This window comes from Arthrobacter sp. 8AJ (assembly GCF_902506025.1).
Classification (GTDB): Bacteria; Actinomycetota; Actinomycetes; order Actinomycetales; family Micrococcaceae; genus Arthrobacter.
Genome location: NZ_LR733289.1, coordinates 1,824,689 through 1,880,137, shown reverse-complemented (window position 1 = coordinate 1,880,137; position 55,449 = coordinate 1,824,689). Strand labels below are relative to the sequence as shown.

Here is a 55,449-nt window from a genome sequence, read left to right as displayed (position 1 = left end):
CCAACCAGGAGCTGGCCGGCCGGCTGGCCACCGAACTTGCGGGCAGCTGGGACGGGGACTTCGTCATTGTCGGCGGTCCCGAAGGCCTCCTGACCTCCGATGACCGGGTCCGCGGTTTCCAGGAGGGACTGGAACGGGCCGGGCGCCGGCCGGCGGAAGTGCTCCGCAGCGCGTTCAACCGGTCCGGTGGATATGACGCCGGGCTTGAACTGGCTGCCCGGATCAAGGCAGCCCGGACCAACGCGGGCCCGTCCGGAGAAGTGGGCCCGTCCGGTGAGGGGGGCGGCGCACCCAAGCTGTGCATTTTCGCCGTCAACGATGTGATGGCCATCGGGGCGGCGGCAGCATTGCGGTCCGAGGGGCTCCGCATCCCCCGCGACGCCGCCATTGCCGGTTTCGACGATATTGAGACCCTCCGCGACTTCCGGCCGGCCCTTTCCACGGTCCGCCTGCCGCTGGAGGACATTGGGCGCGTGGCCACCCGGGCCACCCAGCGGAGGCTTGCCGGCGACGAGGGCGACGGCGGCGACGGCGCCGACGACGCTTCACCCGGTGACATCACAGGCGAGGTCACGCTGCGGCGCAGCACCGAAGCTGCCGCCTGATGGCGGCGCGTGCGCTTACGGCAGTTCCCGCCCGTCCCGGGGCTGCCGGCGCCCGGCCGGCCATCCTGGTCCTGCCGGGAGGAGGATACGCCCGCCAGGCTGATCACGAAGCGGAGCCCGTTGCAGAGTGGCTGGCCAGCCTGGGCATCCACGCCTTCGTCCTCCGCTACAGGGTGGCCCCTGACCGGCACCCTGCTCCCCTGGAGGACGCAAAGGAAGCAATGCTCCACATCAGGAAGGGACAGCACCGGTTCGCCGTCGACCCGGAGCGCATCGGCGTCCTGGGCTTCTCCGCCGGCGGCCACCTGGCGGCCACCCTCAGCACGGAAGCTGCCACCGGAAACCCGGACCTGGACGTGCCCGCAGCCGTCCCCGACCTCTCGGTGCTCTGCTATCCGGTTGCATCACTGACCCACGAGGCGCACCAGGGATCGGTGGCAAACCTCCTTGGCGGCGCGCCGCCGTCGGACCTCCTCAGGGCCCTCTCGCCGGAGCTGAACGTCACTCCCCGGACGCCGCCGGCCTTCCTCTGGCATACAGCCGATGACGACGCCGTTCCGGTGAGCAACAGCCTGAACTATGCCAGGGCGCTCTTTGCCGCCGGCGTTCCGGCGGAACTGCATGTCTTCCCGCAGGGACGGCATGGGCTGGGGCTTGCCGCGGACCACCCCGGACCACGGCAGTGGACCGCACTGTGCGCAGCCTGGCTGCAGCGTGCCGGATGGACGGACTCCGTCCACCAAGCCGCCACGGCCGGCCCCGCCTAGCCCCGCGCCCGCCGAGGCCGGACCGGCCTAGCCCAGCCCAGAGCGCGGATGGTCCAGCCCGCCGAGTGGGCCTGGCCGGGCTGCAGGTGCACCAGGTCCGTGCCTGAATGCAGGGCATCAGGCGGACACGTCATGGGTTCAACAGCCAGGCCCAGCCGGTCCGGGCGGGCGGGCTTGTCGCCGGTGTGCACCTGGACCCAGGGCCATTCGGCGCCCCATTCGAGTTCCACACCTGTACCTGACGGGTCCAGTACCCGCACCCGGGCCAGGCCCGCACCGTCCCGGGCGATGTCCGTGAAGGCATGGTCGATCTTCACCGGCCCCAGACGCCGGGGCGAACGGAAGTCGAAGGCATCGTCCACCTGCCGCATGCCCACCGGCAGCAGCCGGTCAGGGGTCACCTCCAGGTAGGCAGCGGCCGGCAGATCCAGCGTCCAGTCATCCAGCGGGGACGGACCGGCCACCAGGTAGGGGTGGGGGCACACCCCGTACGGGGCGGCAGCGGCACCGGTGTTGACCGCCCGCACCATGCCATGGAGCCCGTCGTCGGAGAGCGTATAGGTCACCGACAACTCCAGGTCCCCCGGGTAATCCGGGCCGGCCGGAATGCGGCAAACCAGGACGGCGCGGTCCGCGGCCGCTTCCAGCACATTCCATGTCCTGTGGATGGCAAGGCCATGCAGGGCAGCGCCGCGTTCCGGTTCGTTGACGGCAGCGGCATAGGACTTGCCCCCATACGAGTAGGTGCCGTCCGCCAGGCGGTTGGGCCAGGGCGCGCAGATGACGCCGCGGTAGTCGGGTACGGGTCCGTCGGGGCCAAAGCCCACCACCAAGTCCCTGTCCCCGTGGCGGAGTTCCCTAAGCGCCCCGCCGCGGAGGGTGACGACGGCGGAGTAGAGTCCGTGGGCGAGGTGGACTTCAGTTCCGGGCATGGTTACCTCTGCGTCGTAGTGTGTTAGCGCTCACCAGCCTACCGCACCGCCGGCGCTGTCCACTGGCTACAGTTGCCCCATGGATACGGCCGCCGACCAGGACCTCATCGCCTCCGTCAGGGGTGCACTCCACGGGCTGGCCGACCCTGTCCGGGCTGCGGGAGCGCAGGCCTACATGAAGTCCGAGCTCCCCTCGCTCGGCGTACGGGTTCCCGAGGTGCGGCGCATCGCGAAGCGGGCTGCCCGGGAGCATCCGCCGGTTTCCGCCGGGCAGCTGCGCGCCACCGTGCTGGACCTGTGGCGCACCTCCACGTTCCGGGAGGAGAAGTACGCGGCCATCGACCTGACAGCACACCGGCTGGTGGCCTCCGACCTGGACATGCTTCCTGTGTACGCAGAAATGATCCGGACAGGTGCATGGTGGGATTTTGCCGATGGCGTGTCCGGCCGGATCTGCACCCTGCTGCAGTCGCACCCCCGGGAGATGTCCGGTCTCCTGCTGCAGTGGAGCAAGGACCCCGACCTTTGGATCCGCAGGGCCGCCATCACGTCGCAGTTGCGCGCCGGGAAGGCCACCGACACGCGACTGCTCGCCGCCATCATCGAGCCGAACCTGGCGGACCGGGAGTTCTTCATCCGCAAGGCCATCGGCTGGGCGCTGCGCGAGTACGCCAAGACCGCACCGGAGTGGGTGGAGGCGTTCGTTTCCCGCAACAAGGACGCCATGAGTCCGTTGTCGCGGCGGGAGGCCCTGCGCAGAATCAGCGCCGGGGCCGCACAGCAATAGCCGCCGCTAGATCACGGGACGTTCGACGACGGGCTGGTGCGATTTGCGGAACAGCCTGCGGGTGCCGGGGTCCCAGAAGATCAGGTACAGGGCAAAGAGCAGGGCGGTCAGCGCCGCGGCAACGCGGGCCAGGGCGAGGGCGAAGCCGAGGTCCTGGGTCTGGAGGTACGGGAAAACGTCCAACTGGTCCGAAATCGCGTAGATCATGAAGAAGGACACCACGAAGTACAGGGCCTTGACCTGCCAGTCGTTCCTGATGCCGGTCACGGCAAAGAGCGGTATGAGCCAGACGACGTACCAGGCCTGGATGATGGGGGCCAGCAGGACCACGGCCGCCAGGGCGAGCGTGAGGCGGCGCATCAGGCGGTCGTAGTCACCCTTGAAGATCTGCCAGGCGACGATGCCCACGGCCAGCAGCTTGCCGGCGTCGAATACCCAGCCCGCGGGGACCGAACCGTCAAAGCCGAAAGCGGTGGCCAGGGATCCGACCACCATGCCAATCAAGCCCACCGGGGCGTACCAGATCGAAATGCTGCCCGGCGCGGACAGGCCGTTGATCCAGCCGAAGCCGAACCCGTTGACCATGCTCAAGGCGGTCAACAGCGCCAGGCTCAGGCCGGCCGTCAGGGCCCAAAACGCCACTTTCCGGAGCCAGCCCGCGTTCCGGCCTGCCCACAGGAGGCCGATGAAGGGCAGGAAGACAATGGTGATGGGCTTCACCGCGATGGAAAGGGTCACCAGGGCGATGCCACGGACCTGGCGCCGGGTCGCGGAGTAGTACAAGCCTGCCAGGGCGAGCCCGATCATCAGGGAGTCGTTGTGGACACTGGCAATGAAATTGGTCAGGAAGAGCGGGTTGGCCACGGTCAGCCAGAGAGCGCGGTGCGGGTTCACGCCGTGCAGTTCGGCGAGCCGGGGCACGTAGACGACGCAGAGCACCACACCGGCCAGCGCCACCAGCCGGAAGAGCATGACGCACGCCTCCGGCTGGACGTTGGTCACCCAGACGACGAACTGCTCGATCCACAGGAACAGCTGGCCATAGGGAACCGGCGCCTCGGTCCACATTTTGTCGGCGCCGAGCTGGAAGTAGTTGGACAGCGCGGAAATGCCGTTTTCGTACGGATTGAAGCCCTCCACCATCAGGCGCCCCTGCCCGATGTACGCATACACGTCGCGGCTGAACAGCGGCACGCTGAACATCATGGGAAGTCCCCATGCCACCACCGCGGACAGGGTTGCCCGCCGTGCCTGTTCACCCCACACCCGGACTTTCTGGCCCAGCCGCAGCCAGGCACGCACCAGCAGCATGCCGCCGATGGCCACCAGGACGATGGACAGCGCCACGCCGGGAGCCTCCGTCCGCATCCAGATAAACACGGGCATCCGCCGCAGTTCCGAGACCGGGGCCAGCCAGCCGACGCCAATGGAGCCAATCATCATGAACATGGAGCCCAGGAAACCGGCAAGCAGGGGTGAGCGCGGATTGTCCACCTCGGCACTGCCCGTTCCGGCAATACCGGCCGCCGCCATCTCCCCCGTTGCGGGCACAGGCGCCGTCATCTCAGGATCGTCCAATCTTGTTGCGTTTTCCGCTGTTGATCCGGCGGGCCGCACGGGCCGGCCGGGACACGATTAAGGGGCGGAAGGGCGACCCGCCGCGTACCGAAATCCTAGCATCGGCAGGGTGCCCGGAAGTGTAACGGTAGGCTGGTCCGGTGCCTATATCTAACGAACGAATCGTCTGGATCGACTGCGAAATGACCGGCCTGGACATCAAGAACGACGCCCTGATCGAGGTGGCAGCACTGGTCACCGACTCGGAGCTCAACATCCTTGGTGAGGGCGTCGACGTCGTCATCAAACCCGACGATGCCGCAGTGGCCCAGATGTCCGACTTCGTCCGGGACATGCACACCAAGTCCGGGCTGCTGGCGGAGCTGCCACACGGCAAGACGATGGCAGAAGCAGAGGCCGCGGTCATGGAGTACATCTCCACGTGGGTCCCGGATCCGCGCAAAGCACCTCTGGGCGGCAACTCCGTGGGAACCGACCGGGTGTTCCTGTCCCGCGACATGCCTGCCGTGGTGGAGCACCTGCATTACCGGGTCATTGACGTCAGCACCATCAAAGAGCTCTCGCGCCGGTGGTACGCCCGGGCGTACTTCCAGTCGCCGGCGAAGAAGGGTGGCCACCGCGCGCTGGGAGACATCAAGGACTCCATCGACGAGCTCCGCTACTACCGCGAGGCAGTGTTCGTCCCCGGCCCCGGGCCGGACAGCGCCACCGCACAGAAGATTGCCAGGGGAATCACCAACGGGGACGCCGGGAACCAGTCCGCGGAGTAATCTGCGCCACGTTTTGAGGAAATTTCGCTCAAATCGCTGAAAGTGGACAAAGCACCCTGTTCGAGCAGGTAAGCTATTTGAGTTGCGTTTCCAGGGAGCCGCTCCGGTGGAATTCCCTTGAGGCACATGGTGGGCGTAGCTCAGTTGGCAGAGCGCCTGGTTGTGGTCCAGGAGGTCGCGGGTTCAACCCCCGTCGCTCACCCTCACGGGGCGGCACATGCAGCCGTCAACAAAGGAGGCCGCACCGGATATCCGGTGCGGCCTCCTTTGTCGTGCCCCACCGGGCACACGCATTGCAGCCGGGGACACCGCGAAGCCGAAGGACTACTGATATGACCGTTCTGCCGATCACCATCTGGGGCGAGCCTGTCCTGCACCGCCGCGCCGCCAAGGTGGAGGTCTTCGACGACGAACTGCGCACCCTGATTGCCGACATGTTCGAAACCAACGACGCCGCCAACGGGGTGGGCCTGGCCGCCCCGCAGATCGGCGTCGGCAAGCGGATCTTCGTTTACAAGTACGCCAATGACGACGGCGCTCCCCCAACCGGCGTCCTGGTGAATCCCGTCCTGACCCTGTCGAAGGTCTCAGGTGCTGCTCCCGATCCTGATGAAGAGGAAGAGGGCTGCCTGTCCTTCCCGGGCGAACAGTATCCGCTCAAGCGGGCCGAATGGGCCCGGGTGGAGGGCTTTGACGGGTTCGGGGAACCGGTCCGCTTCGAGGCCACAGGCTGGTTTGCCAGGGTCATCCAGCACGAGTATGACCACCTGGACGGCAAGCTGTACGTCAACCGGCTGTTGGACCGGTATTCCCGCAAGGCCATGAAGCAGGCCAAGAAGAACGGCTGGGGCGTGCCGGGGCTGACCTGGATGCCCGGCGTTGACCCGGATCCCTTCGGACACTGACCGGTCCAGCCACGGGGCCGCCGGCCACCGAGCCGGCCCTGCGGATGCCGGTCAGCCTGCCGTAATGGTCTGCTGCTGGGGGCAGGAGGCCAGGACCCGCTTCATGGCGTCCTTTTCCGCTGCCGTTACCCACAGCCCGTACGCGGCCTTCACGGAAATCTGCCGGGCCACGTAATGGCAGCGGATTGCCGTGTTTTTGGGCAGCCAGGTAGCGGCGTCCCCCGCGCTTTTTTGCTGATTGGCGGCGCCGTCCGCCGCGATGAGGTTCAGGGGATCGTTTGCCAGGCTCTGGCGTTCCTTCGGCGCCAAACGCTGGGCGCCCTTTTGCCAGGCATCACCCAGGGCGACGACGTGGTCGATCTGGACCGCGCGGCTGCTGTCCGAACCGCGCCGGAAATCAATATCCTGCCCCGTGTAGGGTTCCCGGAAGTGCCCGGCCGTCACCTTGCAGGAGGAACCCTCTGAGAACACAACATCGGCGAGGTCCCGGCGAAGAATGTCATTGCGGGTGTCGCAGCCGTTGCGGTCCACATCGAGCCAGGCCTGGCCAAAGGCCTCCCGGCTGTAATCGGTGCTGGGCGCCCGCCCTTTGACAGCCAGGCCGTCAAGGGCTGCGAGGGCGCTGCCGGCCGGCACAGGGTTGGGTTCCTGGACCGGCTTCATCCAGGCGGGGTCGAAGACCGGCGCCTCCGTGGGCCCCTCCGTGGCGGGCCCGGCTGCCGCGAACTGTCCGGCGGTGAAGAACCAGAACAGTGCGGCAAGGACGGAGACCGCGGCCGTCACCAGAAGCGCCCAGGCCTGCCGGGAACGGCGGCGTGCGCGGCGGTAGGCGGACCAGCTGACGGTCACGGGGTTGACGCCGGGAGGGGAAAGTCGGGCACCCCAAGAGCCTAGGACAATGGGGCCGGCCGTCCGCTGATATCCACACTGTTGAGGACGAGTGATGGGTCACAGCGCCCGGTGGTGGCCGCCGGGTTATTGTTCTCTGGTGACCCTACGCAGGTCTTCTTCCGCGATGGACAGCAGGTCCTCGAGCTGGCGCACCCGCTCGTCGGTGACGTCGCCGGTCCTCTGGGCGGCACGGGCGCGTTCCAGGAGCCGCACGGCTTCCTTATGGTTGGCTTTGGCCACGTCCAGTGCGTGCTCGAGGGTGGTTTCGTGCTGAAGTGTCGATTCGTTGTCCATGCCACCAGTGTGGTCCCGTTTCCCGGCTGATTCCAGAGAATCAGCCGGGAATTCGCAGGACGCGGGCGAAGGTGGCTAGACGGCGATCGCGGCCAGGGCGGCAGCGCTTTCCTTGGCAGGGAAGGACGGCGGGTTCACGCCTGCCATCTCTTCCATGACGCGGACCACCTGGCAGCTGTAACCGAACTCGTTGTCGTACCAGACGTAGAGGACCAGGTTCTTGTCCGTGGACACGGTCGCCAGGCCGTCCACGATCCCGGCGCGGCGGGATCCGACGAAGTCGGTGGAGACAACCTCGGGCGAGTCGATGTAGTCGATCTGCTTGCGCAGGTCCGAGTGGAGCGACATTTCACGCAGGTAGTTGTTGACCTCGTCCTTGGTGGTGCCGTTTTCAAGGGTGAGGTTCAGGATGGCCAGCGAAACGTCCGGGGTGGGGACCCGGATGGAGCTGCCGGTGAGCTTGCCCAGGAGTTCGGGCAGGGCCTTCGCCACTGCCTTGGCCGCACCGGTTTCGGTGATGACCATGTTCAGCGCAGCGGAACGGCCGCGGCGGTCGCCCTTGTGGAAGTTGTCGATCAGGTTCTGGTCGTTGGTGAAGGAGTGGACGGTTTCCACGTGGCCGTGGACCACGCCGAACTTGTCGTTGATGGCCTTCAGGACCGGGGTGATGGCGTTGGTGGTGCAGGACGCCGCGGAAACGATCTTGTCCGAGTCGGTGATGTCCCGGTGGTTGATGCCGTGGACGATGTTCTTCAGTTCACCCTTGCCCGGCGCGGTCAGCAGGACCCGCGCGACGCCCTTGCTCTGCAGGTGCTGGGACAGGCCTTCGGCGTCGCGCCAGCGGCCGGTGTTGTCCACCACCAGGGCGTTGTTGATGCCGTAGGCGGTGTAGTCGATGGTGGCGGGGTCGTTCGAGTAGATGACCTGGATCTGGACACCGTTGGCAGTGATGGTGTTGGCCGCCTCGTCGATCCGGATGGTGCCTTCGAAGGACCCGTGGACGGAGTCGCGGCGCAGCAGGCTGGCCCGCTTGGAGAGGTCGTTGTCGGATCCGCGGCGCACCACAATGGCGCGCAGGCGCAGGCCGTGGCCACCGCCGGCCTTTTCGATGAGGAGGCGGGCCAGGAGGCGGCCGATGCGGCCAAAGCCATAGAGCACGACGTCGGTGCTGGTGCGGTCATCGCCGCCCCGCTTGCCCACGATTTCGGCGAGCTCTTCGCGGAGGAATTCCTCCAGCGTGGCGCCGTTGCCTTCTTCCTTGAACTTCTGGTTCAGGCGGGCGATGTCGATCGCGGCGGCACCCAGTTCGAGTCCGGCCAGCGTGTTCAGCAGGGGCGCCGTGTCCTCCAGGAGCAGTTCGTCCTTGCTCATCCGGCGCGCGAAGCGGTGCGCCTTGAGGATGTTCATGGTGGACTTGTTGATCAGGCTCCGGCCGTGGATGCTGGTCACCACGTTGTTTTCGCGGTACAGCCTGCCGATCACCGGGATCATGGCCTCGGCGAGGGCCTCCCGGCCCATCCACGTATCAAGACAAGAATCAGACGTCTGGCTCACAGAAATACCTTCCTCGGTTCAGCCGTGTACGTCGTCGTACACAGATGTAGGCCACCTGATGATGTCCAGGGGCACCGGCGCCCGCAGGGGATGGTCCCCAGGCGCCTGGATCGCGTGCAAAGAAAAACCGCCGGTTGCGGACGCAACTTTCGGCGGTAGAACTCCTGCGTCCGGAATCCATTCTAATTTGGCACGGTCCACGGAACACGCTCGGGATGCGTGAAATCACTCACACGCCCGGGGCGGACCGCACAACGCAGACTGCCGGCCTTCAGTTGTGGATGGCAGAGTACAGGTTCAGGCTGGCGGAGAACACGAGCCAGGAAAAGTACGGCAGCACCAGGTACCCGGCGGTGGCGTCCACCGGTCCGAAGCGCAGGATCAGGAACGCCAGGGTTGCGGTCAGCGCGCAGATGACAGCAAAGGCTGCCCACAGGGCCACCACTCCAAGCATGGGATACATCGCGAAGAACGTCACCGGCCACGCAGTGTTGAGCAGCAGTTGCCCCACATAGCCGGCAAGGGTGCCCCCGGACAGGCGCCCTTTGCGCCAGACCAGCCAGGCCGCTGCCGCCACGCCGGCATAGAGCACCATCCAGGTGGTGCGGAACATCCACGACGGCGGCATCCACGGAGCTTTCAGCGAGCCCGCGTACCAGCCGTTGGAGTTAAGGATGATGGGAACTGAGGCGAGTACCCAGGCCAGCGCGGAAAGGGCCAGGAAACCGGCGAGGGCAACACCCTGTGAACGGACGCCGGGAATGCCCGCTGCGGGTGCGGGACGGGTTTCAGGAATTACGGGCACGGTTCAGGATCCCCGACGCATAGCCCGTGGTCAAACGCGGTTTAAGGATGGGACAGCCGATACGCCGGGTTCTGTTCTCCCCTGCCGTTACCGGAAAGGGAGCGACGGCCATCCATCTACGAGTACCGTTGCCGGCACCCTCCAGCGGCCTACCCGGACACTCGGGCGGGCAGCCCTCGAACGTGTCCTGTCTGGCCTTGCTCCGGGTGGGGTTTACCTAGCCTTCCCGGTCACCCGGGAAGCTGGTGGTCTCTTACACCACCGTTTCACCCTTACCTGCCCTCCCCGGCCGGAGCCGGAAATGCAGGCGGTCTGTTTTCTGTGGCACTGGCCTGCGGGTTACCCCGAGTGGGCGTTACCCACCACCCTGCCCTGCGGAGCCCGGACGTTCCTCGAGCCACTTGCGTGGCGCGCGGCCGTCTGGCTGTCCCATCCGGGTCCCAGTCTACCGGCGCCGCCGGCCGCCTTTTGCCGCCGGTAGGATCGGACGGTGCTGATTCTGCTTCCCCCTTCCGAAGGCAAGACACCCGCGCTCCGCGGCCCCGCCGTCGACTGGACCGCCCTGGGCTTCCCGGAGCTCAACCCGTACCGCGCCAAGGTCCTTGAGGCGCTGGGAACAGTCAGCGCCCACCAGGATGCCCTCGCCCTGCTGGGCGTCGGAGCGTCCCTGCGGGACGACGTCGAACGCAATACGCGACTGCATGCCGAACCGGCGGCGCCGGCGCACAGCATTTATTCGGGCGTCCTGTATGACGCCCTGGGCTACCGGACGCTGACGCCGGTTCAGCGCCGGAAGGCCGATGAGTCCGTCCTGGTGATCTCGGCGCTGTGGGGGGCCCTGCGCTTTGGCGACAGCGTTCCTGCCTACCGGTTGTCCATGGGCACGTCCTTGCCCGACGTCGGCCGGCTGGCTCCCTTCTGGAAGGCGCAGCTTGCCGACACCCTGGGCGCAGCAGCCCAGGGACACCTTGTGGTGGACTGCCGGTCCAGCACGTACGCAGCGGCGTGGGCGCCCGCGGCGGAACAGACCGTCTCCGTGAATGTCTTCACCGAGAGTGCAGGTGTCCGCAAGGTAGTGAGCCACTTCGCCAAGCACACGCGCGGCGAACTGGCGCGGCACCTGCTGGTGCGCCGCGGCAAAGCCCCGGCCACGCCGTCGGACCTCCTGAAGGCCGCGCGCGAACAGTGGGAAGCCGAACTGGTGCCCGGGACCGCACGCAAGCCGCACGCCCTGAACATCATCCTGCCGGGCTGACCGCCCGGCAGGGTGCCTGTGGGCTGCTTAGGACCACTCGTCCGAACGGACCAGGATGGCGCCGGAGTCCGGGCAGAAAACGATGTCGTCGGCAGCAGCTGCCTTGATCTCGGCGAGGTCGCCGGGGCTGAGCTTCATGCCCGAGGCTTCCGACGTTCCGTGGAAGAGCCGGGCCGCACCCACTCCCCGCTTGGCCAGCGTCTTCTCGTAGACCGCCACCAGGCCCGCGTCCAGGCCTTGGGCAAATTCGCCGCGCTGGGCACGCAGGCCCGCCGCTTCCGTTTCCACTTCGGCCAGGGCCGCATCGAGCTCGGCCCTGATGGTTCCAAAGGACCCCTGGATGTCATCGACGATCTGCTGCTGGGCTGCCTGCCGCTCCCGCAGCGAGTCGAGCCGCTCCATGACTTCCAGTTCCACGTCTTCAAGGTCCGAGCGCCGCTTGTTCAGCGACGCGATGTCCTTTTGAAGCGCCACCAGGTCCTTGGACAGGCCGGTGCCGCTGTTGAGCCTGGCTTCGTCGCGTTCGATGCGCGAGGCAACCTGTTCGACGTCGGCCTCTGCCCGCTTCAGCGCGGCCTCGGCGTCGTGCACGGCCACCTTGGCTGCGCCCAGTTCACCGTTGGCGACGGACAGGGCGGCCTCGAGGTCCTTGATGCGGGGATCGTTTTCCAGCGTGCGGCGGCGGTTGGCGAGGCCCTTCAGCCGGGCATCAAGCCCCTGCAGTTCGAGCAACTTCAACTGTTCCGCCGGTGCTGCCTTGGCCACGTTTACCTCCGCTAGATCCCTTCCGGCCGGGGCCGGGCACCGAACCGGCGCTTCCTAGACTCTAGCCGGGAGTGAGGATGAAGTCCCACGGATCGCTGTTGGTGGTGCTGACCAGGATCTCAACGTCATGGCCCTGGTCGGACAGGACGTTGCCCAGGGCCGCGGCGGCGGCAGGCAGCCACAGCCATTCGCTGGCAAAGTGCGACACGTCCACCAGGTACGGCCGTCCATTGAGGGCGGCCTCGCGCGCCTCCGACGCCGGGTGGTGGCGAAGGTCGGCGGTGACGTAGACGTCGGCATTGCTGGCCCGCACTTCGTTGAACAACGAATCGCCGGCACCGCCGCACACCGCGATGCGCCGAACCAGCCCGTCCTTATCGCCGGAAACACGCACTCCCCCGGCCACGGAGGGAAGGATCCCGAATACGCGGGCGGCGAAGTCGCCCAGGCTCATGGCATCCGCGAGGTCGCCCACGCGCCCGATGCCTTCCTCCGGCAGCCCGTTGGCCGCCACGGTCAACGGGGCGACGTCCTGGAGTCCCAGGGCGTCAGCCAGGACATCGGAGACACCTCCGACGGCGGAGTCGCCGTTGGTGTGCACGGTCAGCAGTGCCGTCCCCGACTCAATAAGCCGGTGCACCGCCCGCCCCTTTGCCGACGTGGCTGCCACGGACGTGACGCCCTTCAACAGCAGGGGGTGGTGGGTGATGAGCAGCTCCGCTCCCCACTCAACCGCTTCCTCAATGACTTCCAGGGTGGGATCGACCGCGAACATCACCTTTGTGACGGGGGCGGACGGGTGGCCCGCGACGAGCCCTACCTCATCCCAGGTCTCCGCCAGGGATTCCGGCCACAGCTCCTCAACCGCAAGCAGCAGCTCAGCCAAAGTCGGGGCGTCCGCGGAACCGGCCGCGGGCGGCGTGTCGGAGGAGGCCTCGCCGTCGTGATCTGCCTGGCCGGTAACGTCGGTGTCCACAGGTTCCATAGTCTTAGTTTTACCCCATGGGCTTCCCGCCGCCGCAGTTTACGGCGCTGTGCCGAGGTACCCGGGGAATCTTCCGGCGCTGTCAACCATTGAAGAGGTCATGAAAACTTTTGTTCTTGGCGGAGGGTGCTTCTGGTGCCTTGACGCCGTCTACCAGAAGACCAGGGGCGTCACCTCCGTTGTATCCGGCTACACCGGCGGGCACGACCCCCACCCGGACTACTACTCGGTCTGCAGCGGGACCACCGGGCACGCCGAAGTTGTGGCGGTGACGTTCGATGAGGACATCATCCCGGCGGAGGTGGTCCTGGACATGTTCTTCGCCCTGCATGACCCCACCACGCTGAACCGCCAGGGATACGACGTCGGCACCCAGTACCGCTCCTCGATGTTCTACGAAACCGACGAGGAAAAGATCCTGTTCGAGGAAGCCATCGACCGCAACCAGGCCCTGTGGTCCCACCCCCTCGTTACCGAGGTCAGCCGGCTGCCGCGGTTCCACGTGGCGGAGGAATTCCACCAGGATTACTACGCAAAGCACCCGGAACAGGGGTACTGCCAAGTGATCATCAACCCCAAGCTGGCCAAGGCCAGGAAATATTACTCTGCATGGCTTAACGCTTAGCCCGGCGTTACGCGGCCTCGTTAGGCTGACCTCAGTATCCACCCCTTAGAGATAGGCGTATGTACATGGCACGGATCTATGACGATGTAACGCAGCTGGTCGGCGGGACCCCGCTGGTTCGGTTGAACCGGCTCAGCGAAGGGCTGGACGCCACCGTTGCCGTGAAGCTGGAGTTCTACAACCCGGCCAACAGCGTCAAGGACCGCATCGGTGTCGCCATCATCGACGCCGCGGAAAAGTCGGGCGCCCTGAAGCCCGGCGGCACCATCGTTGAAGGCACCTCCGGCAACACGGGCATTGCCCTGGCCATGGTGGGTGCCGCACGCGGGTACAAGGTCATCCTCACCATGCCCGAGACCATGTCCACAGAGCGCCGGGTCATGCTGCGTGCCTTCGGCGCCGAGATTGTGCTGACTCCGGGATCAGAGGGTATGCGCGGCGCCGTGGAGAAGGCCCAGGAAATCGTGGCCAACACCGAGAACTCCATCTGGGCACAGCAGTTCGCCAACGAAGCCAACCCGGAGATCCACCGCAAGACCACGGCAGAAGAGGTCTGGGCCGACACCGACGGCGCCGTTGACATCTTCGTGGCAGGCATCGGCACCGGCGGAACCATCACCGGCGTCGGACAGGTCCTGAAGGAGCGCAAGCCCGGCGTGCAGATCGTGGCCGTGGAACCCAAGGACTCCCCCATCCTGAACGGCGGCGCCCCCGGCCCGCACAAGATCCAGGGCCTGGGCGCCAACTTCATCCCGGAACTGCTGGACACCAATGTCTACGATGAGGTCATCGACGCCACCCTCGAAGATTCGGTCCGCGTCGCCCGCGACCTGGGCATCAAGGAGGGCATCCTTGGCGGCATCTCCTCCGGAGCCATCGTCTGGGCTGCCCTGGAACTGGCCAAGCGGCCGGAAAACGCCGGCAAGCTGATCGTGGCCGTGGTGTGCGACTTCGGTGAGCGTTACATCTCCACCGTGCTCTATGACGACATCCGCGGCTGATCAGTCCGCTCTCCGCCCGATTCCTGTAGAAAGAACTTTGTGGGCTTTTTCGCAAGACTAAAGGAAGACCTCGACGCCGCCCGGTCCCACGACCCGGCGGCTCGAGGTTCTTTTGAGAACTTTTTCGCCTATTCCGGGCTGCATGCCATCTGGATCCACCGGCTGACCCACCGCATGTGGCAGAAGCCGGAGCTGCGTTTCCCGGCCCGGCTCCTGTCGCAGCTGGGCAGGTCCTGGACCGGGATCGAGATCCATCCAGGCGCCACCATTGGCCGCCGCTTCTTCATCGACCACGGCATGGGGGTGGTGATCGGCGAGACTGCCGAGATCGGCGAGGACGTGATGATCTATCACGGTGTGACGCTGGGCGGCCGTTCGCTGGCCAGGATCAAGCGGCACCCCACGATTGGCGACCGCGTGACCATCGGTGCGGGCGCCAAGATCCTGGGGCCCATCACCATTGGCCGGGACAGTGCCGTGGGAGCCAACGCCGTGGTGGTCAAGGACGCGCCGCCGGAGTCCATCATCACCGGAGTTCCCGCCAAGTGGCGGCACCGGGATGCCCAGCGGGAGACCAAGCCCGCGGTGGATCCGGCCGAATACGACATCGAGTACCGGATCTAGCGGACGCAGTTCGGGCCCGGCCCGCTGCGTTGCTAACCGGGGAAACGCCTGTAGATGGCCCACAGAACGGCATCGAAGGCATGGTCCGGGAGCAGCCGGCGCAGCAGCAGGATGGCCCGCGCGCCCTTACCCACCGGATACCGGGTCTTGGGCCGCGGCGAGGTGGCGGCATGGACAATCGCCTCCGCAATAACCTCCGGGCGCGAGGACATTGCCGAGCCGTCGGTGGAGGCCAGCGCGGCTGCCACGACCTTGGCCTGCACCGCATAAGGTCCCGTGCCTGAATTGGCCAACAGGCCCTCGGAGGAGATGGCCCCCCATTCAGACTGGGTACCGCCCGGTTCGATAATGGCCACGTCGATTCCGTGCGGCTTGAGCTCCACCCGGAGCGAATCGCTGAGGCCCTCCACCGCGAACTTCGTGGCGTGGTACCAGGCGCCCAGCGGCTCGTACATCTTTCCGCCGATCGATGAGATATTGATGATCCGGCCCCTGCCGGCGGCGCGCATGGCCGGCAGGACGAGCTGCGTCATCCGGGCCAGCCCGAAAAGGTTGACCTCAAACTGCCGCCGGCCTTCGGCCAGCTCCACTTCCTCCAGCGACCCGTAGGACCCGTACCCGGCGTTGTTGACCAGCACGTCGATCCTGCCGTGGGCTGCGAGAACCTCCCCCACGGCCGCACCCATGGACTCCTCGTCTGTCACATCCAGCGGCAGGATCCGGACGCCGTCAGCCCTGAGCGGTTCCATTTTCTCCACCCGGCGGGCGCCGGCGTAGACGGTGAAACCGTGGGCCGCGAGCTTTTTTGCGGCTTCAAAGCCGATTCCCGTGGACGCGCCGGTGACAAAAACGACAGGCTGGCTCATGGGCGGGACTCCTTGGGACGGTGCGGCGGGACGGGCAGGCAGCGCGGATCGACGGTCGTTCCGGCAGGAAACATCAGCGGCCGGCGCCCCCAGAGTATCGGGTAGCGCCGGCCGCCGGGCCGGAAACGGTGCGGACTAGTGCGTGTCCACCGCTTCGACCTCGGACTTGTCTTCGCCCCAGAGGGTGTGGAAGGTCCCCTCGGCGTCGACGCGGCCGTAGGTGTGGGCGCCGAACAGGTCGCGCTGGCCCTGGATCAGGGCGGCAGCCACGCGCTTGCGCCGCAGGCCGTCGTAGTACGCCAGGGACGACGAGAACACCGGCACCGGAATGCCGAGCTGGACGGCGGTGGCAACAACGCGGCGCCAGGCCGGCAGGGCGTCTGCGATGGCCTTGGTGAACGCCGGCGCGAAGAGCAGGTTGGCCGGCTTCTCGTCGGCGGCGTACGCCTTGGTGATGTCCTTGAGGAGCTCGGCGCGGATGATGCAACCAGCGCGCCACAGGGACGCGATTTCGTCCAGCTTCAGGTCCCAGCCGTATTCCTTGGCCGCGGAGGTGAGCATGTCCAGGCCCTGGGCGTAGGAGACCAGCTTGGAGGCGTAGAGCGCCTGGCGGACGTCCTCGACGAACGTCTCCGGGATCTCCACTGTGGCCTCGTTGCCGGCCAGCAGTTCCTGGCCCAGCTTGCGCTGCGCGGCCTGGGAGGACAGTGCACGGGCAAAGACCGACTCAGCGATCCCCGACACCGGCGAGCCCAGTTCCAGGGCGGAGATGACAGTCCAGCGGCCGGTGCCCTTTTGGCCTGCGGCGTCGACGACGACGTCCACGAACGGCTTGCCGGTCTTGGCGTCAACGTGGCCCAGCACTTCGGCCGAGATCTCGATCAGGAAGGAGGACAGCTCGCCCTGGTTCCACTCGGAGAAGATCTTTGCCTGCTCGGCCGGCTCGATGCCCGCGCCGGAGCGCAGCAGGTCGAAAGCCTCGCCGATGACCTGCATGTCGGCGTATTCGATGCCGTTGTGGACCATTTTGACGAAGTGACCGGCGCCGTCGGTGCCGATCCAGGCGCAGCAGGGCTCGCCGTCGACCTTTGCGGAGATCTTTTCCAGCAGCGGGCCAAGTGCCTTGTAGGACTCTTTGGAACCGCCGGGCATGATGGACGGCCCGTTCAGCGCACCTTCCTCGCCGCCGGACACGCCGACGCCCACGAAGTGCAGGTCCTTCTTGGCCAAGGCCGCTTCCCGGCGGCGGGTGTCCTCGTAGTGGGAGTTGCCGGCGTCGATAATGATGTCGCCCGGCTCCAGCAGCGGCTCCAGCTGTTCGATGACCGAGTCGACGGGCTTGCCGGCCTTGACCATGATGAGGACGCGGCGGGGCTTCTCCAGGGAGTCCACCAGTTCCTGCAGGGTCTCGGTGCGGACGAAGTCACCCTCCGAGCCGTGCTTTTCCAGCAGCGCGTCCGTCTTCTCCACGGACCTGTTGTGCAGCGCAACGGTGAAGCCGTTGCGGGCCAGGTTCCGGGCGAGGTTGGCGCCCATGACGGCGAGTCCGGTGACACCGATGTGTGCAGACATCAATAACTCCAATTCATTGGTGGCCTCGGCTGCCGGCTTCCGCAGGCGGGAAGTCACCGGGCCAGATCAGGGGGTCGGAATAAAGCATATATATTCTGGCGGTGACGCGAAAGTAACGTCCGCGTCATGGAACCCTTTGTGTCGGTGCCAGTCTAGGGCTGCTGCCTTGCAGTGTCCTGGGCCGTGGGCTTGCCTGAGCTCCGGACGCCTGCCAACAACTAGGCTTAGCTTCATGACCAGCAGCCTCCACCACCGTGCCATCGACAACCTGGGCACGCGGATCATCTCGGGGGATCTTCCTGCCGGCCATGTCATGCTCGCGGAGCAGCTTGAGGTTGAACTGAAGGTTTCCCGGTCCGTGATCCGGGAAGCGGTGCGGGTCCTGCAGTCCCTGGGCCTGGTGGAAACCACCAAGCGGGTGGGTATCCGGGTGCTGCCGGCCAGCCGGTGGAATCCCTTTGATCCGCAGGTCATCCGGTGGCGCCTGGCCAGCGATGCACGCGGCGCCCAGCTGCGCTCCCTTGCCGAACTGCGGGCAGCAGTGGAGCCTGCGGCTGCCGAACTGGCCGCGCAGAACGCTCCGGCAGCGCTGCGGATGGAACTCGTGGACGTGGCCCGGGCCATGCGGGAGGCCGGCAACAACGGCGAGGTGGCCCGGTTCCTGGAACTGGACATCCGCTTCCATTCGCTCCTGCTCTCCGGTTCCGGAAACGAGATGTTCGCCAACCTTATGGGCCAGGTGGCGGAAACCCTGACAGGCCGCACCGTCCACGGACTGATGCCCGACCACCCGCACCAGGCCGCCCTGCAGTGGCATGAGGATGTGGCGGAAGCGATCGCCCGTGGCGACGCTGTGTCCGCGCGTGAGGCCTCGGACCGGATCATGCGGCGCACGATGTCCCAAATGGCCGATACCTGGACGGAACAGCCGCGGGTCTTTATTCCTGTTCGGCAGTAAGCATCAGCGGGAACCGGGAAGAGACGTGTAATACCCGCGACATGTGACTTTTTGTTTCCGGGAGTTCACGGTATATTCATCCCAGGCCCTCCACCGCGGCATCCCCCAATAGTCGCGGTGGAGGGTTTTCCAATGCCCGGACAAAGGCGCGGAGCCTGACCTCCTACGCTGCGCCGGCCACCGGTTCCCTCAGCCGCCAGCCGCCGCCCAGCCCGTCCCGCTGAAGATACATGGTGGTCAGGGCCGACCTGGAGTTGTTTCCCAGCCTGACCTGCACCTGCAGGACTTCGACGTCCACACCGCTGCTGCCTTTGGGCATCCGGCGGCTGGTCTCCCACCAGTTGACGCGCTCGAACCACCTCACCGGCTCGGCACCAACAGCCCATTCCCTGCCCCGGCTCAGCACCGCCGTCGGCATTCCATCGCTGTCTGTGTGCACTATGACGTGTTCCATTCCTGCAAGCTATGGCAAGGCACTGACAATGGCGCCGGGAGGGCGGCACAACAAAAAAACCCCGCTGCCTCCGCCATCAGGCGGGGGCAACGGGGTTTTGCTGGTGGGTCCTACCGGGATCGAACCGATGACATCCACGGTGTAAACGTGGCGCTCTACCAGCTGAGCTAAAGACCCAAATCGCGTGGTTTCCGGCCGTTCCGCCGTAACCAACGAACATAGACTCTACCCGACTGTGGGCCGGAAACGCGAATCCATGGAAGAAGTGTCCCGCCTACAGCGAAGGAAGTTCTGCGGCGAGGTAATCCAGTGCCTGGCTGACACCGGTTTCCAGCTTGATGGTTGCCTTGTCATCGCCACGGGTGGCGCCCCGGTTGATGATGACGACGGGCTTGGATTCCTTGGCGGCGTGCCTGACGAACCGCAGGCCGCTCATGACAGTCAGCGACGACCCGGCAACCACCAGCGCCGCAGCCTGGTCCACCATTGCGTACGAGCGCTCCACGCGGTCCTTGGGCACGTTCTCGCCGAAGTAGACGAAATCCGGCTTCAGAGTACCGCCGCAGGCGGGACACACCGCCACCACAAAGCTGCTGATGAGGGCCTGGTCCTCCACGGTGGCGTCAGCGTCGGGGGCCATTTCCACGAGTCCGCCGGCCGCTGCCCGCTCCAGGAAGCCGGGGTTGAGTTCCTCAAACACACCGGCCAGCAGGCGACGGGAGTATGTGCGCCGGCAGTCCAGGCAAACCACCTGGTCATACCTTCCGTGGAGATCCACCACGTTGGCGCTGCCGGCGTCCTGGTGCAGGCGGTCGACGTTCTGGGTTATCAGCCCGGTGAGGTATCCGCGCCGCTCCAGCGCCGCGGCGGAATAGTGGCCCTGGTTCGGGTCTGCATGCCGCATGTGGGACCAGCCGATGTGGTTCCTGGCCCAGTACCGCTGCCGGTTGGCCGCGTCCCGGACGAATTCCTGGTACGTCATGGGCGAACGGGGCGGCGAATCCGGACCGCGGTAATCCGGAATGCCGGAGTCGGTACTGAGGCCGGCACCCGTCAGCAGGGCGAAGGGGGCGCCCGCGAGAAGGTCCCGGATCCGTGCCAGAACGTCGAGGTCATTGCCGGAAGGCGGGGCCGGGGCTACCGGCGGCATGCTGGCGAAGCCGGTAAGGCCCGTCCCCCGCCGTTCCCCAGCCATGCTGCCTCAGGCCTGCTTAAGATCCGCCAGCGCGGCGCGGTATTCGCTGAAGTCGCGGGCCTGGCCGCGGGGGTTCACCACGCTGTACCGGACCCTCCCGTCGCCATCAATGATGAAGGTGGCCCGCTTCGCCATGCCGCTGCCGGCGTCGAACACGCCATAGGCATTCGCCAGGGCGCCGTGGGGCCAGAAATCAGCCAGAAGGTCGAAGGTGTAGCCCTCCTGCGCCGCGTAGGCCCGGAGGCTGAACTTGCTGTCCACGGACACGGCCAGGACAACCGCATTCGAATCCTCGAACATGCCCAGGTTGTCCCGGATTTCGCAAAGTTCGCCGGTACAGATACCCGAAAACGCAAACGGGTAAAAGACCAGCGCCACGTTTTGCCCCCGGAAAGAGGAGAGCTTCACCGGCTCGCCGTATTGGTTGGTTAGCTCAAAATCGGGAGCTGCGGCGCCCAGCGAAGGAACAGCTGCAGACGCGGCCTCAACCGCTGCCGTCACTTGTTCTTCCTGCTGACCAGGCGGACGGCGCTCCAGTCCTTTGAGACCCCGGCTGAGGTGGTGACATGCAGGCCCGCCGTGGGAGCAGCCTCCTGGATTTCCGCCGGCGAAACGTAGCCGTCCCGGCCCGACTTGGGGGTGAGCACCCAGACAACGCCGTTTTCGCTCAGGGTGGTGAGGGAATCCATCAGGCTGTCCACCAGGTCCCCGTCGCCGTCGCGCCACCAAAGGATGACGGCGTCCGCCACCTCATGGTCGTCCTCGTCAAGCATTTCGGACCCGGTGAGGTCCTCAATATCGTCACGCAAGTCGAAATCGACATCGTCGTCGTAACCGAACTCCTGAATCAGATCCCCATTTTTGAAACCCAATTTTTCCGCCACATTTACCGAAGTGGCGGCGTCGGCCTCGCTCACGTGTTCCTCCAATACCTCATATATGCGGTGTGCATAGTGATTTCCATTACTCCCAAGCCAACACCCTTTGTGCCTGCGCTTCAAGCTGCCGCCCCCTGGACTGCGCATATTCTGCGTCACATCGGGCCACAGCGGCCCCGGCACAGGGGCTTTTCGTCACACAACCAGTATGACGAACGAAATACAACTGCAGCACCCGGACCGCAGCTACGCATCGTCTTGCCGTGACGGCTAGAGTGGCTGATGACAACTATGCCTGCGGACGACGACCTTGTGACTCCGTGCAGACATAGGAGCGCTAGGAAGCTGCCCGGCACACATGACCGGGCTGTTGTAACCGATACGTCGCACACGGCGTATATACGCCGGGCAGTCACCCTGCCTGGCCTGAGTGCGCCGATTCATGCGCGCAAAGAGAGGTTGGACGTGGCTGCAGGAGAAGATACCTCCCATATCCTCAGCGGGTTGACTAACCAGCTGCCTGATCGTGATCCGGAAGAGACTGCCGAGTGGGTTGAGTCCCTGGACGCGTTGATCAGGGAACAGGGCACCGACTACATGAAAGCCGTCCCCGACCAGATCCGGCAATTCGTCCCCAACGAATACGCCACCCTCGGCGCCGACGGCTTCGGCTTCTCCGACACCCGCGCAGCAGCCCGCCGCTTCTTCAAGAACGACATCCACTCCATCGTGGTCCGTGCCCTTGAAATGCTGGCGCGCCGCGGCGAGGTGGATGTCGACGCCCCGGTGAAGGCGATTGAGAAGTACAAGCTGCTCAACGTCAACGCCGGCACCACCGGCAACGCCGGAGGCGAAGCCTAGCCTTCCGGCTGGACAGCGGAACCAGCAGCGCTACACGACGGCGGCCCTCACCCCACAAGGTGAGGGCCGCCGTCGTTCTGTCCCGGGGTAAGCCGCCGGCAGGTACGGAGGCTGTGACGCAGCGCAAGGCGGGTTGTAGCCTTCGCACAAATGGAGCTTGCCCCGCGGTGGCCGTATGCTCAAAGAATGCCAGCATCAGCCAGCCAGTCCCCGAAGCGGAAACCGTCCCCGCCGAAGGTCACGCCGGAGAAGTCCGAGACCCTCAAGCAGCTCCGCGCCAACGTGGGCCAGCTCTCCACGACCACCATGCGCAAGCTTGAGCAGTCGCTGCCGTGGTACAGCCGGCTCAGCGCTGATGAGCGTTCCGCACTCGGCATGGTGGCACAGAACGGCATCGCGGCGTTCGTCACCTGGTACGAGCGGCCAAGCTCTCCCTCCTGGATCCTCACCGACGTTTTTGGGACGGCCCCCACGGAACTGACGCGTTCCATCAGCCTGCAGAAGGCGCTCCAGCTGATCAGGATCGTGGTGGAGGTGGTGGAGGACCAGGTTCCCGTCATTGCGCCCGAGGCCGACCAGCCATCCCTGCGGGAGGCCGTGCTGCGCTATTCGCGGGAAGTCGCATTCGCTGCCGCGGACGTCTACGCCCGCGCCGCCGAGTCCCGCGGCTCCTGGGACACCAGGCTGGAAGCTTTGATTGTGGATGCGATCCTGCGCGGCGAAAACACGGATGCCCTGCGCTCCCGTATCGCCGCGCTGGGCTGGAAGGCGCAGGAGCGCTTCACCGTCATGGTGGGCAACTCCCCGTCTGAGCCCAGCGCCAGCTATGTCAGTGAACTGCGTCGGATGGCCGGCCGTTATGCCGAGGACGCGCTGGTGGGCATCCAGGGCGACCGGCTGATCCTCATCCTCGGCGGGGTGCAGGACCGCGAAACCGCCTATGTGAAGCTGAGCGACATGTTCGCCCCCGGGCCGGTGGTCTATGGACCCGAGGCCAGTTCGCTGCTGGAGGCCAGCGGATCCGCCCAATCCGCCTTCGCCGGATTGACGGCAGCCAGGGCGTGGCCGTCTGCGCCACGTCCGGTGGCCGCGGACGACCTGTTGCCGGAGCGGGTGATTTCCGGGGATGACGCTGCCCGGCGCTCACTCGTTAAGAACATCTACCGGCCGCTCCTGGCCGCCTCCAACGGGCTGGTGGAGACACTGGGAACCTACCTGGAACTGGGCCACTCACTGGAGGCCACGGCCCGGGAACTCTTCGTCCATGCCAACACGGTGCGCTACCGGCTGAAGCGGGTCTGCGATGTCACAGGCTGGGACCCGCTGCTGCCGCGGGAGGCATTCGTGCTGCAGGCAGCACTGGTGGTGGGCCGTCTTTCGGCGCCACCGAAGGCCGCCACGGAGCGCCAGGCGTCCCGGAACCAGGCCTGAGGCATTGTAGACTTCCTACAACCTGACCCCGTGAGCTTGGTGCGGAGAAACACCGCTGGATCACACAGTAATTTGGAAAGCTGGTTACGTGCTTGCAATAGTCTGCCCTGGACAGGGCTCACAGACCCCGGGTTTTCTTGCCCCCTGGCTGGAACTTCCCTCGGTGGCAGGCCAGCTGGCCTCCCTGAGTGACATCGCAGGCATCGACCTGATAGCCCACGGAACCACCTCCGATGAGGAAACCATCAAGGACACTGCCGTGGCGCAGCCCCTGATCGTTGCTGCCGGGCTTGTCGCCGCGGCTTCCCTCTTCGACGTGGAACTCAACTCCCTCCCGGTGATCCTCGCCGGCCATTCCGTGGGTGAGATCACCGCAGCAGCCCTGGCCGGTGTGCTGACCGAACAGGAAGCCATGACGTTCGTCCGTGAGCGGGCCAACAGCATGGCCGCCGCGGCAGCCGTCACCCCCACCGGCATGAGCGCCGTCGTCGGCGGCGACCCCGCCGAGGTGCTGGCCGCCATTGAAGCCGCCGGCGCTGCCCCCGCCAACGTCAACGGTGCCGGCCAGACGGTGGCGGCAGGAACCTTCGAACAGCTGAAGGCCCTTGCCGACAACCCGCCGGCAAAAGCCCGCGTCATCCCGCTCAAGGTGGCCGGCGCGTTCCACACCAGCCACATGTCGCCCGCCGTCGATGCGCTCAAGGCGCTGGAACCCACCTTGAACCCGGTTGCCCCCAAGGTGCCCCTCCTGTCGAATTACGACGGCGGCGAAGTCACCGACGGTGATGCCGCCGTCGCAAGCCTGATCGCCCAGGTTTCCCGCCCGGTCCGCTGGGACCTGTGCATGGAAACCATGGTGAAGCGCGGTGTTACCGGCGTGATCGAACTCGCGCCTGCCGGCACGCTGGCGGGCCTGGCCAAGCGCGGCATGCCCGGCGTCAAGACCGTTGCCGTCAAAACCCCCGATGACCTGTCCGCCGCACTGGCGCTCTTCGCAGAACTGGAGGGCAACGCATGAGCGTTCCCACGCTGAAACAGGCTCCCATCCAGGAGCACACCCGCATCCTCGGCCTCGGCGCCTACCGGCCGGACGTCATCGTCACCAACGAAGATGTTTGCCAGTGGATTGACTCCTCCGACGAATGGATCCGCCAGCGCACCGGCATCGTCACCCGCCACCGTGCCGCAGCCGACGTCAGCGTGATCGACATGGCCGAAGGCGCAGCCCGTGAAGCCATGGCGAAGGCAGGCATTGAAGCCTCTGAACTCGGTGCAGTCATTGTGTCGACCGTGACCCACCCCTACGCCACTCCCTCCGCCGCGGCCAGCCTGGCCGACCGCATCGGTGCCACTCCGGCCCCTGCCTTCGATATCTCCGCTGCGTGCGCCGGTTACTGCTACGGCATTGCCCAGGCCGACGCGCTGGTCCGGTCCGGCACCGCGAAGTACGTCCTCGTGGTCGGTGCGGAGAAGCTCTCCGACGTCATCGACAACCGGGAACGCACCATCTCCTTCCTCCTCGGCGACGGCGCGGGCGCCGTCGTCGTAGGCCCTTCCGACACGCCGGGCATTGCCCCGTCCGTGTGGGGCTCGGACGGCAGCAGGTGGGACGCCATCGGCATGACGCGCTCCATGCTTGACGTCCGCGACCTCGGCCTGGCTGCCCGCCAGTCGGACTCCACGGGCGATCTCGCACTGCTGGAAGAAGCCCAGGAGCTGTACCCCACCCTTCGCCAGGACGGACAGACCGTGTTCCGCTGGGCCGTGTGGGAGATGGCCAAGGTGGCCCAGCAGGCACTCGATGCCGCCGGGATCCAGGCGGAAGACCTGGTGGCCTTCATCCCCCACCAGGCCAACATGCGCATCATCGACGAGATGGTGAAGAAGCTGAAGCTGCCCGAGACGGTTACAGTGGCACGGGACATTGCCGAGGCCGGCAACACGTCCGCTGCCTCCATCCCGCTCGCAACCCACCGGCTCCTGCAGGAGAACCCCGGACTGAGCGGCGGGCTGGCCCTGCAGATCGGTTTCGGTGCCGGACTGGTCTTCGGCGCACAGGTAGTTGTCCTTCCCTAGATACGCCCAAGGGTCGCAACCGCGGCCCGGACCGTTTCCGGCAGCCCCTGCCGGCAATACAAGAAAAGGAGCCACCAATGGCTAGCAACGAAGAGATCCTGGCCGGCTTGGCTGAAATCGTCAACGAAGAAACCGGCCTGGCCCCGGAGGCCGTCGAGCTGGACAAGTCCTTCACGGAGGACCTGGACATCGACTCCATCTCCATGATGACCATCGTGGTCAACGCTGAAGAAAAGTTCGGCGTGCGCATCCCCGACGAAGAGGTCAAGAACCTCAAGACCGTTGGCGACGCCGTCAGCTTCATCGCCGGAGCACAGGCCTAATAACAGGCTTTCCGCCGTCTCACGGCTTGGCAGGGCTGCCGGTCCGGACTGACCGGACCGGCAGCCCGCCGCATTTATCCGGGCAGAACCCCGACCGGGCCTGGCCGATCATCAACATGTGCGGGACCCTGCGACAGGCGCAGACGGACTCCCCACCGACGAAAGAGTGATCCCATGACGCGCAAAGTAGTCATTACCGGTCTGGGTGCCACCACGCCCATCGGCGGCGATGTACCCACGATGTGGAACAACGCCCTTAAAGGGGTCTCCGGTGCCCGCACCCTCGAGGACGACTGGGTAGCCAAGTACGAGCTCCCCGTCCACTTCGCCGCCCGCTGCAGCACCCCGGCACTGGACGTGCTCAGCCGTGTTGAAGCAAAGCGGATGGACCCCTCCACTCAGTTCGGCGTCATCGCTGCCCGGGAAGCCTGGGCCGATTCCGGCATCACGGAAATCGACCAGGACCGGCTGGCAGTCGCCTTCGCCACCGGCATTGGTGGCGTCTGGACCCTCCTGGACGCCTGGGACACGCTGAAGGAAAAGGGCCCCCGCCGGGTCCTGCCCATGACCGTCCCCATGCTGATGCCCAACGGCGTTGCCGCAGCCGTCAGCCTGGACCTCGGCGCCCGCGCCGGCGCCCACACCCCCGTCTCCGCTTGCGCTTCCGGGACGGAGGCCATGCACCTGGGCCTGGAACTCATCCGCTCGGGCAAGGCAGACGTGGTGATGTGCGGTGGAGCAGAAGCCGCCATTCACCCCATGCCGCTGGCGGCCTTCGCCTCCATGCAGGCACTCTCCCGCCGGAACGACGATCCGCAGCGCGCCTCCCGCCCGTACGACACCGCACGTGACGGCTTTGTCATGGGCGAAGGTGCCGGCGCCCTTGTCCTCGAAGCCGAGGAGCACGCCCTGGCGCGCGGCGCCCGCATTTACGCCGAACTAGCCGGCACGTCCGTCACCGCCGACGCCTACCACATCACCGCACCGGACCCCGAAGGTCTGGGTGCCACCCGTGCACTCAAGGCTGCCATGTTTGATGGCCGCATCCAGGCTGAAGACGTGGTTCACGTCAACGCCCACGCAACCTCCACTCCTGTTGGTGACAAGCCGGAGTACACGGCCCTGCGTGCCGCCTTGGGCAACCACGTGGACAACGTGGCCGTTTCCGCCACCAAGTCGCAGATGGGCCACCTCCTGGGCGCGTCCGGCGCGGTGGAGGCTGTCCTCACCGTGCTGGCCGTCCATGAGCGCAAGGCACCGGTCACCATCAACCTTGAGAACCAGGATCCGGAGATCCCGCTCGACGTTGTCACCTCCGCCCGCGACCTGCCTGCCGGCAGCATCGTGGCGCTGAGCAACTCGTTCGGGTTCGGCGGCCACAACGCCGTCGTGGCAATCCGCAGCGTCTAGGCATTGCCGGGGAAGCTCCCCGGAAACGAAAGGGAGGCCCCGCCAACTGGCGGGGCCTCCCTTTTTTGCTATGGAAGTGTTGCAGTACCCAAGGTCACCGGGGAACGGACGACGGCGGTCAGCCCACCTGGTGGAGCCAGCGCACCGGGGCGCCTTCGGCAGCGTGGCGGAACGGTTCGAGTTCCTCGTCCCAGGCTTCCCCGAGGGCCAGCGAGAGTTCGTGGTACACCGCAGCCGGGTCACCGGCGCCGGACTCATAGGCGTAACGGATCCGGTCCTCGGACACCATGATGTTGCCGTGGACGTCCGTCACGGCATGGAAAATCCCCAGTTCGGGAGTGTGCGACCAGCGGCCGCCGTCCACGCCCTGGCTCGGCTCCTCCGTCACCTCATACCGAAGATGCGCCCAGCCACGGAGGCAGGACGCCAGTTTGGCTCCCGTGCCGGGGGTACCGGTCCAGGACAACTCGGCCCGGAACATGCCGGGCGCGGCAGGCTGCGGGGTCCACTCAAGGTCCGTCCGCTTGTCCACCACAGCGCCAACCGCCCACTCAACGTGGGGGCACAGCGCCGTAGGGGCCGAGTGAACGAACAGCACACCGCGGGTCATTGCAACAGACATTCCATCCTCCATAGCTATAGGTACGTCTTCCCCAACGACCTCTGCCTGGATGGAACTGCCGTGCCCTGCTCTGCGGCGGTGGTTCCCTGCGCGTATTCAGATGTATCACATAAAGCTGAGTCCGGACTTGCCGCGCCGCACAAAGCTCAGGGAGCTTCAAGCGACACTTGAAAGTTGCCGGACGTGACTCTTATTGTGCCGCACCCCGCAGAATTACGCCAGTGCGATTAGCCACACCGGGTCAGGCCCTTGGATGCGCCTGCTGATAGCTCTTCCGAAGGCGGTCAACCGAGACGTGGGTGTAGATCTGGGTGGTCGCCAGGCTGCTGTGGCCCAGGATCTCCTGCACCGCGCGCAGGTCCGCGCCCCCATCAAGCAGATGCGTGGCGGCCGAGTGCCGCAGCGCGTGGGGCCCGGACGCCGAGGTGTCGCCCAGTGCCGCGAACAGCGTGTTGACCAGGGCACGGACCTGCCGTTGATCGATGCGGCCGCCGCGGGCTCCAAGAAAAAGGGCAGGCCCGCTGTTGCCCTTCGCCAGTGCCGGACGCCCCCGCCGAAGCCAGTCGTCGACCGCCACGGCAGCGGGAACGCCGAAGGGAACTGTGCGTTCCTTGTTGCCCTTGCCGATCACGCGGAGCGTGCGCCGGTCAGGGTCAAGATCGTCGACATCGAGCCCGGCCAGTTCGCCCACCCGGATGCCCGTGGCGTACAGGAGTTCCACCAGGGCGCGGTTTCTGACAGCGAGTGGCTCACCGTCCGTGGCGGAGGCCTCCAGACCATCCAGCAGGCGCGTGAGCTGCGGCGCCTGAAGCACCCCCGGCAGGGATCCTTCCCGTTTGGGTGCCTTCAGGCGAAGGGCGGGATCTGTGTCGATGAGCTCTTCCCGGAGTGCCCAGGCTGTAAAGACCCGCGCCGTGGCGGACCGGCGGGCAAGGGTCGCCCGCGAGGCGCCCGCAGAGCTTTGGCTTCCGAGCCACCGGCGGAACGTTCCCAGTTCAAGGTCCTTCAGTTCTGCCGCGCCTTCCGATGCCGCATGGACCAGGAGGCTGTGCAGGTCGCCCAGGTAGGCGCGCCTGGTGTGGTCTGACACCGCACGCTCCCCCGACAGGTAGCCGGCGAACGCGTCCAGTGCCTTGCCGAGTGCCCCGGGCAGTTCTTCATGTTCCACTCCTCTACTTTCCCAGTTGCGGGCCCTGCACCGTGCGCGGACACGGCTATCCTTTGCCGCGTTTCCAGCCTCCCCGCTCCGACACGGCCAGGCCCAGGAGCCCCAGCCTGCCAAGTCCGGCCCGCACCGAGTCCTGTCCCAGGCCGGCCACGGCGGAGAGCTTTTCCACGGATGTGGTGGAGCGAAGCGGCAGTGCGTCCAGCAGGATCAAGTCCTCCAGGGTCAGGCCGTCCTGGACTGCCGCTTCCGTAGTCCGTTGCCCTGGCAGGGCAGTTCCGCTGGGCGAGGCAAGTTCAGCCACCTCCGCCGCATCGGTGACGCAGACCGCCCCTCCGTCCCGCAGAAGACGGTGGCAGCCGGCGGAGTTGGCGCTGTGGACTGATCCGGGAACGGCACCAACCGCACGGCCCAGGGTCTCGGCGTGGTGGGCCGTATTAAGAGCTCCCGAACGCCAGCGGGCCTCGACCACCACCGTCACCGCGGAGAGGGCGGCAATCAGCCTGTTCCGCTGCAGGAACCGGTAGCGGGTGGGGGCCGATCCCGGTGGCACCTCGGCCAGGACGGCTCCCTGGTTGGCCACGGCGCGCAGTAGGTCCTCATTGCCGGACGGATAGAACCTGTCCACTCCCCCGGCCATGACGGCGACCGTTGGTACCGCCGTGGAGCTGCCGGCGAGGGCTGCCCGGTGCGCATGGGCGTCGATGCCGTAGGCTCCTCCCGAAACGACCGTGAAGCCCCGCTGCGCCAGCGAGTAGGCCAGGTCGCCTGTGACCGCCGCTCCGTAGCTCGTACTGTCCCGGGACCCCACCAGGGCGATGGATTTATCCAGTGCGGGCAATGGCTGTTCCTCTCCCCGCCACCAGAGGCAGATGGGCTCCTGGATGCCCAGGTCTGCGACCTGGGCCGGCCATAGTTCGTCGCCCGGGATGATGATGCGGCCGCCCAGCCGGGCCATGGTGGCAAGGTCACGTTCGGGTGCGAGGTCAGGGGTCCGTGGCTGCCACCGCTTCAACGCTGCGGCAAGGCCGGCCCAACTGCCGGCCGCCGCGGTGTCCGCCAGCAATGCGGTGATTTCCCGCTCAAGGCCAGGGCCGGCCGACACCTGTCCGGTAGCGATGAGCAGGGCGTCTGTTGCCCCCGCAGTCCGAACGAGGGCAAGGCCCGCCGCGTCCTGGGGTTCCATCAGCCGTGAGAGGGCGGCCCGGGCCAGCCGTTCCTTATCAATGCTTCGCGTCTTTTCCACGACCCGTTCCTTGTCCACCCGCAGTTCCTTTGGTTCGTTCCGTTCCTGGAGGCTTGTCATGCCGCGGCCGCCGCAGCCTGCCGCAGGCCCAGTGCCTGTCCGATGTCGTTGGTGTCCGGCGTATCCCGGCGACCCAGGTCCGCCAGGGTCCAGGCGAGCCGAAGGACGCGGTCGTACCCGCGGGCGGTCAGGATGCCGCGCTCAAGGGACTGGTCCAGGATCCGGGTTGCTGCCGGCGCGAGCCGCAGGTCACCGCGGAGGATTCGCCCCGGTACCTGGGAGTTCGTCTCAAGCCCGAAGCATCGCAGGCGATCCGCCTGCCGCGCACGGGCACCCCGCACCCGGTCCGCCACGGAAGCGGTGTCCTCCTCGGCCCCTGCCTGGCCGAAGTCAGCCAGGGAAACCCGCTCCACCTGGAGCTGGATGTCCACCCGGTCCAGCAGGGGCCCGGACATTCTGGCAAGGTAGCGGCGGCGCATCACGGGAGTGCAGGTGCAGTCCAGCCCTTTGCCGGAGGCCTTGCCGCACGGGCAGGGATTAGCTGCAAGCACCAGCTGGAACCGGGCCGGGTACGCCGCAGTCCCGGCGGATCGGTGAATCACCAGTTCCCCGCTCTCCAGGGGCTGCCGCAGCGCGTCCAGGACGCGCCGCTCGTATTCCGGCGCCTCGTCCAGGAAGAGCACGCCCCGGTGCGCACGGGATGCCGCTCCAGGCCTGGGCAGGCCCGACCCGCCGCCGATGATGGCTGCAGCGGTGGCGGAGTGGTGCGGGTTCTCGAAGGGCGGCCGGCGCAGGAGCTGCACGGTGGACGACGGGAGGCCGCACAGCGAATGGATGGCCGTGACCTCCATGGACTCATGGTCGCCAAGGTCGGGTAAAAGACCGGGCAGCCGCTCCGCCAGCATCGTCTTGCCGGCGCCCGGCGGCCCGGTGAGCAGCAGATGGTGGGCACCCGCGGCGGCCACCTCCAGGGCTTTGCGGGCGTCGCCCTGGCCGGAGACATCTGCCATGTCGGGAGACGGGCCGGGAAGGGCGGGCCCGTCGCCGCCCCCATCCGCGTCATCGGGTTCGAAGTCCAGGGCAAGTTCCTGCGGATCTGCCCCGAAGTCGAGGGCGAGCCGGGCAAGCGTGCGGTATCCACGCACCACGGCACCCGGGACAAGGGAGGCCTCGGCGAGATTGGCCTGCGCCACCACGACTTCGGGATAGCCGGCCTGCACCGACGCCATGACGGCCGGCAGGATTCCGCGCACGGGGCGGAGCCTGCCATCGAGCCCCAGTTCCGCGATGAAGACCGTGCGCCCCGTGGGCTTGATATCGTTCGCGGCCCGGAGTACGGCCATGGTGACGGCAAGGTCGAAGCCGGAACCGCGCTTGGGAAGTGAGGCGGGAATGAGGTTGGCGGTGATCTTCCGGCGGCTGAGCGGGATCCCGGAGTTCTTGGCGGCTGAGCGGATGCGCTCCTTGGCCTCGTTGAGGGAGGCATCCGGCAATCCCAGGAGGACGAAAGCGGGCAGCGTCTGGCCGATGTCCGCTTCCACCTCAACCATGTAGCCATTGAGCCCTACGAGGGCGACGGAATAGGTCCGGCCCAGCGCCATCACCCCACCCCCTTGAGGTGTTCCACCAGGGGTTCCCCGCCGCCGTCGTCCAGCACCGCCACAACGTCCACACGCCGCAGCGGCATCCGCAGCTCGCGGTCGCGGCACCACGCGGCGCCAAGCCGGTGCAGCCGCGCCAGTTTTTCCGGACCCACCGCCTCAAACGGGTGGCCGTAATCCAGGGAGCGGCGGGTTTTGACTTCAGCGATGACCAGCGCGTCACCGTCCAGGGCAACGATGTCGATCTCGCCCCCGGCGCACCTCCAGTTGCGCTCCACCACCAGCATGCCCAGCGATTCAAGGTACCCCACGGCGAGGTCTTCGCCGTGCCTGCCCAACAGGTCTTTCGATTTCATTTCTACCTCCGCAACCAGCCTGGCGGCGGAGGCAAGCGGAGAACAGAAGGCCCCTGTCCTATGTGGACAGGGGCCGGTGTGGAGGGAAAGTCGGGAATTCCGGGGTGTCTAGTTCCCCAGGTCCACGTCCTTGGGCAACGCCAGGTCCTCGTTGCGGGGCAGTTCCTCGACGTTGACGTCCTTGAACGTCAGGACCCTGACGCTCTTGACGAAGCGGGCTGAACGGTAGACGTCCCAGACCCAGGCGTCCTGCAGGGTCAGGTCGAAGTAGACCTCGCCGTCAGCGCTGCGGGCCTGGAGGTCAACGTGGTTGGCCAGGTAGAAGCGCCGCTCGGTCTCGACAACGTAGCTGAACAGACCGACCACGTCGCGGTATTCACGATAGAGCTGAAGCTCCATGTCGGTTTCATAGTTCTCAAGATCCTCAGCACTCATGCTTCCATCTTGCACCATGTCCGGCACGGCTGGCGCCGGGCGGCGGGAGTCAGTCTCCGTAGGGCCCGTCCCCGTCGGGGACCTCCGCGGCCTGCAGTTCCCCGCCGAGGAGCCGCCAGCTGACCCGGTGGTAGGGGGTGGGTCCCGCTGCGCGAAGCACGTTCCGATGGGCTGCCGTGGCATAACCCTTGTTGATGTCCCAGCCATAGTCCGGGTACTCGGTGTGCAGTTCGCGCATCATCCGGTCCCGCTCCACCTTGGCGATGACGCTTGCGGCGGCCACGCTGAGGCACTGCATGTCGGCCTTGACCTTGGTGTGGACCGGGGCCTCGCACGCGGCCTCCAGGACGGGCTGGTCGAACAGGGACAGCTGCTCCGCCGGGGAAAGCCAGTTGTGGCTTCCATCCAGCAGGACCGCTTCCGGGACAATGCCTGAGCCGAGGATGCTCCCCCAGGCCCGGGTTCCGGCCAGCCGCAGGGCCGCGATGATGCCGAGCGAATCGATCTCGCCGGCGGTGGCGTGCCCCACCGCGGATGCGACGCTCCAGCGCCGCACCAGCGGATCCAGCCGTTCCCGTTCAGCCGGGCTAAGGAGTTTGCTGTCCCGCACGCCGGCAAGCGGTCTTTGGCGCTCCAGGTCCACGACGGCGATTCCCACGCTGACAGGGCCCGCGAGGGCACCGCGGCCAACCTCGTCAACGCCTGCCAGGAACCGTATCCCCTGTGCCTTGAAGGTTCGCTCGTGCCGCAGCGTCGGCGCCTTGGCTCCGCGGGGCGCGGGCTTGGTGGCGGGACGGGACGTGGCGGCCGGGGAGGCCTGTACTGCGGAAGACATGGTCAGCGGGCCGCCGGCACGTTCTTGAAAACGTCCGGGTAGTTGTCCAGCGTCTTGATCCTGTTCAGCGGCCACGCGATGATTGCGGCCTTGCCCTCGAGGTCCTTGAGGTCGACGAATCCGCCGTCGGTCTCCATGTGCGCGCGGGAGTCCGCAGAGTGGTTCCGGTTATCACCCATCACCCACACCTTGCCCTCCGGGACGGTGACGTCAAAGTTGCGGACCTGCGGGACTTCGGCGGGATTGATGTAGGTCTCGTCGACGGAGGTCCCGTTAATGGTCAGTTTACCGCCCGCGTCACAGCAGACCACGTGGTCGCCCGGCAGTCCGATGACCCGCTTGACCAGGTGCTGCTCTGAATTGTCCGGCAGGAGGCCTACGAAGGTCAGGCCGTCCTGGACCCAGGTGAACGGGCCCTGTGCCTTGGCCGGGGCGGGACCGAGCCAGCCCTTGGTGTCACGGAACACCACAACGTCCCCGCGGCTGAGGGCAAAGGGCTCGGGGACCAGGAGGTTGACGAAGATCCGGTCATCCACGTCCAGGGTGTTCACCATGGACTCGGAGGGGATGAAGAAGGCCCGGAACAGGAAGGTCTTGATGAGGAAGGACAACACCACCGCGATGACCACCACGGTGGCAATTTCCTTCAGCCATCCCAGCAAGGGATTGCCGGCGGACTTCCCGGCAGCTTTGGACCCCTGCCGGTCCCGCCGGTGGACGGGTTCTGACGCCTCCGGACCCTCGGCGGGCGTGGAGGAAACTGGAACGGCCGGTACTTCTGAAGCGCCGTCGTGGCGGGGCTCAGGTTTCCGCGCGTGGTTCTCGGGCATTTACCGTCCGTTCTGTGTTGTCGGCCCCGGTGCGGGCGGCCGTGCTACTGGGGCAAATCTATCAAGCGGCCAGAGGATCTGGACCGGCCTGCCGATGACCCGGTCCAGCGGGACGAGTCCGCCGCCGGGGGCGCCGAGCAGGCTCCGTGAATCGGCGGACACCGAACGGTGGTCCCCCATCAGCCACAGCCTGCCTTCGGGAACCACGGTGTTGAACTTCTGCGTACTTGGCGCATCTCCCGGGAAAATGTAGGGCTCATCCAGGGCAGCCCCGTTCACGGTGACCTTTCCGCCGGCGTCGCAGCAGACCACCGTGTCACCGGGAAGGCCGATCACCCGCTTGACGTAGGTGGTGTCGCTGCCGGTCAGCCCGAGCCATTGCATGGCGGAGGCTGCGGCATCCACCAGCGGGCCCTTTCCGCTGTTCAGGGGCGCAAAGCTGCCACGCCCGTCGAAGACCACAACGTCCCCGTGCCGGATGGGGTCGGACTGGAAATCAGTGCGCGAAACCAGGATCCGGTCCCCGCCTTCCAGGAGCGGCTCCATGGACTCGGACGGAATGAAGTAGACATCCAGCCACAAAGACCTCACCAACCCGCTGATGGCGACCGCAAGGAGCAGCGCCAGAAAAACAAAACGCCAGCCCATTTTGCGGGGCTGGCGTTTTGTCTGGTGCATGGTCCGTATCCTGGCGCTGGTGCATGTGCTCCGGCGCTTGCCGGGTACGGCCGCGCTCCTGCCTGGCGGTAAGTCCGGTAAGGACTTACTTGGCGGAGCTGAAGTCGCGCTTTTCCTTGATCTTGGCGGCCTTGCCACGCAGTGCACGCATGTAGTACAGCTTGGCGCGGCGGACGTCACCCTTGGTGACAACCTCGATCTTTTCGATGATCGGGGAGTGCACCGGGAAGGTACGCTCCACGCCGACACCGAAGGAAACCTTGCGGACGGTGAAGGTTTCGCGCACGCCATCGCCCTGGCGGCCCAGGACGAAGCCCTGGAAGACCTGGACACGGGTGTTCTTGCCTTCGATGATGTTCACGTGCACCTTGAGGGTGTCACCCGCGCGGAATTCGGGAACATCGTTGCGCAGCGAGGCTGCATCGACGGAATCGAGAATATGCATAATTGCACTCCTGGTGAACGCCACAGGTCATTCACTTTGGGTCACGGCAGGCAAGTCGGGCTGCTGGAATGCAGGCCGGGTCTCGCCGCCGAAGTAAAGTCTCCGGCCGCTTCAAGGGTTGATGGGGCCGGTTGTCCGGCTGTTGGCCGCGCAACCCCCTGTGGCAGGTGCGGACCCAGCAGACACAAGGGTTAATTTTGCCACAACGGCAGGGTTACGCCAATTCCGGCGGCGCTAGTCCTGCTGTTCAGCTGCCGTCCCGGGGCGGCGGGCAAGCCTGCCGTCCACGACGTCGTAACCAAGGTTGTGCAGTTCGGTGCGGTCGGCGCGCGGGAGGCTGCCGGCGTCGAACCCCTCCAGCAGGTCCGGACGGCGCTCCGCGGTGCGGCGGTACTGTTCGTGGCGGCGCCACTGGGCGATCCGGCCGTGGTTGCCGCTGAGGAGCACCGGGGGCACTTCGCGGTCCCGCCAGACGGAGGGCTTGGTGTAGACCGGGTACTCCAGGAGCCCGTCCGAGTGGGATTCCTCCACCAGCGACTCGGGATTTCCCACCACCCCGGGCAGCAGGCGGCCAATGGCCTCCACCATGGCCAGGACGGCCACTTCCCCGCCGTTGAGGACGTAGTCGCCCAGGCTCACCGGACGGACAGTGAAGTGCTCCTGCGCCCATTCGATGACCCGCTCATCGATGCCCTCGTACCGTCCGCACGCAAAAGCGAGGTGCTGTTCCTCAGCCAGTTCGTAAGCAAGGGCCTGGGTGAACCGCTCGCCGGCGGGCGAGGGGACGATCAGCACGGGCTTGCGGTCCGGGTCCGGGCGCCCGTCGGCCACTGCCGCGAGTGCCTGAGCCCAGGGCTCGGGCTTCATGACCATGCCGGCGCCGCCGCCGTACGGGGTGTCGTCGACGGAACGGTGCTTGTCCGTGGTGAAGCTGCGCAGGTCGTGGACGTGCAGGTCCAGGATGCCGTCCTGGCGGGCCTTGCCGATCAGTGAGAGTTCGAGCGGGGCAAGGTATTCGGGGAAGATACTGACGACGTCGATCCGCATCTAGGCGTTGCCTTCGGCTTCCGGGGCGGCGGCTTCGTCCGAGTTGACGTCGAAGAGGCCGTCCGGCGGGGTGAGGAGGATGAAGCCTTCCTCGATGTTCACCTCAGGGACGATCTGCTCCACGAACGGGATGAGGATTTCGTCGCCGCCCGGGGTGGTAACCACCAGCAGGTCCTGGACCGGCATGGTGTTCAGGGCTGTCACCTTGCCCACCACCTGGGACCCGACCCGTGCTTCCAGGCCGACCAGTTCGTGCTCGTACCAGCCCTCGTCGTCGTCCTCGTCCAGCTCTTCGGTTTCGATGAAGAGCTTGGCTCCGCGGAGGGTCTCGGCACGGTTCCGGTCCGCCACTTCCTCAAAACCGAGCAGCAGGATGTCCTTGTTCCAGCGCGCACTGCTCACGGTCAGGGGACCGGCCGCGGCAGGCTCGACCACGAACTCCGTTCCGGGGACAAACCTGTCCTCCGGAGCGTCGGTCAACACCTGGACGGTGACTTCCCCGCGAATGCCGTGCGGCTTGCCAATCCGTGCCACCTGAAGCTGCATCTGTTCCTCTGTTCCGCGTTGTGGTGTTTCTACTGAAAGCACTTTGTTGTGAAAGAACTCCGGCCCCTCCACCTGGTGGTGGAGGGGCCGGAGCAAAAAGTGGTATTGCCGAGCGCTCAGCGGCGACGGTCGGTGTCGACGACGTCGACCCGTACCGGTTCGCCGCCGGCCAGTGCAGCCACCACGGTGCGCAAAGCGCGCGCGGTGCGGCCCTGGCGGCCAATCACCCGTCCGAGGTCGTCCTGGTGAACGCGCACCTCGAGGGTGTCCCCGCGGCGGTTGCTCTTGGAACTGACCTTGACGTCGTCCGGGGAATCAACGATTCCGCGGACCAGGTGCTCCAGCGCTTCTGCCAGCAATCTACTCAGCCTCGGTGGTCTCAGCTTCGGCGTCGGCCGGGGCCTCGGCAGCGTCAGACTTGGAAGCCTTCTTGGTGATGGCTTCCGGGATGATGACCGAGCCCTTTTCCGGGGCAACGAAAGCTTCCTTCTCGACCTTGGTCTTGAGGGTGCCTTCCTGGCCCGGCAGGCCCTTGAACTTCTGCCAGTCACCGGTGATCTTCAGGATCGCGGCAACCTGCTCGGACGGCTGGGCGCCGACGGACAGCCAGTACTGTGCACGCTCGGAGTTGACCTCGATGAACGAGGGCTCTTCGGTGGGGTGGTACTTGCCGATTTCCTCGATGGCGCGGCCGTCACGCTTGGTGCGTGAGTCCGCGACGACGATGCGGTAGTACGGGGCGCGCATCTTGCCGAAGCGCTTAAGGCGAATCTTTACGGCCACTTTTGTGGTCACTCCTGTTTCAGAAAAGGGGTGAACCCGGCGTTCTGCACCCGTGGGGCGGGCCATACTTGCGGGCTCGAAGGACAGGATCCGGACGCGGAGAGAGGGGCCACGCAGATCGAGTACCTGTTTATTGTGCCAGATGAGCGCTGTTATTTCGACTTGGCACTGCCGTCCGTGGCGCCGCAGGCCGCCCGAAGACTGCCTGCGGCCCGCAGGGCAGTTCCGAAAACGGGCCGGGAAGGGTCAGACGGACCAGACGTACAGCCCGGTCCGTTCGGAATCGTCGATTCCGGCAGCAAGTTCCGCCAGCTGCTGCACGTACGTCCGCGCCTGGGCGGCATCAAACGGCATGTCCTCCTGGGCGGCCCATTGCTCCGCCACGTCGTCAAGGACGCTGCCTTCGCCCTCGGTTTCATAGGTGAGCAGGTCGGCCAGAGCCCGGACCATTGCCGGCGGAACGGCAAGGAGGGAGTCGCTGGCGACATCGACCATGGTCAGCTCATAATCGGCCCCGCCGGCGTGGACGGCCGTCCCGGCAAGATCGCCGAGTTGCTCCACCTCGAAGTCGCTAATGCCCTGGATCCGCACGGCCTGGCCGGCAGCAGCGCCGTCCGCGGAGCCGCGTCCTTCATCAAGGAGGCCGGCGCGTTTCAGCGCGGCGTCATGGGTGGCGACAAAGATCTCGGTGAAGCCCATGGCTGGTGCCCTTCTTCCGTTGGCGGAGCTGCGCGCCGGGCGCTGCCTGCCGCCCGGCCGTACGGGATCAGCCTAGTAGCTGCGGGGCGGCCGGCGCACACCCGCGGGCCGCCCGCGCAGTGCGGCCCGGGGCGGGATCAATCAGCGGACGGCCACGCGGATCCGGTTCCGCCACGGGTCCTCGAACCTGAGTTCCGAACCGGTGTGGTGGGCGGGCACCCCGGCAACCTTCAGGCGGTCGGTCAGCGCCCCGACGTCGTCCCCTGACGGAACCTCGATGAGCACCTCACCCAGCCCAAGGGTGTCCTTGCGCGGACCTGCGCCGCGGCTGTTCCAGACGTTCATGGCCATGTGGTGGTGGTAGCGGCCTGCGGAGACGAACAGTGCCTGCCCGTGCCAACCCGCGGTCTTTTCGAAACCGAGCGTTCCCACATAGAAGTCGCGGGCGGTCTGCACATCGCCAACCTGGAGGTGGACGTGGCCTACGCCGGCCGCCGTCTGCCGCTGGCCTTCCAGGGACTCCTCGGTGAGGTACTGCTCAAGGTAGCGCTGCGGCGGGAGCGCCAGGCTGTCCATGACCACGTCGGTCCCGTTCCAGGACCAGTTGCTGCGGGGGCGGTCCCAGTACAGCTCGATGCCGTTGCCCTCGGGGTCGGTGAAGTAGAAGGCTTCGCTGACCAGGTGGTCGGCACTGCCCGTGAAGGCCCGCGGCTCGTACTGGGCAGCAGTGGCGAAGGTCGCGGCCAGGGAGGCCTGGTCCTCGAAGAGCAGCGCGGTGTGGAACAGGCCCGCCTCTCCCCTGCCGGGAAGGTGCAGTCCGGGAGCCGGCGCAAGGTGGACCAACGGCCGGCCCAGGCGGCCAAGGTAGAGCCCGCCGTCCTGCTCTGCCACCACCTCAAGGCCCAGCGCACGCTGGTAGTAGTCGGTCATGACCTTCATGTCGCCCACCTTGAGCATCACGGTGCCCATGGCGAGGTCGGCAGGAAGAAGATCCTGGCTGCTGGCTGATGCGGTCATTGAAGGCTCCTTGCATTGGCGGCCGTCCCATTGGCGGCCTGTCACCTATTAAAATTACTTGAAGCTTCAATTTATTCCAAGTCCCCGTGAACCGTTTGTCAGCGAATGATCCGCCCGCCCAGCACCACGTGCTCCAGCGCCGTAATGGTCTCCGGTACAGCCCGCGGATCTTCCCGGCATACGACGACGTCGGCGCGGGCCCCCTCTTCCACTCCATCCGCTCCCAGCCAGTTGCGGGCTGCCCAGCAGGCGGAGTCGAGGGCTGCTGCCATGGGAAGGCCGGCGCTGTGCAAAGCAAGGATTTCGTCGGTGATCCGGCCGTGCCGGATCACGCTGCCGGCATCGGTGCCGGCAAAGATGCGCACACCCGCTGCGTGGGCTTCCGCCACCCGCTCGAGCCTGCGTTCCCATAAGGCGCGCATGTGGGCTGCATAGCGCGGGAATTTCGCGTCCGCCTGGGCGGCAATGTCGGGGAAGGTGGCGATATTGATGAGCGTGGGCACGATCGGTACGCCCTGCTCCACGAACCGGGGCAGGTGGCGGGGCAGGAGCCCGGTGGCGTGCTCGACGCAGTCGATGCCGGCGTCCAGCACCTGGTCGAGGGTGTCTTCGGCGAAGCAGTGCGCCGTCACCCTGGCGCCTTCGTCGTGCGCCGCCTGGACGGCATCGCGGACGACGGCGGCGGGAAACGACGGCGCCAGGTCACCGGCGCTGCGGTCAATCCAGTCACCCACCAGCTTGACCCAGCCGTCGCCGTCGCGCGCCTGCTTGCGGACGGCCTCCACGAGGCCGTCCGGTTCAACTTCCTCAGCGAAGCCGCGCAGGTAACGGCGCGTCCGGGCGATATGGCGCCCGGCACGGATCAACACCGGGAAGTCCCTGCCACCCTGCATCCAGCGGGTATCCGCCGGCGAGCCGGCATCCCGGACCAGGAGGGTTCCGGCGTTGAGGTCCGCCTGCGCCTGGTCCCTGGCGGCTGCGGGCTCCACGGGGCCCGCGGGGCCCAGGCCGATGTGGCAGTGGGCGTCCACGAAGCCCGGCAGGACCCAGCCGTCGAGTACCCGGCCGGGAGGAGTGTCCGGCTTGTTGAACGTGAGCCTTCCGTCCACCGACCACAGTCCATGCCGTACCCGGTCCGGCGCGGTCAGGACGGGTCCACGGAAGTGGATGATGTCTGCCATGGGGCTCCTTTCGATGCCCGGTCAGGCTAGCACCGCAATTATGACAAGCCTGGGTCAGGGGCCTGTGGTAGCTTCGTTCCTGACCACACGGGTGCCCTTGCAGGGGCTGAGATCGGGCTGACGCAGCCTGCGACCGTTGAACCTGTCCGGGTAATGCCGGCGAAGGAAGTGAGTATTCCCTTGAGTACGCAAAACACCCAGTTGAACCCTGCCCTGCTGCCGTCCGCCGGGGAGCCCGGCGACACATCAGTTCCGCAGGTAACCCAGTCCCTGAAGTCCCATTCCCTCGCCTACCTTGCGGATGAGGCGTCCGGGATCCGGGTACCGGTGACGGAAATTTCCCTTGAGCCGTCACCCAACGGCCAGCCGAACGCACCCTTCCGGACCTACCGGACTGCCGGACCCGGTAGCGACCCCGTCCGCGGGCTGCAGCCTTTCCGCGCAGAGTGGATCGCCGCGCGCGGGGACACCGAGCCCTACGGCGGCCGGGAGCGCAACCTGCTCGACGACGGCCGCTCGGCCGTGCGCCGCGGCGCTGCCTCCGCGGAGTGGAAGGGCGCACAGCCGGTGCCACGCCGCGCCGTCGACGGCCGGACGGTGACGCAGATGCACTATGCCCGGCAGGGAATCGTCACGCAGGAAATGCGCTTCGTGGCGCTGCGCGAAAACTGCGACGTTGAACTGGTCCGCAGCGAGGTTGCCGCCGGCAGGGCCATCATCCCGAACAACATCAACCATCCGGAATCCGAGCCGATGATCATTGGCAAGGCTTTCCTGGTGAAGATCAACGCGAACATTGGCAACTCCGCGGTGACGAGCTCCATCGCGGAGGAGGTGGACAAGCTGCAGTGGGCCACCCAGTGGGGTGCCGACACCGTCATGGACCTCTCCACCGGCGACGACATCCACACCACGCGGGAGTGGATTATCCGCAACTCCCCCGTGCCGATCGGGACGGTGCCGATCTACCAGGCGCTGGAAAAGGTCAACGGCGAGGCCAACGCCCTCACGTGGGAGATCTTCCGCGACACCGTGATCGAACAGTGCGAGCAGGGTGTGGACTACATGACCATCCACGCCGGCGTGCTGCTCCGGTATGTCCCGCTCACGGCCAACCGCGTCACCGGCATCGTCTCGCGCGGCGGCTCCATCATGGCGGGCTGGTGCCTGGCCCACCACCAGGAGAACTTCCTGTACACGCACTTCGACGAGCTGTGTGAAATCTTCGCCAAATACGACGTCGCCTTCTCCCTGGGTGACGGCCTCCGCCCCGGTTCCACGGCGGACGCCAACGACGCCGCGCAGTTCGCGGAGCTGGACACGCTCGCCGAGCTGACGCAGCGGGCCTGGGAATACGACGTCCAAGTAATGGTGGAGGGGCCCGGCCACGTTCCCTTCCACCTGGTCCGTGAGAACGTGGAACGGCAGCAGGAGCTGTGCAAGGGTGCGCCCTTCTATACCCTGGGCCCGCTGGTCACCGACATCGCTCCCGGCTACGACCACATCACGTCGGCAATCGGCGCCACCGAGATTGCCAGGTACGGGACCGCCATGCTCTGCTACGTCACGCCAAAGGAACACCTGGGCCTGCCCAACAAGGACGACGTCAAGACGGGTGTCATCACCTACAAGATCGCGGCGCTCGCGGCGGACCTGGCCAAGGGCCACCCGGGGGCGCACGAACGGGACGACGCCCTGTCCAAGGCACGGTTCGAATTCCGCTGGCGCGACCAGTTCGCCCTGTCCCTGGATCCTGTGACCGCGGAGGCGTTCCACGACGAGACGCTTCCCGCTGAACCGGCCAAGACGGCGCACTTCTGTTCCATGTGCGGCCCCAAGTTCTGCTCCATGCGGATCAGCCAGGACATCCGTGACGAATACGGGTCGGCAGACTCGCAGGCGGCACTGGCGGACATGGCATCCGGCATGCGGGAGAAGAGCCAGGAGTTCCTGGCCAAGGGCGGCAAGGTGTACCTGCCGGAACCGACAGTCGCTGCCGGCAGCTAGGACGCCCGGGCGGGCTGGCTTCGGCTGACCCCGCTGATGAACTGGCGGATGGCCCGGTCCCCGTCCAGGGAGTCCTGGGGCCGGTGCCCTCCCGCGGCAACGCGGTGCAGGGCACCGGTCTCCCTGAGGTACCCGGCAATTTCCTCATAAAGCGGCTCCCAGCCACCGGTCAGGACCAGCGTGGGGACACCGGGAACAATATGCAGCGGCGCCTCCCAGGACGGCGCCTGAAGGCGCAGCCTGCGGGCGGAGCGTTTTTCCTCGATGGTGGCCGGCTGCTGGAGGTCGGTGGCGTAGACGCGGCGGACGAATTCGCGCTGGAAGTCGTCGTCACTGAGCTGGTGGCGGACGTCGAAAAGCGGCTGCATCAGGCTGATATGCGCGGCCGTGGCCGGCAGTTCCGCCGTCAGCGACAGGCAGGCCGGTTCCACCAGGGTCAGGGAAAAGACCAGGTCCGGGCGTTCCACCGCGGCCATCATGGCGGGGATCGCCCCCTGGGAGTGCGCCACCACATGTCCGCCGGCGGCCCCGCGGCCATCGTCGGCAAGCGACCTTAGGATGATCGCGGTGTCTTCCGCGAAGGAGGATTCCAGCGGCTCCGCGGCGGAATCGTAGCCGTGCCTGCGGAGGAACAGGGCATCATAGGCAAGTCCCATGCCGTGCTGGCGGGGCCATGCGGCGGCGCCAAAGGTACCGGCGCCGTGCACGAACACTACCCTCTGCTTGAACATATCCCAACCCTATTCCACGGTGCCGGCATCCCAAGTAAGTAGCGCCAGGTGTCGTTTTGACCGGTCAAAACGGCACCTGGCGCTACTCAGTTGGTTGCTACTTGCCCATGAACTTGTCGAAGCCCTTGGGAAGGTTCAGCTGGGACGGGTCGAAATCGCCGCCCTGCTGGCCGAAGGCCGCGCCGGTGGGCAGTGCCTTGGCAGCGTTGGCCCGGCGGGCCTCGGCCTCCTTGCGCTCCTGCGCAGCCTTGGCCGGGTTTCCCGACTTCGGCTTCTTTTTCGGCGCGTTCTTGGCATTCTTGCGCGCACCGCCGCCGGCTCCGGGCAGGCCGGGCATCCCGGGCATTCCCGGCATGCCGCCCTGTGCCATCTTCTTCATCATCTTCTGGGCCTGGGCGAAGCGCTCCAGCAGGCCATTGACCTCGGAGACGTGGACACCGGAACCACGGGCGATGCGGGCGCGCCGTGAGCCGTTGATGATCTTGGGGGCCAGCCGCTCGTGGGGGGTCATGGACCGGACGATCGCCTCGACGCGGTCAATCTCCCGCTCGTCGAACTGTTCGAGCTGCTGCCGGATGTTCTGCGCGCCCGGCATCATCATGAGCATCTTCTTCATAGAGCCCATGTTGCGGATCTGCTGCATCTGGGCCAGGAAGTCTTCGAGGGTGAAGTCTTCCTGGTCGGCGAACTTCTTCGCCATGCGGGCAGCTTCGTCTTTGTCCCAGGCCTTTTCGGCCTGCTCGATGAGCGTGAGGATGTCGCCCATGTCCAGGATGCGCGAGGCCATCCGGTCCGGGTGGAACAGCTCGAAGTCGTCCAGGCCTTCACCGGTGGAAGCGAACATGACCGGCTTGCCGGTGACCGACGCAACGGACAGTGCGGCACCACCGCGGGCATCGCCGTCGAGCTTGGACAGCACGATGCCGGTGAAGTTCACGCCTTCGTCGAACGCCAGGGCCGTGTTGACGGCGTCCTGGCCAATCATGGAGTCGATCACGAACAGGACTTCGTTGGGGACGATGGCCCGGCGGATCTGGCGGGCCTGCTCCATCATGCCGGCGTCCACGCCAAGGCGGCCGGCGGTGTCCACGATGACGACGTCGTGCAGCTTCTGTCGTGCTTCCTCCACACCGGCGCGCGCGACGGCGACCGGGTCACCGGCGGGCTGGTCCAGCTCCGTGGAGGTGGCTCCCGGGTGCGGGGCGAAGACCGGCACGTTGGCGCGCTGGCCCACCACCTGGAGCTGGGTGACGGCGTTGGGGCGCTGGAGGTCGCACGCCACCAGCAGGGGGCTGTGGCCCTGGGCCTTCAGCCACTTGGACAGCTTGCCGGCCAGGGTGGTCTTGCCCGCACCCTGGAGGCCGGCCAGCATGATGACGGTGGGGCCGTTCTTTGCCAGCCGGATCCGCCGGGTCTCGCCGCCGAGGATCTCCACGAGTTCCTCGTTGACGATCTTGACGATCTGCTGGCTGGGGTTCAGGGCAGCCGAAACCTCGGCGCCGAGTGCGCGTTCGCGGACGCGGCCCGTGAATTCACGGACCACCGGAACGGCGACGTCGGCGTCCAAAAGGGCACGGCGGATCTCGCGGACAGTGGCATCAACATCGGCCTCCGTCAGGCGGCCCTTGCCGCGGAGATTCTTGAAGGTTGCTGTCAACCGGTCAGAGAGTGAATTGAACACGCGCCGTGAACTTCTTTCAGGAGATGATCGGGACTCGACTATCTAGGGTATCAAGTCAGGCACGGTAGATGGCATGCTGGCAAAATGACGAGCCAAACAACTGTCAAGACCCTGCTCATCCTCGGCGCCTCGGGCGACCTCACGGGCCGGCTCCTCCTGCCGGGCCTCGCCCGCCTTGTTGCGGCAGGACGGGCGGAGGGCCTCAGCCTGGTGGGCGCAGGTTCGGATCCGTGGACACCGGAACAATGGCGGGAGCGGGTGGAGTCGTCCTTTGCCGCGGCGGCCGGCACAGCAGACCAGCCGGGGAAGGACGCCTTGGAGGCCATGCAGAAGGAGACGGCCTACCACCAGGTGGACGTCACGGCCAAGGGTGCCCTTGCTGCCCTGCTCGCCGGGCTGCACGGCCCGGTGGCCGTCTACTTCGCCCTTCCGCCCCGCATCAGCCAGCTGGCCTGCGAGACGCTCCAGCCGGCGGAGGTTCCGGAAGGGACCCGCCTGGTGATGGAGAAGCCGTTCGGCTCCAGTGAGGAGTCGGCCCGTTCCCTGAACCGGACCCTGAGCCGTCTTGTCCCGGAGGACCACATCCACCGGGTGGACCACTTTTTGGGCAAGGCCACGGTCCTGAACATCCTGGGCCTGCGGTTTGCCAACAACTTCCTTGAACCCGTGTGGAACCGGCAGCACGTGGAAAAGGTGGAGATCTTCTTCGACGAGGACCTGGCGCTGGAAGGGCGTGCCCGGTACTACGACGGCGCCGGCGCGCTCCGCGACATGATCCAGAGCCACCTCCTGCAGGTCATGGCCATCATGGCGATTGAACCGCCTGCCACCATCGGCGAGCGCGACCTCCGGGACGCGGTCTCCGCCGTCCTCCGCGCCAGCAGCGTCAGGACCCCCTTTACCGACTCAACGCGGCGGGCCCGCTACACGGCGGGTTCCGTGGCAGGCAAGGAGGTGCCGGACTATGCCAAGGAGGACGGGGTGGACCCGTCACGGGGCACGGAAACCCTCGCCGAGATCCAGGTGGACATCGACAACTGGCGCTGGCGGGGAGTCCCCTTCATCCTCCGCTCGGGCAAGGCCCTGGGCGACAAGAGGAAGGAAGCGGTGGTCACCTTCCTTCCGGTCCCCCACCTCCCGCAGGGCTTTACCGGGGTGGACTCCCCCAACCAGCTGCGGATCGGTTTCGGTCCGGACACGCTGGAGTTCGAAGTCGACGTCAACGGTCCCGGGAACATTTTCAGCCTGGGCCGGGTCACCCTGGAAGCGGAACTGAGCGCCTCCGACCTCCTGCCCTACGGTGAAGTGCTCGAAGGTGTCCTGACCGGCGACCCGCTGCTGTCCGTCCGGAGCGACACTGCCGAGGACTGCTGGCGGATTGTCGAGCCCGTGCTCAAGGCCTGGGAACAGGGCAAAGTTCCCCTGGAGGAGTACGACGCCGGATCGGCCGGGCCGGCGTCATGGCCCACCAACCGGCACAAGGACTGAGCCTTCACGGCATACAGGACGGGCGGGAACCTTTCGGTTCCCGCCCGTCCTGTATCACTCTTCAGTTGTTGCCCTGCAGGGGACCGTGCCGCCCCGCCTAGATGGCGGCCACTCCGCGTTCCCCGGTCCGGACGCGCACTGCCTCATGGACGTCCATGGTCCAGACCTTGCCGTCCCCGGCCCGGCCGGTGTTGGAACTGGCAATGATCACGTCCAGGATGTCGTCGGCCTGTTCGTCCGTGGCCAGGACTTCCACCCGGATCTTGGGCAGGAGGTCCACGTTGTATTCCGCTCCGCGGTAGACCTCGGTGTAGCCGCGCTGCCGGCCGTACCCGCTTGCCGCGCTGACGGTCAGGCCCTGCACGCCGTAGGCTTCCAGGCCCTCCCTGATGGCTTCGAGCTTTTCCGGCCTGACGATTGCAGTGATCAGTTTCATGCCCCCACGCTTTCCTTACCTGTTGCCGGCTGTGCCTTTTGCGCACCCGGTGCTGCCTGGACCGTCTCGCCCTGGCCCTTGCCGGTGATCATGTCGTGCAGCGGCTGGAAGCTTCCACCGTGGCCGCTGAGACCGAACTCGTAGGCAGTCTCGGCGTGCAGGCTGAGGTCCACACCCACCGTTTCCTGTTCCTGCGAGACCCGGAAGCCCATGGTCTTGTGGATGGCCAGCGCAATGATGGACGTCAGGACCGCTGAGTAGGCAATGGCGATGCCGGCTGCCGCGAGCTGCGCCCACAGCTGGGTGAGTCCGCCGCCGTAGAAGAGGCCGCCGCCAACACCGTCGGTGGGCAGTGCGATGAAGCCCAGGGCCACGGTGCCGATGATGCCGGAGACGAGGTGGACGCCGACGACGTCCAGGGAGTCATCGAAGCCCCAGCGGAACTTGAGTCCAACGGCGAGGGCTGAGGCGACACCGGCGACCACGCCGAGGCCAAGGGCACCGACCGGGCTGACGTTGGCGCAGGCGGGGGTGATGGCCACGAGGCCGGCCACGACGCCGGACGCGGCACCGAGCGAGGTGGGGTGTCCGTCGCGGATGCGCTCGGTGACGAGCCAGCCGAGCATGGCCGCGGCCGGGGCTGCGAGGGTGTTGATCCAGATGAGGCCGCCCTGTTCGGCAGTGGTGGCCGCGCCGCCGTTGAAGCCGAACCAGCCGAACCACAGGATGGCTGCGCCGAGCATGACGAACGGGATGTTGTGCGGGCGGTGGTTGGGGTCCTTGCCGAAGCCCTTGCGGTTGCCGATGATCAGGACCAGGATCAGTGCTGCCACACCTGCGTTGATGTGGACCACGGTGCCGCCGGCGAAGTCGATGGCCGGGCCGAGGGCCTTGCCGATGGCGCCTTCGGGGCCGAAGAGGCCGCCGCCCCACACCATGTAGGCCAACGGGCAGTACACCAGCGTGACCCAGATGGGAACGAACACGGACCAGGCGCCGAACTTGGCGCGGTCGGCGATGGCGCCGCTGATCAGTGCCACGGTGATGATGGCGAAGGTGGCTGCGTAGCCCACCTTGATCAGCCCGTCGGGGGTGGTGATCCCTTCAAGGCCGAATGTGGCGAACGGGTTGCCCACAATTTCCATGAACCCTTCCCCGGAGCTCATGGAGGCGCCCCACAGGACCCAGACAACGCCCACCATGCCGATGGAGATGAAGCTCATCATCATCATGTTCAGGGCTGCCTTGGCGCGGGTCATGCCGCCGTAGAAAAATGCCAGACCGGGTGTCATGAACAGCACGAGAGCTGCCGCTACCATGACCCAAACGTGACCTGCGGTAAGTTCCATGGTGCACGTCCTCTCTCATCGAATCTTGCGGAATACTCCGCCTGCCAACGCCTTTTTGCGTCCTGTAATGAGTGTGTGGGCGGCGTGTTTCGCCCGCGGAGGATTTAGATTGCGGGCCTGTTACAACAACCTCTAGGAAGTAAATGGTGCATATCCGCCTTGTTACGGTTATGTTTCCGCACCCGCGCAGCCACCCGGCTCCCTTTCCAGCAAGGACTCCTGCACCATGACGGCACCACCCCGCTCAAGCGGCGCCACTTCGAGGTTTTTGGCCCGGCTGAGGCCCCAGCGGGAGAAACTCCCCCGGGACATTAAGGTGATGCTGGCCGCGGCGTTCCTGATCGCGCTTGGCTTCGGGCTTGTTGCGCCGGTATTGCCGCAATTCGCAACAACCTTCGGTGTGGGGAACACTGAGGCCGCTGTCATCGTGGCCATCTTCGCTTTCATGCGCCTTGCATTCGCCCCTGCCGGCGGCGCCCTGATCGGCAGGCGCGGGGAACGCCCCATCTACGTTGCCGGGCTGCTGATCGTGGCGCTGTCCACTGCGGCGTGCGCCTTTGCCCAGGACTACTGGCAGCTGCTGCTCTTCCGCGGGCTGGGCGGGGCCGGGTCTGTGATGTTCACGGTGGCATCGATGGCCCTGGTGGTCCGGCTGGCGCCGCCCCAAAGCAGGGGCAGGGTCTCAGGGGCCTACGCGTCGGCCTTCCTGATCGGAAATGTGTGGGCCGATCGTGGGCGGCCTGCTGGCGGGACTGGGCCTGCGGGTCCCATTCCTTGCCTACGCCGCCGCACTGCTTGTGGCCGCGTTCGTTGTCCAGACCCAGCTGAGCCACCAGCGCCGGGGAGGCGCCGAGGTACAGGACCGCGCCCCGGACATGCGCTTTGGCGAAGCGCTGGCTGCCGGAACCTACAGGTCCGCCCTGGTCTCCAGCTTTGCCAATGGGTGGGCGACCTTTGGTGTCCGGATGGCAACGGTGCCGCTGTTCGCCGCGGCCGCCTTCGGGGCAGGTCCTCAGGCCGCTGGCCTGGCACTGGCAGTATTTGCTGCCGGCAACGCCGCTGCCCTGACCTTCTCGGGACGGCTGGCGGACTCCGTGGGGCGCAAGCCCATGATGATCTCCGGCCTGTTGGTGGCGGCCCTGTCCACTGCAGCCATCGGCATCACCTCAGACCTGCCCTGGTTCCTGGCGGCGTCGACGCTCGCCGGCGTCGGGTCCGGTCTCTTCGGTCCCGCCCAGCAGGCCGCCGTCGCCGATGTCATTGGCAACGGGCGGTCCGGGGGCAAGGTGCTGGCGGTGTACCAGATGACGTCCGACGTCGGAGCGATCGTTGGGCCGCTCGTGGCGGGGATGCTGGCCGACAGGCTGGGGTTCGGCTGGGCTTTCGGCGTGACCGGCGGGGTCATGCTCCTTGCAGCCGCCGGCTGGCTGCCCACCCGCGAGACACTGCGCGCGGCCGGCTCCTAAGCGCCCCTGTCAGTTCAGCAGGGCGTCAACAAAGCCTTCGGTGTCAAAGGGGGCAAGGTCGTCGGCGCCTTCGCCCAGCCCGATGAGCTTGACGGGCACACCGAGGGTCTTCTGAATGGCGACGACGATGCCGCCCTTCGCAGTTCCGTCCAGCTTGGTCAGGACGATGCCGGTGATGTTGACCACCTCCGAGAAGACCCGCGCCTGGTTGAGCCCGTTCTGGCCGGTGGTGGCATCCAGCACCAGCAGGACCTCGTCCACCTCGGCCAGCTTCTCCACGACGCGCTTGACCTTGCCCAGTTCGTCCATCAGGCCCACCTTGTTCTGCAGGCGCCCGGCGGTGTCGATCATGACCACGTCGACTTCCTGCTCGATGCCGGCCTTCACTGCCTCGTAGGCAACCGAGGCGGGGTCGGCGCCGTCGATGTCCGACTTCACGGTGGGAACGCCCACGCGCTGGCCCCACGTGGCCAACTGCTCAGCGGCAGCGGCGCGGAACGTGTCCGCGGCGCCCAGCAGGACGTCCTTGTCCTCGGCCACCAGCACACGGGCAAGTTTGCCCACGGTGGTGGTCTTGCCCACGCCGTTCACGCCCACCACCATCATCACGGCGGGCTTGTCGGCATGCCGCTGTACGTTGAGGCTGCGGTCCATGGTGGGGTCCACAAGCTTGATGAGTTCTTCCCGGAGCATGGTCTTGACGTGTTCGGGGGTGCGGGTGCCCAGTACCTTGACGCGCTCCCGGAGGGCGTCAACCAGCTGCATGGTGGGTTCGGTGCCCAGGTCCGCGAGCAGGAGGGTTTCCTCCACTTCATCCCAGACGCTCTCGTCGATCCGGTCGCTGGACAGCAGCGCCAGCAGGCCCTTGCCCATGACGTTGTTGGAGCGGGCCAGCCGTTCCCGAAGCCGGGCCAGGCGGCCGGCGACGGGCAGCGGGGTTTCGACGGGAATGGTTTCCAGCCCGGCCGCATTGTCCGGAACGGTGGTGGTGTCCAGCCCTTCGAGGTCCACACCCTCCGGAGCCCTGCCTTCGATGGTTCCTTCGCGGTCCGCCACCGCCGTGCTTCCGCCGGAGCGGATTTCGGGGTCGTTGGCATCCCTGGTGCCCGGGTAGCGGGTGATGTTCCTCCGCGTCTTCAGCAGGACCGGAATCAGCCCGCCGATGACCACCAGCGCAGCAAGAATGGACAGAACAATGGGAAGGATGTCATTCACTCCCCTAGCTTCTCACAAACGGGCCGCCCGCTTCCGGCAGCCATCAGGCAGCTGACCAGCCGCTATACCTCGGCCCCCAACCGCTGGCTGATGACAGTGGAGACGCCGTCGCCCCTCATGGTGACCCCGTACAGCGCGTCCGCCACTTCCATGGTCCGCTTCTGGTGCGTGATGACGATCAGCTGGCTGGATTCCCGGAGTTCTTCGAAAATGGTGATGAGCCGGCCGAGGTTGGTGTCATCCAGGGCCGCCTCCACCTCGTCCATGACGTAGAAGGGCGAGGGCCGCGCCTTGAAGATGGCCACCAGGAGCGCCACTGCGGTCAGGGAGCGTTCGCCGCCGGAGAGCAGGGACAGCCGCTTGATCTTCTTGCCGGCAGGACGGGCCTCCACTTCGATGCCGGTGGTGAGCATGTCCGCCGGGTCGGTCAGGACCAGGCGTCCCTCGCCGCCGGGAAAGAGCCGCCCGAAAACCCGGACGAACTGGGCCTGCGTGTCCTCGAACGCTTCGGCAAAGACCCGCTGGACCCTGTCATCCACTTCCTTGATGATGTCCAGCAGATCCCGCCGGCTCGCCTTCAGGTCCTCAAGCTGGGTGCTGAGGAACTGGTGCCGCTCCTCCAGCGCCGCGAATTCCTCCAGCGCCAGGGGGTTGACCTTGCCCAGGCTTGCGAGGTCCCGCTCAGCCTTCCGCAGCCGTTTCTCCTGCTCCTGCCGGACATAGGGCTTGCCATCCCTGATCTCTTCCCCGTCCGCGTCAACCGGGGCCCGCAGGGCCGCCCATTTGTCACCGGATTCCTCCGCCGGAACGGGCACCGGCACGTGCGGCCCGAATTCGTTGACCAGCGCTTCGGGGGTGATGCCCAGCTCATCCACGGAGCGGGTTTCCACCGCCTCGATCCTGGCGCGCTGCTGGGCGCGGGCGAGTTCGTCGCGGTGCACGTTGTCGGTGAGTTGGGCCAGCTCCCTGGCCAGGGCATCGTTCGCCTCCCGGATCTCCCGCAGCCCGCGGTCGCGGAGTTCGCGGTTCTCCTCGGCCAGGTCCCGTTCGTGCCGCGCACGGTCCACGGAGACGTCCACAAAGCCAAGAGCCAGTTCCACCCCCGAGGAAACGGCGGCCGCCCGCCGGGCCTGGATGCGGCGGCGGCGGGCGCGCTCTGCCGCCTCCTCACGGGCGCGGCGTTCGGTGGCGGCGGCGCGTTCCAGGGACGCCACCCTGTTGCGGGTGGCCACCAATTGCTCTTCGGCACTGCGCAGCGACAACCGTGCCTCGACCTCGGCCGCGCGGGCGGCGGAGGCTGCACGCGCCAGGGCGTCGCGCTGCTCCGTGGACGGCTCCTCTTCCAACGGCGCTTCCTGCGCCGCGGCCAACCGGGCAGCGATGGCGGCGAGCGCTTCCTCCTCCGCCGCGACGTTGCCTTCGGCCCGTGCCAGGGACGCTGCCAGCCGTTCGCTCTCGCCAACGGCGCTGCGCAGGACAGAGTTCAGGTGGCCCAAACGTTCGGCTACGGCGGCGAGGCGGGCGTCGGACTCGTGCAGTTTGTCGAGCGCTGCGTCCGCTTCCTCCTGCGCCCCCGTGCGCCGCGCCTCCGCGGCGGCCAGGGCAAACCTGTTCCGCTCCAGGTCCGCCGTGACCGCCGAAAGTCCGCGCTCGGCGTCGTCCACGGCCGCCTGCACCTCGAGGAGGGACGGCGCCTTGGCAGAGCCGCCCGTGGCGGAGACGGCAGTGAAGACGTCCCCTTCGCGGGTGACGGCGGTCATGTCCGGCAGTGCGGCAACCAGGGCAGCCGCGGCCTCGATGCCGGGTACGACGGCGGTCCGGGACAGCAGGTGCCGGACGAGGGCGACGTGCCCCGAAGGCCCATCGACCAGGCCGGCGGCCCACTGCGCTCCCTCAGGCAGCGTCACCTGCCCGCCATCCCCCAGACGGGGTTCCGCGGCCGATGCGAGGAGCAGCGACGCCCGCCCGGCGTCGTCGTCCTTGAGCCGCCTTAGTACAGCGGCCGCCGCCTCCCCGTCCTGGACGAGCAATGCCTCTGACGCTTCCCCCAGGGCGGCGGCGACGGCCGGCTCGTACCCGCCCTGCACGGTGATCCCGGCAGCGAGGCTTTCCTGCACGCCGGGGAGCCCGGACTCCAGCACGTGCCTGGCACCGTCCTTGCGGTCAAGGCCGAGCTTCAGGGCATCGAGGCGCGCGGCGAGGGCGTCCCGCTTGCGGACCCCCTCGTTGACGGCGGCTTTGAGGTCCGCGATCTCCCCCAGCACGGCGTCCAGGACATCGCTGGCGGCCTCATAGTCGGCGTCAAGGGATTCCTCTCCCTCCTCCACGCCGGCCACCTGGTTTTCCAGCGCCGTGAACTCGGCCTGGGCACGGGCCCGGCGTTCAGTTCCGGCGGCAAGGGATTCACGCAGCCTTCCAAGTTCCGCCTGGGCGGACTCCACCCGGGACCTGGCCGCCGCGACCTGGCCGGCCAGCCGCGCCAGGCCCTCGCGCCGGTCCGCTGCGGCACGGAGCTGGGCGGTGAGCCGCTGGTCCTCGGCCTGTGCGGCCCGCTCCGCTTCCACCTTCGCTGCGCTGGCCGCGTCCAGGTTGTTCCGCCTGGACTGGATGTCCTGTTCGAGTTCGGCCAGTTCCTGCCGCACCCGGGCTGCCTGGCGCTCCAGCTGTTCGGGGTCCCGGCCGGAAGACGGCGCGGCATCGTCGGAACCCAGCAGCCGGCTCCGTTCCGTGGCGAGCGAGCCGAGCGACCGAAGCCGTTCACGGGCCGTGGACAACCGGTACCAGGTGTCCCTGGCGGCATTGAGCCGCGGTGTGGCCTCGGCTGCGAGCTGTTCCAACGCTGCCTGCTGCCTGCGCCCGGCCTCGAGTTCCTGCTCGACGGCGGTCCTGCGCGCCTTGAGCGCAGCTTCGTCCGCCACATCCTGCTCCAGGGCCTGCTGCAGCTGCACCAGGTCGTCGGCGAGCAGGCGCGCCCGGGCGTCCCGGACGTCGAACTGGACCCGCTGCGCGCGGCGGGCCACCTCGGCCTGCTTCCCAAGGGGCGTGAGCTGCCGCCGGATCTCCCCGGTGAGGTCGGTCAGGCGCTGGAGGTTGGCCTGCATGGCCTCGAGCTTCCGTACCGTCCGTTCCTTGCGGCGCCGGTGCTTGAGGATCCCGGCAGCCTCCTCAATGAAGCCGCGGCGGTCCTCGGGAGTGGCGTGCAGGACGCGGTCCAGCTGGCCTTGGCCCACGATGACGTGCATTTCCCGGCCCAGGCCGGAATCGGAGAGCAGTTCCTGGATGTCCAGCAGGCGGCAGCCTGCGCCGTTGATGGCATATTCGGATCCGCCCGCCCGGAACAGCGTCCGGGAGATCGTGACTTCGCTGTACTCGATGGGGAGTGCGCCATCGGTGTTGTCGATGGTGAGCGAAACGTGGGCGCGGCCCAGCGGCGGACGCCCGGACGTGCCGGCAAAAATGACGTCCTCCATCTTGCCGCCGCGCAGGGTTTTGGCCCCTTGCTCGCCCATGACCCACGCCAGGGCGTCCACCACGTTGGACTTGCCGGATCCGTTGGGACCCACGACGGCGGTGACGCCGGGTTCGAAGTCGAAGGTGGTGGCGGACGCAAAGGACTTGAACCCCCGGACGGTGAGGCTTTTGAGGTGCAAGGCTTTTCTGGTCTCCTGGAGCGGGTGGGGCATTTTGCTGGAACCGGGTTACTACAATCTACTGCGCAGGACCGACATTTCCCGGCAGCAGCACCCGGGAACCGGCTCGGGCACCGGGGGTGGATATGCGTGTTCCGGCACTGCAAAGGCATAGTTAAGCTCTTGAGCCTGCGCAGATGTGGGTACGGTCACCGCAGGAACGCGGGACGAAAACGAAGAGGGGCTTGAATTGGCAGGTAATGCAACCTTCCGCCACAGCAACACCGCGCTGCTCTCGGTGAGCAGCGTCGAGGCTCCAAGGATTGTGAGCTCCACGGACTTTGACCGGCGGCTGGCATCGACCCTGCAGCGGCTCAAGTTTCCGCCGCGGCTGCTTGAGCGCGTGGCGGGCATCACGCACCGCCGGTGGTGGGCTGCCGGAACGTCGTTCGACGACGCCGCGGTGGAAGCCGGCGCCAAGGCCCTCGCCGAGGCCGGCATCGAAGCCTCCGACGTCGGACTGCTGATCAACACCTCGGTGACCCGGCGCAACCTTGAACCCTCAGTGGCGGTGAAGATCCACCACAGCCTGGGCCTGCCGTCGTCGGCCATGAACTTCGACCTTGCCAACGCCTGCCTGGGCTTCGTGAATGCCCTGACCCTGGCAGCCAACATGATCGACTCGGGCCAGATACGGTACGCCGTCATTGTCAACGGCGAGGACGCCCAGCTGACGCAGGAGGCCACCCTGGCCCGGCTGCAGCGGCCCGAGACAACGCGCGATGACTTCAACC

General features: G+C 66.7%; 55 protein-coding genes, 2 tRNA genes, 1 other RNA gene, 2 pseudogenes and 1 riboswitch (2 of these 61 only partly in view). Of the genes and pseudogenes, 21 read left to right on the top strand and 39 right to left on the bottom strand.

Annotated features, from left to right (window positions below):
• Both BACI349Y_RS08730 and BACI349Y_RS08725 read left to right on the top strand, forming a co-directional pair.
• A protein-coding gene (locus BACI349Y_RS08730) for a LacI family DNA-binding transcriptional regulator (RefSeq protein WP_159631774.1) crosses the window boundary here: on the top strand, positions 1-605 show its 3' portion. 529 nt of this gene lie to the left of the window's left edge; the window shows 605 of its 1,134 coding nt (coding positions 530-1,134); the start codon falls outside the window, past its left edge; the stop codon is at positions 603-605.
• The gene (locus BACI349Y_RS08725) at positions 605-1,372 is read left to right on the top strand and encodes an alpha/beta hydrolase (protein WP_159631773.1); all 768 of its coding nucleotides are present in this window, start codon (positions 605-607) and stop codon (positions 1,370-1,372) included. The genes BACI349Y_RS08730 and BACI349Y_RS08725 overlap by 1 nt, the downstream gene beginning before the upstream one ends.
• Here BACI349Y_RS08725 and BACI349Y_RS08720 read toward each other — a convergent pair.
• The gene (locus tag BACI349Y_RS08720) at positions 1,369-2,304 is read right to left on the bottom strand and encodes an aldose 1-epimerase family protein (RefSeq protein ID WP_159631772.1); all 936 of its coding nucleotides are present in this window, start codon (positions 2,302-2,304) and stop codon (positions 1,369-1,371) included. The genes BACI349Y_RS08725 and BACI349Y_RS08720 overlap by 4 nt on opposite strands.
• A gap of 79 nt (positions 2,305-2,383) precedes the next feature.
• Here BACI349Y_RS08720 and BACI349Y_RS08715 point away from each other — a divergent pair, with 79 nt between their 5' ends.
• Entirely contained in the window at positions 2,384-3,091 is a 708-nt protein-coding gene (locus BACI349Y_RS08715) for a DNA alkylation repair protein (protein ID WP_159631771.1), read from the top strand.
• Positions 3,092-3,097: 6 nt separating this feature from the next.
• On the opposite strand, the gene mptB is transcribed toward BACI349Y_RS08715, so the two are convergent.
• On the bottom strand, positions 3,098-4,654 hold the full coding sequence (gene mptB, locus BACI349Y_RS08710; protein ID WP_201302416.1) for a polyprenol phosphomannose-dependent alpha 1,6 mannosyltransferase MptB: 1,557 nt from the start codon (positions 4,652-4,654) through the stop codon (positions 3,098-3,100).
• Between the two features lie 155 nt (positions 4,655-4,809).
• Here mptB and orn point away from each other — a divergent pair, with 155 nt between their 5' ends.
• From orn to def, 3 genes are all read left to right on the top strand, one after another.
• Positions 4,810-5,439, top strand: a complete 630-nt coding sequence (gene orn, locus BACI349Y_RS08705) for an oligoribonuclease (RefSeq protein WP_159631770.1) — start codon at positions 4,810-4,812, stop codon at positions 5,437-5,439.
• A gap of 129 nt (positions 5,440-5,568) precedes the next feature.
• Positions 5,569-5,641 (top strand) — tRNA-His (locus BACI349Y_RS08700).
• Positions 5,642-5,771: 130 nt separating this feature from the next.
• Positions 5,772-6,344: a peptide deformylase gene (def, locus tag BACI349Y_RS08695; protein ID WP_159631769.1), complete on the top strand. Its 573-nt coding sequence runs from the start codon at positions 5,772-5,774 to the stop codon at positions 6,342-6,344.
• Between the two features lie 51 nt (positions 6,345-6,395).
• Here def and BACI349Y_RS08690 read toward each other — a convergent pair whose 3' ends face one another.
• The 5 genes from BACI349Y_RS08690 to rnpB form a co-directional block, all read right to left on the bottom strand.
• Positions 6,396-7,193, bottom strand: a complete 798-nt coding sequence (locus BACI349Y_RS08690; RefSeq protein WP_159631768.1) for an HNH endonuclease family protein — start codon at positions 7,191-7,193, stop codon at positions 6,396-6,398.
• A gap of 126 nt (positions 7,194-7,319) precedes the next feature.
• Entirely contained in the window at positions 7,320-7,529 is a 210-nt protein-coding gene (locus BACI349Y_RS08685; RefSeq protein ID WP_159631767.1) for a hypothetical protein, read from the bottom strand.
• A 75-nt stretch (positions 7,530-7,604) separates the two neighbouring features.
• Positions 7,605-9,083, bottom strand: coding sequence for a glyceraldehyde-3-phosphate dehydrogenase (locus BACI349Y_RS08680; RefSeq protein WP_159631766.1), 1,479 nt, complete (start codon positions 9,081-9,083; stop codon positions 7,605-7,607).
• 271 nt (positions 9,084-9,354) lie between these two features.
• The gene (locus tag BACI349Y_RS08675; RefSeq protein ID WP_201302415.1) at positions 9,355-9,888 is read right to left on the bottom strand and encodes a TspO/MBR family protein; all 534 of its coding nucleotides are present in this window, start codon (positions 9,886-9,888) and stop codon (positions 9,355-9,357) included.
• 44 nt (positions 9,889-9,932) lie between these two features.
• Positions 9,933-10,320, bottom strand: an RNA gene (gene rnpB / locus BACI349Y_RS08670) — RNase P RNA component class A.
• Positions 10,321-10,378: 58 nt separating this feature from the next.
• On the opposite strand from rnpB, the gene BACI349Y_RS08665 reads away from it, so the two are divergent.
• Positions 10,379-11,143 (top strand): YaaA family protein, encoded by a 765-nt coding sequence (locus BACI349Y_RS08665; RefSeq protein ID WP_159631765.1) that lies wholly within the window; start codon positions 10,379-10,381, stop codon positions 11,141-11,143.
• A 27-nt stretch (positions 11,144-11,170) separates the two neighbouring features.
• Here BACI349Y_RS08665 and BACI349Y_RS08660 read toward each other — a convergent pair whose 3' ends face one another.
• Entirely contained in the window at positions 11,171-11,908 is a 738-nt protein-coding gene (locus tag BACI349Y_RS08660) for a zinc ribbon domain-containing protein (protein WP_159631764.1), read from the bottom strand.
• 61 nt (positions 11,909-11,969) lie between these two features.
• Positions 11,970-12,893 (bottom strand): Nif3-like dinuclear metal center hexameric protein, encoded by a 924-nt coding sequence (locus tag BACI349Y_RS08655; RefSeq protein ID WP_201302414.1) that lies wholly within the window; start codon positions 12,891-12,893, stop codon positions 11,970-11,972.
• Positions 12,894-12,993: 100 nt separating this feature from the next.
• Between BACI349Y_RS08655 and msrA the strand changes: the two genes are divergently transcribed.
• The 3 genes from msrA (at position 12,994) to epsC (ending at position 15,143) form a co-directional block, all read left to right on the top strand.
• On the top strand, positions 12,994-13,518 hold the full coding sequence (gene msrA, locus BACI349Y_RS08650) for a peptide-methionine (S)-S-oxide reductase MsrA (RefSeq protein WP_159631763.1): 525 nt from the start codon (positions 12,994-12,996) through the stop codon (positions 13,516-13,518).
• Positions 13,519-13,583: 65 nt separating this feature from the next.
• Positions 13,584-14,519, top strand: a complete 936-nt coding sequence (gene cysK, locus BACI349Y_RS08645) for a cysteine synthase A (protein ID WP_159631762.1) — start codon at positions 13,584-13,586, stop codon at positions 14,517-14,519.
• Positions 14,520-14,558: 39 nt separating this feature from the next.
• On the top strand, positions 14,559-15,143 hold the full coding sequence (gene epsC, locus BACI349Y_RS08640; protein ID WP_159631761.1) for a serine O-acetyltransferase EpsC: 585 nt from the start codon (positions 14,559-14,561) through the stop codon (positions 15,141-15,143).
• Positions 15,144-15,175: 32 nt separating this feature from the next.
• Here epsC and BACI349Y_RS08635 read toward each other — a convergent pair whose 3' ends face one another.
• Positions 15,176-16,009, bottom strand: a complete 834-nt coding sequence (locus BACI349Y_RS08635; RefSeq protein ID WP_159631760.1) for an oxidoreductase — start codon at positions 16,007-16,009, stop codon at positions 15,176-15,178.
• Positions 16,010-16,144: 135 nt separating this feature from the next.
• A complete protein-coding gene (gene gndA / locus BACI349Y_RS08630) occupies positions 16,145-17,581 on the bottom strand; it encodes an NADP-dependent phosphogluconate dehydrogenase (RefSeq protein ID WP_159631759.1) in 1,437 nt (478 codons plus the stop codon).
• Positions 17,582-17,813: 232 nt separating this feature from the next.
• On the opposite strand from gndA, the gene BACI349Y_RS08625 reads away from it, so the two are divergent.
• Positions 17,814-18,539 (top strand): FadR/GntR family transcriptional regulator, encoded by a 726-nt coding sequence (locus BACI349Y_RS08625; protein ID WP_159631758.1) that lies wholly within the window; start codon positions 17,814-17,816, stop codon positions 18,537-18,539.
• Positions 18,540-18,702: 163 nt separating this feature from the next.
• Here the strand turns inward: BACI349Y_RS08625 and BACI349Y_RS08620 are convergent, their stop codons facing one another.
• The 5 genes from BACI349Y_RS08620 to BACI349Y_RS08600 form a co-directional block, all read right to left on the bottom strand.
• Complete coding sequence (locus BACI349Y_RS08620; RefSeq protein WP_159631757.1) at positions 18,703-18,993, bottom strand: hypothetical protein; 291 nt, start codon at positions 18,991-18,993, stop codon at positions 18,703-18,705.
• Positions 18,994-19,094: 101 nt separating this feature from the next.
• Positions 19,095-19,170 (bottom strand) — tRNA-Val (locus tag BACI349Y_RS08615).
• A gap of 97 nt (positions 19,171-19,267) precedes the next feature.
• On the bottom strand, positions 19,268-20,188 hold the full coding sequence (locus BACI349Y_RS08610) for an NAD-dependent protein deacetylase (RefSeq protein WP_159631756.1): 921 nt from the start codon (positions 20,186-20,188) through the stop codon (positions 19,268-19,270).
• Between the two features lie 6 nt (positions 20,189-20,194).
• Positions 20,195-20,689 (bottom strand): peroxiredoxin, encoded by a 495-nt coding sequence (locus BACI349Y_RS08605; RefSeq protein WP_159631755.1) that lies wholly within the window; start codon positions 20,687-20,689, stop codon positions 20,195-20,197.
• Entirely contained in the window at positions 20,686-21,105 is a 420-nt protein-coding gene (locus tag BACI349Y_RS08600) for a DUF3052 domain-containing protein (protein ID WP_141160169.1), read from the bottom strand. The genes BACI349Y_RS08605 and BACI349Y_RS08600 overlap by 4 nt, the downstream gene beginning before the upstream one ends.
• A 549-nt stretch (positions 21,106-21,654) precedes the next feature.
• Here BACI349Y_RS08600 and BACI349Y_RS08595 point away from each other — a divergent pair.
• From BACI349Y_RS08595 to fabF, 6 genes and pseudogenes are all read left to right on the top strand, one after another.
• Positions 21,655-21,927, top strand: a pseudogene (locus BACI349Y_RS08595) (hypothetical protein); the annotation flags it as partial.
• A 186-nt stretch (positions 21,928-22,113) separates the two neighbouring features.
• Positions 22,114-23,358 (top strand): PucR family transcriptional regulator, encoded by a 1,245-nt coding sequence (locus BACI349Y_RS08590; RefSeq protein WP_159631754.1) that lies wholly within the window; start codon positions 22,114-22,116, stop codon positions 23,356-23,358.
• Positions 23,359-23,446: 88 nt separating this feature from the next.
• Positions 23,447-24,376 (top strand): ACP S-malonyltransferase, encoded by a 930-nt coding sequence (locus tag BACI349Y_RS08585; protein WP_201302413.1) that lies wholly within the window; start codon positions 23,447-23,449, stop codon positions 24,374-24,376.
• Positions 24,373-25,434 carry a beta-ketoacyl-ACP synthase III gene (locus BACI349Y_RS08580; RefSeq protein WP_159631753.1) on the top strand — a complete coding sequence of 354 codons (1,062 nt, stop codon included), beginning with the start codon at positions 24,373-24,375 and terminating at the stop codon, positions 25,432-25,434. Before BACI349Y_RS08585 ends, BACI349Y_RS08580 begins: the two co-directional genes overlap by 4 nt.
• Positions 25,435-25,511: 77 nt before the next feature.
• The gene (locus BACI349Y_RS08575) at positions 25,512-25,757 is read left to right on the top strand and encodes an acyl carrier protein (protein ID WP_009359314.1); all 246 of its coding nucleotides are present in this window, start codon (positions 25,512-25,514) and stop codon (positions 25,755-25,757) included.
• 174 nt (positions 25,758-25,931) lie between these two features.
• A complete protein-coding gene (fabF, locus tag BACI349Y_RS08570) occupies positions 25,932-27,167 on the top strand; it encodes a beta-ketoacyl-ACP synthase II (RefSeq protein WP_159631752.1) in 1,236 nt (411 codons plus the stop codon).
• Positions 27,168-27,285: 118 nt separating this feature from the next.
• Here the strand turns inward: fabF and BACI349Y_RS08565 are convergent, their stop codons facing one another.
• The 17 genes from BACI349Y_RS08565 to BACI349Y_RS08485 form a co-directional block, all read right to left on the bottom strand.
• Entirely contained in the window at positions 27,286-27,789 is a 504-nt protein-coding gene (locus BACI349Y_RS08565; protein ID WP_159631751.1) for a DUF3145 domain-containing protein, read from the bottom strand.
• A gap of 241 nt (positions 27,790-28,030) precedes the next feature.
• The gene (locus BACI349Y_RS08560; protein WP_159631750.1) at positions 28,031-28,957 is read right to left on the bottom strand and encodes a tyrosine recombinase XerC; all 927 of its coding nucleotides are present in this window, start codon (positions 28,955-28,957) and stop codon (positions 28,031-28,033) included.
• Positions 28,958-29,003: 46 nt separating this feature from the next.
• Complete coding sequence (gene dprA, locus BACI349Y_RS08555) at positions 29,004-30,140, bottom strand: DNA-processing protein DprA (RefSeq protein WP_236561001.1); 1,137 nt, start codon at positions 30,138-30,140, stop codon at positions 29,004-29,006.
• Positions 30,141-30,256: 116 nt separating this feature from the next.
• Positions 30,257-31,801: a YifB family Mg chelatase-like AAA ATPase gene (locus BACI349Y_RS08550; protein ID WP_159631749.1), complete on the bottom strand. Its 1,545-nt coding sequence runs from the start codon at positions 31,799-31,801 to the stop codon at positions 30,257-30,259.
• The gene (locus BACI349Y_RS08545; RefSeq protein ID WP_159631748.1) at positions 31,801-32,157 is read right to left on the bottom strand and encodes a YraN family protein; all 357 of its coding nucleotides are present in this window, start codon (positions 32,155-32,157) and stop codon (positions 31,801-31,803) included. The genes BACI349Y_RS08550 and BACI349Y_RS08545 overlap by 1 nt, the downstream gene beginning before the upstream one ends.
• Before the next feature lie 108 nt (positions 32,158-32,265).
• Positions 32,266-32,592 carry a DUF2469 domain-containing protein gene (locus BACI349Y_RS08540; protein ID WP_159631747.1) on the bottom strand — a complete coding sequence of 109 codons (327 nt, stop codon included), beginning with the start codon at positions 32,590-32,592 and terminating at the stop codon, positions 32,266-32,268.
• A 49-nt stretch (positions 32,593-32,641) separates the two neighbouring features.
• Complete coding sequence (locus BACI349Y_RS08535) at positions 32,642-33,427, bottom strand: ribonuclease HII (RefSeq protein ID WP_159631746.1); 786 nt, start codon at positions 33,425-33,427, stop codon at positions 32,642-32,644.
• A 2-nt stretch (positions 33,428-33,429) separates the two neighbouring features.
• On the bottom strand, positions 33,430-34,257 hold the full coding sequence (gene lepB, locus BACI349Y_RS08530; protein WP_159631745.1) for a signal peptidase I: 828 nt from the start codon (positions 34,255-34,257) through the stop codon (positions 33,430-33,432).
• Positions 34,258-34,935, bottom strand: a complete 678-nt coding sequence (gene lepB, locus BACI349Y_RS08525) for a signal peptidase I (protein ID WP_159631744.1) — start codon at positions 34,933-34,935, stop codon at positions 34,258-34,260.
• 85 nt (positions 34,936-35,020) lie between these two features.
• Entirely contained in the window at positions 35,021-35,380 is a 360-nt protein-coding gene (gene rplS, locus BACI349Y_RS08520; RefSeq protein ID WP_018768283.1) for a 50S ribosomal protein L19, read from the bottom strand.
• A 234-nt stretch (positions 35,381-35,614) separates the two neighbouring features.
• Positions 35,615-36,427, bottom strand: coding sequence for a tRNA (guanosine(37)-N1)-methyltransferase TrmD (gene trmD, locus BACI349Y_RS08515; RefSeq protein ID WP_159631743.1), 813 nt, complete (start codon positions 36,425-36,427; stop codon positions 35,615-35,617).
• On the bottom strand, positions 36,428-36,973 hold the full coding sequence (gene rimM / locus BACI349Y_RS08510; protein ID WP_201302412.1) for a ribosome maturation factor RimM: 546 nt from the start codon (positions 36,971-36,973) through the stop codon (positions 36,428-36,430).
• 116 nt (positions 36,974-37,089) lie between these two features.
• Positions 37,090-37,332, bottom strand: a complete 243-nt coding sequence (locus tag BACI349Y_RS08505; protein WP_013601399.1) for an RNA-binding protein — start codon at positions 37,330-37,332, stop codon at positions 37,090-37,092.
• 1 nt (position 37,333) lies between these two features.
• Positions 37,334-37,756, bottom strand: coding sequence for a 30S ribosomal protein S16 (gene rpsP / locus BACI349Y_RS08500; protein WP_043453174.1), 423 nt, complete (start codon positions 37,754-37,756; stop codon positions 37,334-37,336).
• Positions 37,757-38,002: 246 nt separating this feature from the next.
• A complete protein-coding gene (locus BACI349Y_RS08495) occupies positions 38,003-38,455 on the bottom strand; it encodes a hypothetical protein (protein WP_159631742.1) in 453 nt (150 codons plus the stop codon).
• Between the two features lie 141 nt (positions 38,456-38,596).
• Positions 38,597-39,472 carry a VOC family protein gene (locus BACI349Y_RS08490; protein WP_159631741.1) on the bottom strand — a complete coding sequence of 292 codons (876 nt, stop codon included), beginning with the start codon at positions 39,470-39,472 and terminating at the stop codon, positions 38,597-38,599.
• 98 nt (positions 39,473-39,570) lie between these two features.
• Positions 39,571-40,653: an amidohydrolase family protein gene (locus BACI349Y_RS08485; RefSeq protein WP_159631740.1), complete on the bottom strand. Its 1,083-nt coding sequence runs from the start codon at positions 40,651-40,653 to the stop codon at positions 39,571-39,573.
• 77 nt (positions 40,654-40,730) lie between these two features.
• Positions 40,731-40,838: riboswitch (TPP riboswitch) on the top strand.
• Between BACI349Y_RS08485 and thiC the strand changes: the two genes are divergently transcribed.
• The gene (gene thiC / locus BACI349Y_RS08480; protein ID WP_442858404.1) at positions 40,834-42,660 is read left to right on the top strand and encodes a phosphomethylpyrimidine synthase ThiC; all 1,827 of its coding nucleotides are present in this window, start codon (positions 40,834-40,836) and stop codon (positions 42,658-42,660) included. Its footprint overlaps the riboswitch before it by 5 nt.
• Here thiC and BACI349Y_RS08475 read toward each other — a convergent pair.
• Together BACI349Y_RS08475 and ffh are read right to left on the bottom strand one after the other, a co-directional pair.
• On the bottom strand, positions 42,657-43,391 hold the full coding sequence (locus tag BACI349Y_RS08475; protein WP_159631739.1) for an alpha/beta hydrolase: 735 nt from the start codon (positions 43,389-43,391) through the stop codon (positions 42,657-42,659). The genes thiC and BACI349Y_RS08475 overlap by 4 nt on opposite strands.
• Positions 43,392-43,488: 97 nt before the next feature.
• On the bottom strand, positions 43,489-45,072 hold the full coding sequence (ffh, locus tag BACI349Y_RS08470; RefSeq protein WP_159631738.1) for a signal recognition particle protein: 1,584 nt from the start codon (positions 45,070-45,072) through the stop codon (positions 43,489-43,491).
• An 84-nt stretch (positions 45,073-45,156) separates the two neighbouring features.
• On the opposite strand from ffh, the gene BACI349Y_RS08465 reads away from it, so the two are divergent.
• A complete protein-coding gene (locus BACI349Y_RS08465; RefSeq protein ID WP_159631737.1) occupies positions 45,157-46,560 on the top strand; it encodes a glucose-6-phosphate dehydrogenase in 1,404 nt (467 codons plus the stop codon).
• 97 nt (positions 46,561-46,657) lie between these two features.
• On the opposite strand, the gene BACI349Y_RS08460 is transcribed toward BACI349Y_RS08465, so the two are convergent.
• Together BACI349Y_RS08460 and BACI349Y_RS08455 are read right to left on the bottom strand one after the other, a co-directional pair.
• Entirely contained in the window at positions 46,658-46,996 is a 339-nt protein-coding gene (locus BACI349Y_RS08460) for a P-II family nitrogen regulator (protein WP_159631736.1), read from the bottom strand.
• Positions 46,993-48,345: an ammonium transporter gene (locus tag BACI349Y_RS08455; RefSeq protein ID WP_159631735.1), complete on the bottom strand. Its 1,353-nt coding sequence runs from the start codon at positions 48,343-48,345 to the stop codon at positions 46,993-46,995. Before BACI349Y_RS08455 ends, BACI349Y_RS08460 begins: the two co-directional genes overlap by 4 nt.
• A gap of 226 nt (positions 48,346-48,571) precedes the next feature.
• Here BACI349Y_RS08455 and BACI349Y_RS08450 point away from each other — a divergent pair.
• Positions 48,572-49,811: pseudogene (locus BACI349Y_RS08450) on the top strand (MFS transporter).
• Positions 49,812-49,820: 9 nt separating this feature from the next.
• Here BACI349Y_RS08450 and ftsY read toward each other — a convergent pair.
• Both ftsY and smc read right to left on the bottom strand, forming a co-directional pair.
• Positions 49,821-51,026 carry a signal recognition particle-docking protein FtsY gene (gene ftsY / locus BACI349Y_RS08445; RefSeq protein WP_159631734.1) on the bottom strand — a complete coding sequence of 402 codons (1,206 nt, stop codon included), beginning with the start codon at positions 51,024-51,026 and terminating at the stop codon, positions 49,821-49,823.
• A gap of 62 nt (positions 51,027-51,088) precedes the next feature.
• Positions 51,089-54,676: a chromosome segregation protein SMC gene (smc, locus tag BACI349Y_RS08440; protein ID WP_201302411.1), complete on the bottom strand. Its 3,588-nt coding sequence runs from the start codon at positions 54,674-54,676 to the stop codon at positions 51,089-51,091.
• A gap of 229 nt (positions 54,677-54,905) precedes the next feature.
• On the opposite strand from smc, the gene BACI349Y_RS08435 reads away from it, so the two are divergent.
• On the top strand, positions 54,906-55,449 hold the 5' portion of the coding sequence (locus BACI349Y_RS08435; RefSeq protein WP_159631732.1) for a 3-oxoacyl-ACP synthase III. 479 nt of this gene lie beyond the right edge of the window; only the first 544 of its 1,023 coding nucleotides appear in the window; the start codon lies at positions 54,906-54,908; its stop codon lies beyond the right edge, outside the window.

What these genes read in the sequence shown, in the direction of transcription:
- BACI349Y_RS08725 (WP_159631773.1), top strand. Translation starts at nt 605, where the DNA reads ATGGCGGCGCGTGCGCTTACGGCAGTTCCCGCCCGTCCCGGGGCTGCC.
- BACI349Y_RS08720 (WP_159631772.1), bottom strand. Translation starts at nt 2,304, where the DNA reads ATGCCCGGAACTGAAGTCCACCTCGCCCACGGACTCTACTCCGCCGTC.
- BACI349Y_RS08715 (WP_159631771.1), top strand. Translation starts at nt 2,384, where the DNA reads ATGGATACGGCCGCCGACCAGGACCTCATCGCCTCCGTCAGGGGTGCA.
- mptB (WP_201302416.1), bottom strand. Translation starts at nt 4,654, where the DNA reads ATGACGGCGCCTGTGCCCGCAACGGGGGAGATGGCGGCGGCCGGTATT.
- def (WP_159631769.1), top strand. Translation starts at nt 5,772, where the DNA reads ATGACCGTTCTGCCGATCACCATCTGGGGCGAGCCTGTCCTGCACCGC.
- BACI349Y_RS08685 (WP_159631767.1), bottom strand. Translation starts at nt 7,529, where the DNA reads ATGGACAACGAATCGACACTTCAGCACGAAACCACCCTCGAGCACGCA.
- BACI349Y_RS08655 (WP_201302414.1), bottom strand. Translation starts at nt 12,893, where the DNA reads ATGGAACCTGTGGACACCGACGTTACCGGCCAGGCAGATCACGACGGC.
- msrA (WP_159631763.1), top strand. Translation starts at nt 12,994, where the DNA reads ATGAAAACTTTTGTTCTTGGCGGAGGGTGCTTCTGGTGCCTTGACGCC.
- cysK (WP_159631762.1), top strand. Translation starts at nt 13,584, where the DNA reads ATGGCACGGATCTATGACGATGTAACGCAGCTGGTCGGCGGGACCCCG.
- BACI349Y_RS08635 (WP_159631760.1), bottom strand. Translation starts at nt 16,009, where the DNA reads ATGAGCCAGCCTGTCGTTTTTGTCACCGGCGCGTCCACGGGAATCGGC.
- gndA (WP_159631759.1), bottom strand. Translation starts at nt 17,581, where the DNA reads ATGTCTGCACACATCGGTGTCACCGGACTCGCCGTCATGGGCGCCAAC.
- BACI349Y_RS08625 (WP_159631758.1), top strand. Translation starts at nt 17,814, where the DNA reads ATGACCAGCAGCCTCCACCACCGTGCCATCGACAACCTGGGCACGCGG.
- BACI349Y_RS08620 (WP_159631757.1), bottom strand. Translation starts at nt 18,993, where the DNA reads ATGGAACACGTCATAGTGCACACAGACAGCGATGGAATGCCGACGGCG.
- BACI349Y_RS08610 (WP_159631756.1), bottom strand. Translation starts at nt 20,188, where the DNA reads ATGGCTGGGGAACGGCGGGGGACGGGCCTTACCGGCTTCGCCAGCATG.
- BACI349Y_RS08590 (WP_159631754.1), top strand. Translation starts at nt 22,114, where the DNA reads ATGCCAGCATCAGCCAGCCAGTCCCCGAAGCGGAAACCGTCCCCGCCG.
- BACI349Y_RS08580 (WP_159631753.1), top strand. Translation starts at nt 24,373, where the DNA reads ATGAGCGTTCCCACGCTGAAACAGGCTCCCATCCAGGAGCACACCCGC.
- BACI349Y_RS08575 (WP_009359314.1), top strand. Translation starts at nt 25,512, where the DNA reads ATGGCTAGCAACGAAGAGATCCTGGCCGGCTTGGCTGAAATCGTCAAC.
- fabF (WP_159631752.1), top strand. Translation starts at nt 25,932, where the DNA reads ATGACGCGCAAAGTAGTCATTACCGGTCTGGGTGCCACCACGCCCATC.
- BACI349Y_RS08565 (WP_159631751.1), bottom strand. Translation starts at nt 27,789, where the DNA reads ATGTCTGTTGCAATGACCCGCGGTGTGCTGTTCGTTCACTCGGCCCCT.
- dprA (WP_236561001.1), bottom strand. Translation starts at nt 30,140, where the DNA reads ATGGAACCCCAGGACGCGGCGGGCCTTGCCCTCGTTCGGACTGCGGGG.
- BACI349Y_RS08550 (WP_159631749.1), bottom strand. Translation starts at nt 31,801, where the DNA reads ATGGCGCTGGGCCGGACCTATTCCGTCGCCCTCGTAGGGCTCAATGGC.
- BACI349Y_RS08545 (WP_159631748.1), bottom strand. Translation starts at nt 32,157, where the DNA reads ATGAAATCGAAAGACCTGTTGGGCAGGCACGGCGAAGACCTCGCCGTG.
- BACI349Y_RS08540 (WP_159631747.1), bottom strand. Translation starts at nt 32,592, where the DNA reads ATGAGTGCTGAGGATCTTGAGAACTATGAAACCGACATGGAGCTTCAG.
- BACI349Y_RS08535 (WP_159631746.1), bottom strand. Translation starts at nt 33,427, where the DNA reads ATGTCTTCCGCAGTACAGGCCTCCCCGGCCGCCACGTCCCGTCCCGCC.
- lepB (WP_159631745.1), bottom strand. Translation starts at nt 34,257, where the DNA reads ATGCCCGAGAACCACGCGCGGAAACCTGAGCCCCGCCACGACGGCGCT.
- lepB (WP_159631744.1), bottom strand. Translation starts at nt 34,935, where the DNA reads ATGCACCAGACAAAACGCCAGCCCCGCAAAATGGGCTGGCGTTTTGTT.
- rplS (WP_018768283.1), bottom strand. Translation starts at nt 35,380, where the DNA reads ATGCATATTCTCGATTCCGTCGATGCAGCCTCGCTGCGCAACGATGTT.
- trmD (WP_159631743.1), bottom strand. Translation starts at nt 36,427, where the DNA reads ATGCGGATCGACGTCGTCAGTATCTTCCCCGAATACCTTGCCCCGCTC.
- rimM (WP_201302412.1), bottom strand. Translation starts at nt 36,973, where the DNA reads ATGCAGCTTCAGGTGGCACGGATTGGCAAGCCGCACGGCATTCGCGGG.
- BACI349Y_RS08495 (WP_159631742.1), bottom strand. Translation starts at nt 38,455, where the DNA reads ATGGGCTTCACCGAGATCTTTGTCGCCACCCATGACGCCGCGCTGAAA.
- BACI349Y_RS08490 (WP_159631741.1), bottom strand. Translation starts at nt 39,472, where the DNA reads ATGACCGCATCAGCCAGCAGCCAGGATCTTCTTCCTGCCGACCTCGCC.
- BACI349Y_RS08485 (WP_159631740.1), bottom strand. Translation starts at nt 40,653, where the DNA reads ATGGCAGACATCATCCACTTCCGTGGACCCGTCCTGACCGCGCCGGAC.
- BACI349Y_RS08475 (WP_159631739.1), bottom strand. Translation starts at nt 43,391, where the DNA reads ATGTTCAAGCAGAGGGTAGTGTTCGTGCACGGCGCCGGTACCTTTGGC.
- BACI349Y_RS08465 (WP_159631737.1), top strand. Translation starts at nt 45,157, where the DNA reads ATGACGAGCCAAACAACTGTCAAGACCCTGCTCATCCTCGGCGCCTCG.
- BACI349Y_RS08460 (WP_159631736.1), bottom strand. Translation starts at nt 46,996, where the DNA reads ATGAAACTGATCACTGCAATCGTCAGGCCGGAAAAGCTCGAAGCCATC.
- BACI349Y_RS08455 (WP_159631735.1), bottom strand. Translation starts at nt 48,345, where the DNA reads ATGGAACTTACCGCAGGTCACGTTTGGGTCATGGTAGCGGCAGCTCTC.